The following is a 57,671-nucleotide window of genomic DNA, read 5'->3' as shown; positions in this document are numbered from 1 at the left end:
CGCTGTATGGTGACGAACGCTCGTCGTCGCAATAAGGCGTAGTACAAATCAGGACGCGTTTACGCGTTTTTCTCGTTTTCTGGTCGGGATGAGCTCTCCCACTCCTCTGTCGACCGAAGCACCGTCCCTGACCGGTCTCCCGTTGGTTGCCCATCTTCGACCGCTATTGTTCCGTTAACGAGGACATATTGCATGCCATCAGCCAACTGCAATGGATTTTCGTACGTTCCATTCTCTTGTACCGTCTTGAGGTCAAAGGCCACGAGGTCGGCGTGATAGTCTTCAGCCACGCGTCCCCGGTCTGAAAGGCCAAGTACTGCCGCCGCATGCCCACTGGCTTTGTACACGGCAGTCTCAATCGACATCACTTCACGCTCTCTGACATACCGTTCGAGGATTCGAGCAAACGTTCCGATTGCCCGGGGATGGGGTTTTCCGCCGAAGATACCATCCGAACAGATGGTTCCTCGTTCATCAGCGAGGAACCGTTCGATATCTTCTTCAGCCATAATGAAGTCCGCCATCGTTACATCGAGGTCTTCTTCGACGAGTAAGTCGCACATCGCGTCGATTGGATCGAGATCGCGTTGGGCTGCAATCGAGTCAACCGTTTCGCCGACGTCCTGCCCACTGGCTGTATGGGTGATGAGAATGTTCTCCCACGTGCCCGCGGCCCGTGCAAGGTTTTCCCACTCGCCGTTGGATTCGATATCGGTGCGGATTTGCTCACGGATCTCGTGGTCTTGTAAACGGTCGAGAATATCTGACGAGTTCCCCTCTCGTGCCCAGGGGGGAAGTAACGCAGTGAGCATCGTTGATCCAGCAGTGTATGGATACTGGTCGAACGTTACTTCAAGACCGCGTTCATTGGCAGCATCGAGAAGGTCGATGATTGCTTCCGACTTGCCCCAATTGGCTTTTCCACCGACTTTGAGATGTGAAATATGTGGCTGACAGCCGCCTTCTTCACAGATACCGATATACCTCTCGATGGACTCAACGACGTAGTCGGTTTCGTTCCAGACGTGCGAGACCATGAAAGAGTTGCGTGCTTCTAGTGTTCGGGCTAACTCGACAAATTCGTCGTCACGACCATAGGAACTCGGTGGGTAGATCATGCCCTTGGACATTGCGAAGGCACCCTCATCGATGGCTGTTCTGAGCTCCTCGCAAACTGTGTCTATTTCCGCCGTCTCGAGTTCACGCGTTTCGAAGCCCGCGACCATAGAACGAAGATTCCCATGCGGAGCATAGTAGGCGCAATTGACCGCTGGCTCAGTTACCTCCAGTTCGTCGAGGAACTCACCGATCGAATTCCACGACCAATCGTCTTTTGTCCCTAACAGCGATTGGACGCGTTTTTGCCACTCGTCTTTGAGCGTTTCAGGCACAGGAGCCACACTGACACCGTCTTGTCCCATCACTTCGAGTGTAACTCCTTGTGTGAGCTTCTCCGGTGCGCCAGGATGATCGAATAGCCGAAGCTCCGAGTGAGCGTGCATATCGATAAATCCAGGTGCGAGGAACGAACCATCAAGGTCGATTATTCGGTCTGCACCAGCGGGATTATCTCCAACCCGCTTGATCGTGCCATCTTCAATGAGAACGTGTCCATCGTAGGGTGGCCGCCCTGTGCCGTCAACGATCGTCGCATTCTGAAATTCGATAGACTCTGCCATGTATGTGGGTTGCTTGCACGCGACAAAAACGGCACTACCTCCCATGGGAGGCTATTCAGTAAAAGGAAATGCCATCCTGTGATAGTATGACATGGATGTTGCGACAGTAAACAGTGAACGATTTCAGGACCGTTTCGAACTTTTCTGCCAGATTGGAGAAACGGAACGTGGTGGAGTAAATCGACCCTCTCTCTCGGATGCGAACCGAGACGCACGAAATCAGCTCGTTGAATGGTTCGAAGAAGCAGGACTGACGGTTTCTATCGACGAGATGGGCAATATCTTCGGTCGTCGAGACGGGAAAAACGCTGATGCCGCGCCGGTGTTATTCGGGTCACATATCGACAGCCAATACAATGGTGGTCGTTACGATGGCGTCGTCGGTGTTCTCAGCGCGCTTGAGGTGATTGAAACACTCAACGATGCGGACGTGGAAACTGACCGACCACTTGAGATTGTTGCATGGAGCAACGAAGAGGGTGTCCGATTCCAACCGGATATGCTCGGAAGTGGAGTTTTCACCGATATCTTTGACCTCGAATATGCGTATTCCCGTGAGGACAGTGATGGGTACGTCTTCAGCGACGAATTAGACCGGATTGGCTACAAAGGCGACGAGCCTTGTGAACCACGTGACCTTCACTGTTATTTCGAGCTTCACGTCGAACAGGGGCCATATCTGGACGAACAAGATTTGAGCATAGGTGTCGTCGAAGGTGTCTACGGCTTCTCTTGGCTCAATGCTAGTTTCGGTGGGAAAGCCGACCACGCTGGACCGACGCCGATGCATCTCCGAAACGACGCACTTGTCGCCACTAGCGATGTTATCAATGCTGTTCGACGTCTCACGGCAACCGGCGGGACGGATTTGGTTGGGACTGTCGGATCGGTTGACGTCTATCCAAACTCGATTAACGTCATTCCGGAACAAGTTGAGTTCACCATCGACCTCCGGTCATACGATAACGAGGTTGTTGAGCAAGCTGTCGAACAGATTCAAAACGAGATCAGATATGCTGCAGATCGGGAAGGCGTCAGTTGGGACTGTGAGGAGATTATGCGCGTCGACGCCGATCCGTTCGATGACGACTGTGTCGCTACGGTCGAACGGGCAGCTGAGTCCGTCGGCGCGGACTATATGCGAATGGTCAGTGGGGCAGGTCACGATGCGAACTATCTCAATACGATTTGCCCGACAAGTATGATATTCGTTCCAAGTGTTAACGGAATCAGTCATACCGAGGGCGAGTTCACAGAGTGGGATGATGTTGTGACTGGTGCGAATGTCCTCGTGCACGCGGTCACAGAGAAGGCTGCGATGACGGAAACGACTGAAATATCACAATGACAATCGACACGCTCCTCACTGGTGGGACCATCGTCACAGCCACCCACACGTTCAACGCGGATGTTGCAATTACCGATGGAAAGATCAGCGCTATTGGCTCACAAACAGATTTCCCTGCGGCTTCTGAGGTCGTCGACGTTTCTGGGAAGCTCGTAATGCCGGGGTTCGTCGACCCACACGTTCATATCGACGATTCAGCATCGATTGATACATACGAAACTGCGACCACTGCTGCTGCCTTAGGTGGAATAACCACTGTCATCGATTTCGCGTGGCAGACAGCGAACAACAATCCAGAAAACCCTCCACGGCCACTACTTGAAGGAATTGAACGGAAACAAGAAAAAGCAGAGGATGCGCTCATCGATTACAGCCTCCACGGAGGGATAACCGTTGAAACTGATAGCGTCCTTGACGAACTCTCTACGGCAGTCGAGATGGGCGTCACATCCTTCAAGATGTTCACAGCGTACGATTTCGGGATTTCAAACGGATTTATCTACAAGGTATTGGATCGAATCGCCGATCTAAATGCAGTCGGAGTGTTCCACACCGAAGACAACTCGGTCTGTGAAACCTTGGTGGAAGACTGCAAATCGAGGGGTCGGAATGACCCTATGTGGTACCCTCAATCACGGCCGGACTTCGCCGAAGCGATGGCCGCCGAGAATGTCCTCAGGATGGCGATGGACACAGGGGCAAAATATTACGGTATTCATACATCATGTAGAAAATCAGCAGAGGTCATCGATCGGTTCCGAAACGATGGTAGTCAGGTACGCGCAGAAACGTGCACTCACTATACAACGCTTGATGACTCAGTCTACGAAACACAAGGAAACCTCCCACTCATCGCGCCACCGATTCGAAAACCAGACGACATCGAGGCGATGTTTGAATACCTTCGGTCTGGAACGCTCGACATCGTCTCGACTGATCATGCACCACATTCCAGTGAGAGCAAACAGGTCGACTGGTGGGATAGTCCATATGGGGCTGGAAGTCTCCAGAGAAGCGTCCCTGTGTTCCATGATGAAGCTGTGAACAGGCGAGGACTTGGGTATCCCTTCTTAGTACGAGTAATGAGTACAGCCCCTGCACAGATATTCGGATTGTCAGAGAAAGGGACGCTTGCTCCAGGAACTGATGCTGATATTGTCGTTTTCGATCCGGAGGAGACCAAACGCATTAGTGGGGATGAAAATGCATCGCGGGCCGATTTCACTATCTACGAAGGTCGCGACGTGACTGGAACAGTTCAGCAGACATACGTCCGAGGAGAACGCGTCGTTGACGAAGGAAATGTAGTGGGTCGACCAGGCCATGGTCAGTACGTCTCACGTTCACTTCCTGAGTGGGACCCCACGCGTTGAACCAGAGAAATTGATTGGTGCACGGGAACACACGAGCTATAGAGAATTAAAAAATGTATTGTTATTATCTAAATTATAATAAAATAATAATAAATTCATGATCACAGATTTCACACTTACCTGACCTGCATGTCCCCGACGATGGCAGGCGGTACTATAATACGATTTGACTGTGAGGTGTTCACACATGGCAGTCAACCACATTGAAACCCTCGAATGTGCACTTTGCAACGCGACATATGATCTTGATCCGGTCAGAGACGCGTATCCGAACCACGAGGGGGTATCCGGAATTCTAGACGCTAAGTACGACTGCGACGCGGTGAAGGAAACTGATAGTCGGAGCCCCGATCATGAGTGAGGACCTAGACGATTCGAACCACTACCCGACAGAACTCCCATCACTTGCGGCTACACTGGTCCGCATCGAATCCGAAAATCCACCCGGAAACGAGCGTGCCTGTGCCGAGTACATTCACGATTGGTTCCAACACCATGGGATCGAGACGACGCTGGTCACCGAGCCAGATGCCACTCGACCACAGGTCGGTGCTCGAGTCGGAACTAGCGATCCGACACTCGTCTTAAACGGTCATCTCGACGTTGTCCCTGCTGGCGATCCCGACGAGTGGACATACCCGCCATATGATGGCGTCATTGACGAGGGACGGCTATACGGCCGTGGCAGCGTAGACATGAAGACAGGAGTTGCCATAGCCATGCTCACGGCGTATACCCTCCGTGATGAGATTAAGGAAGGGGATCTCGACGGGTCGATCGTCGTCCACGCCGCGATAGGCGAGGAGACTGCCGATCCTGGGACAAAATCGCTCCTCGAAGCAGGCTTTGATGGCGATTTTGGGGTCGTTCTTGAGCCCACCGAAATGCGGGTTGCAACCAGTGAGAAGGGGATGGCGTGGTACGAAATCGGATGGCCGGGAGAACCGGCACATGCGAGCAGACCCGATCAAGGTCGTAATCCCATCGAACATGTTCAACCCGTTATCGACGCGCTCGCGGACTACGATGCCCGCCTTCGCGAGCGAAACGATCCACTATGTGGACGAGCGTATGGTACCGTCACACAGGTAATCGCAGGGGCCGATTCGAACAAGGCTGTCCTTCCAGAGCGGGCATACGTGACGCTGGATCGTCGGATTCTCCCCGACGAGACCATCGCCGGAGTGGACGACGAGGTTGCCGCACTGGTCGATGATCTCGAAACTGAACATGGAGTTACTGCCACATGGCAACGGCACGAAACCTATGCCTCGGCCGAAATCTCGGTTGATCACCCGCTGGCAGAGATCTTTCGAGAACACTCGGCTGCGGTCGCAGACGTCTCCTCCGAACCCTGGGGGATCAAAGCCTCGACCGACGTTCGAGACTTCATTAACAGTGCGGGGATTCCGGCCATCACATGGGGGCCCGGAAGTTTGGAGCAGGCGCATACCATCAACGAGTACATAGACCTAGCTAACGCAGAGGCAGGAATGATAATCCTCGAACGGGCGGCAAGAACTCTTCTGACGAGAGAGTCCTGAGCATTCAATTGAGCAACCGAGATAAGAGCAAGCTCATGAATCAACAAGGAAGCGAATTGTTCACAGAATCAGTTTATAAAGCGTCACAAAAGGCTGTAGATGCGTTCGAGAACCCGCGTTTATCCGTCGAACAAGGCACGCAACATACCGGTTACCGTCGAAACGAGAGAAGGGAAACTTAGCCTCACTACTCTAGTTGAACACCTGTTTGGGCTACTGCTTCTTCAAGAGATCCTTCCGCGATCAATTTAGCGGTCGAAGCAATCGTATCACTCAACTGTGCGTCCTCTCGTGGGAAATCAACAGACTCCTCAATACAATCAATCACGTTCAGCAACGGTTCACTGAGGGATATTTCTGGCCAACTGACACCACCGGATCGTACAAAGTAGTTCGGTCGCGAGGATATATCATGACTTCGCGATGCGTTGCTGGAGAGTCCGTGTTGCTATCTTCCCCATGCTATGGATATCCTCTTGGCCAGCAGAGACGGTAATTGAATGAGCACTACTCGAAGAATATCGTTGTCAGTCGCTTCCTCTGTATATCGGCCATTAAGTGTCACACTCTCTCATCTATCATCGTAGGCGTTAGCTCGTTCCCCATCATTATCCGTCCGGCATCATTCGCTCAATGGGGGGATAGTTAGCTCCAATCCTTCTCGCGTCCTGATCGTGCCGCCCCGACGCCAGACTGATTCTTCTCGCTGACGAGCGTTTTGTTGCCGTTCTTTACGTCGTTGACGGACCCAATTAATGAGATCATCGATTCGCACTGACGCGATACCAGTCGGATCCGGTTGTAGATGAGACTCTAAGAGCGCTCCAAGAAGTCGCCAGTAGACTCGATAGTCGTTGCCAACGCTTCTGCGTGCCTGCTGTATCCGTTCAGGGCGGTCTTGGAACTGATCTCTCCATACCTCTTCCGCCTTCCGACGGGCACTACGCACCGCTCCCGTCAGATCATTCCGACGGGCACTACGCACCCCTCTCGTCAGATCAGTACCGAATGTTCGAGCCTCGGAAAGCAGTCGTGAATGTGGCGAAATGGTGTTGTCGTTGAAGATCCAAGACGTTAGAATCCCTGAAAAATCCACAATGAAAAAGATCTTCCAAAGATTTTCGTTGGCGTCGCCTGGGATGCTGAGTACGCCCACCATGGTTGCAACGGCAATGGCAGCCGGCCCGGCTGCCTCGGCGAAGAAGCTGGACACGACTCCTGCCTGAGCCAGCGCTGAGGTTGCGCTAGTGATAGCACCCATCTCTATACCGGTGGTAATGAGGAGACTGAATACGGTAGCTGCATCTCCGGCTAAGGCTACAAGGTCGCTAGCTGCATCTTCGTACTGTTCCTGTTCCAGCTTTTGAATCAGCGATTCTGCCGTGAATGGTGCCCCAACAACAGGTACGGATGTGCCTGCAAGCCCCTCCCCAACGCCTCCACGAATGCTGAGAATTAACGAAGTCACAGCTGCTTTCGATGCACTACGTTCTTCGGGCGTAGCAACTGGCAATTCTCGCAGCAGGGATTCTAGTTCTTTAATACCGATGTCTTCTTTTTTGGCTTCCGTTCCGCCGCCACTTTTTTGTCGGGCTTTGGCAATCGCACGCACCGCGCCCCATCCAGTACGTTGGCTTTCTCCCGGCGCCGGAGCCCGAATTCTTTCGGTTTGTTGTTTAATAATTCCTCGGAGAACATCCAATGTTTCTTCAGGTGTCTTTGGTTTTCCCCTAACTATTTTTGGCGATGGGACTTTATTTTTGCCGTCTGGACATGAGAAATCCTCCTGCTCACGCTGAAGATGTCGTCCTGGGAAGTCACAGTACAACCAAAAAAGCGTCTCCCAACGGGATATTTTTGCAAATCTTTGAATCCTATCTACAAATTCCTGCTTAATAAGGAATTGGACCCTTCCTCTTTTGAGGTCTTTTTGCAAAAATTTATTTCTAAAATATAATGATATTGGGGTTGGATTGTAAAATGGGGTTGGTTCAGTATTGATGGGACGAGCTGAATCTGTGTATAGTACCATCAAATCTTCAACTCGGAGTCTTTTTACCGCTTGATCAAAGTCTATTGGTGATTCAGGCATATCTACAATGTTATATCTTCCCAGATCTTGAGTCCCGGCCCTCGACATCGATCTCGACACTGGCACTTCCTTCCTCTGGCACGTCCGGGAGATGACAGAGGTTATCGACTGCTTCGATGTAGACGCCGTCCGCTGGAACGTCCACCTCGTAAGGGTCGTCTCCCTCAAGGTCGATATCGAAATCGAGCGACTGATCCGGACCGGTCAACCCGCCAACTATTCTATCCACTCGGCTTAGTGGGTTCGATACCTCTTCTGTCCGGAGTGGAACCACGAATTGAGTGCCATTGATGAATCCTTCGCCGAAGTCGAGGAGACGTTCCAAGTTTGAAATCTTCTCTTCTTCTGCTGGTGTCGGACTTTCTGGGTCGGAACTCAAAGCGACCACCAACACCCGCCGGACAGTTTCGGTGAAATCGGACGTACCGGTTAGGTTCCAAAGGTACAGAAGATATGCGTTGATGTAGAACGACCGATGGCAGTTGAGATGCTTGACGATACGATTGATGACGAACTCGGCGCGACCTACCGCTTCAATGGCCTCTCGCTCCTCTTCAACTGGCTTCAAAAGCGGTTTCAACTGCCCATTAACGATTGTAAGGAAACCGGGAAGGCGGCGAAGTGGCTCGGTTTCGCGTTTTTCATTGAATATCTTTTTGATTTTTCGTTCAGGTACCTCCTCAAAGCGGTCGGCGACATAGCTCTCTAACGCGATTGCGAGGCCGATGAGGTCTTGTTTTTCATCGGCCGTTAGTTCCGTATCGGCAGTTTCTTTTATACTCCGATACTGTTCATACAGCAAATTCATCGCGGCGAACTCCTCACCGAGCTCCTTATCGCTTGCCTTTTTTAAGCCGGAGTCACCCCACCCACCGCTCAGTTTCACCGAAAACGATTTGTCGACACTGTTGGCGTCTGGTTCCGTGAAATCGAATATATTTGCATGGTCAAACAGGTACTCGAACGCTGTTGCTGCGATTTCACCCGCACGTTCTTGAGCCTGAAAGTTGACCGGATTTGTAACGTCTTCAAGCGCGAGTTCCAGCTCTGCTGCCAGTCCCTGGTCGAGTAAGTGCGTTGCGAGAAAGTCACCGTTTTCCTTCACGAATGCATTGTCCATGACGAAATTCGTGATATCCAGCACAGCGACCGGTCGTGGCGGGAGGGGCTGTGTGGCGACATCGAACGTCTTCATGATATCGTAGACGTTGAGCGTCAGCGACCGGTCACGATATGGATTCGTTATCACTCGCCGTTCTTCAGCTTGGAAGACGCTTTCTGTTGTTCGACCGACCTCGGTTTTCTGTAGATTTTTCAGTTGACGGGCCGATTTCTGAGTCGTTTCCGAAAGCTTTTCTCTGGTACTCTGATGGCGGTTCTCGATGGATTTCGAAAAGGAACCGGTTACGTTGGCCCCGACGACGTCGTCGTAGGAAATCGAACCAGTTCCAGTCACGCCCCACTGTTTCGAGCGAGCAGAGGTTCGGGTGACATTCATCACTTCCTTATCCACGATGGAGTTTTCAAACGATTCCATCGACTCAGTGGATTTCAGCGTATTCTCTTCGAGTTTCGTCCGCAATGTCTTTTTGATTACTAGCGTGAGTGTTTCCGCTGGCGCGAGCGAGAGAACCGATGACAAGTCACCGAGTGATGTCTCTTTGAGGATCCACTGTTGATCGTACTGGAGATCCAGACCAAAGAAGAGGGTGAAGTCGTCTACTGGAAGACAGGCGATTGTAACCATCCCTTCGTCACCTTGTTCTGACTCCTCTTGTTCCAATCCTGGCAGTGTCCCAATCATAAGGGGCTCGCGGAACGAAACGGTATATGTTGGATTTTTCCCATTTTCTGGCCGACAGCAAGGCGGACATGGGCCGCGATTTGTCTCGGTACCTCGCCCAATAGAGCCATCTTCCTCATCATTTCGCCCGCCAGGGCCTTCATCCTCATTATCGCGTCCATCAGACCCTTTGTCGTCATCTTTACCGTCTCGACTGTCTTTCACGCCATTTTGACGCTTGTCGTCGCAACGACGACGAACTAATACCCACTCTTCCTCATCACGAATCGACTGCTGGGATGGATGGTTAGTTGTTTCATCATCTTCCATTGTTCGGTGACTTACCGTTTTGACCTCGCCACTGTCGTCAGGCTCATTCGTATCTTTCGTCATTTTATTGCCTCCAGTCCTGATGAATTTCTCTTGTAAACCTATTCCTAGTGTGAGCTTCCCAGCTAGTGTTCTAGCAGATACTATTTTAGAGCGTATAATTCACATTGATTGTCCAAAATATCCATCATTGTTTAACCGACCATTGAAAATCTTCCTTAGATAGCCACCCACTCATGTGATTTACTTTTACTTAGATCAGATCTATCGCAACTTCTGAGATGAGCGTGTGTCATGAAGAATCCAAGAGATTGCCCCCGTTGCGAATCTCAAAACCGCATTGACCCTCTTTGGTGTTTGAGTCGTGGAGGTCTACCATCCAAACGTCAAATGCGGGCTCGAATCCTCTTGAAATCGGCGGACTGACGACGATACTCCAGAAAAACGTCAAACCCGTTCTGGGAGGCAGAGCTCAAAGCGATTGCACCTACACGGCAAGACAACGAGTAATCACGAACTTCCTCACCCAACAACAGCGGTGTAGACAGTTCAACCCACTAGATCGGCTATATCAAACTCGGACCCACCGCCGTTAGTAGCGAAATAGTACAGTATCATAATTACCTTGCCAGGTAGGTTTATTCTCGTCCCAATCCCGAGAGGCTTTCTTGCTCCGCTGATCCGTCATCTCTGCGTTGGTTAGATACCATGTACAACATCTCCATCTCGTTGAGTAGGATGAGAATATCGAGTCGTATTGGGCGTTCCCGTATTGTTAAATATCAGAACAATACTCCACCATTATCACCATATTGGTATTCTTATGGCTCATGCGCACTGCCTTGCCCTTCGTCCGCGACTTGCGCAATATATTAGAGAAAAATAAAATGGAAAACATCAACCCAACGTTCCGGATCTCGACAACAGAGGTATGCTCAGGTCAACTATTGATTCATGGCTTCAGTGAGGTCCTCTAATGGACATTCTATCGTCACTTCGAGGTCGAAAAGACCGAAATACGAAATCGGATACAGAAAACCAAACAAAAGAACGACGTGCCCTTGTCGTCACTCATACGTCGGCTAGTGCGGGTATCCTGATGGCTCTAGTCCTATTTGCGATGGTGTTGCCAGGGATGGGGACAGCAGAACCTCGCTCCGTGAACTCTCCAGACACAGTGAGCCCAGCTATATCTTCAGCACCACAATCGAACATACTGCAACTTTCATCGACAGACTCAAAGTCGATTCAGACTGTTCCGTCCAGTCTCGGGGGTGCTCCGTATTCTACTGCCGATCTGGTTGAAGCCACGCTCATCTCCGAAGGGATTACTGTCTATTCAGTAACGGAACGGGATGGGACCCTGTATGTGATCTACGAAACGAATGGAACAAACGAGAGAGAAATAGCGCGAGAGATGGGAACGGTCACAGGTGCGTATGCGGGTACAGTCTCCTCGACTGCCAATCCACCCCACCGTCTCGTTGGGATTATGGTCGTTTCACACGGGGATACGCACTATGAAGTGGGAAACTACTATATCAAAGAATCTTGGGCGCGTAGCATTGCCAGTGGTCGATCTTCGTGGAATGATGTTGCTATCCGTGTGATGAGTACTCTTGTAGCTCGCGAGAATCCTACCCCAATACGGGTCGATAAGCCACCTCGGTTTTGACTAGAATCAACATCGGCGAAATAGCTTTTTCCACACCCAAATTATCACCCGATGAATAATGATGGACTGAATCAAAAATATTCACCAGAGTTACCATCCGTATTCTCACGTGTTGTTGTCCCTTGGGTCTATGATCGAATGGGAGACATTTGGACTGAATATGCGTGAACGAGACTGCTGGTTGAATCGGTAATGACGTTCATTTCTCTCGACGAAACAATTCCTTAGCGGCTTCAACCCCACGACTGTTCGTCTGTAACTGATTCCATTTATATCATATTCGATGGTGGGCACAACCGTTTTTCTGGTTGTGAGGAGCCAAACAGATTTTACTCCTAGAAGGTGTTTACGGTAGTTGCGAGTCATGTTCGAATTTATCCCTCAGTGGGCAAGTGAGACGTGGCTAGCTATCGGGATGGTTTGGGCGTTTACCATCACGTTACTACGAGACAGGGATTTGACAGCGACATCTCGCAAAGCCTTCATGCTTGGAACGATTGGCTTTGCACTTTCGGCATTGAGCGATATTTTCGGTTGCGTCACCTTAGATATTGTCTCGCTCCTTATGCTGATAGTAGCAAGCTACTATTTCCTCAAGTCGGCGAGCAACAGCTACGTATCTGTCGTCTAGCGGCTTCAACCCCACTGCGGTTCGTCTGTAACTGAATGTTGTCTGCTCTATACCGGAATCACATTGGAGTAACTGCCCATGACGGTTGACGATGATAATTTACAAGATCGCAACTACCAGAGTACTGATTGAGGATCTACTCTGTTTCGACCCAAGCATCATATGTATATTGTTCACCAAACTCAGAGAATTTTATATCGAACTTTATTTCATAGTCCTTGTCTGAATTTGGAGGGACTGTTACATATACCGATTCTTCATACGAGCTTCCACCGTCGATGTTCACTTCTCCCCACAAGGTTCCTGACTGCCTCTCATCTGACTGATTAGATACTCGAGCAGTAACAATCACGTTCCCAAAACTTGTAGAACGCGCATCTTTTGAAGTTACTTCTAGTGGTGATGTTACTCCTTTGATAATACCGCCACATCCAGAGAGGGACGTCATGACTCCTGTTAGTAGTAGTAGTCCTCCTTTCCTCAGAACTTCACGTCGATTCATAGTGGAATATACTATATGTATCTGAGACATATAAACTTGTCTCGATTATTATGGTTTGAAATGCATTCTAGTTTTCATTATAATTGACGCAATTGGCGGATTGAGAGACCCATTAGCAATCTTGCTAAGAACCTATTCTAATCAATCCCTTCCGACGAAACAATTTTATAATCCGATTGAGACTACCGTCCCGTGTCAATTACACGGTCGAAATCGATTAACACTATCTACGAAGAATGCAAGGATTTTGATCTTGTACTCGTACCGGATGCGCCACTCGCAAGCGCAATAAACCGCCGCCTCGATCGTCCACAGTTCGGTCCGTTTGCAATTTCGCCTCGCCGACTCGCAGCGAAACGTCGAGAACAAGCTGAAGACCGACTCGCCTTCCTGAAACTCGTCAACGAGACGGAACTCAACTGGAAAGAAGCTGCTAACGCTGTCGGTAACATCCTCCAGTGTTGGGAGTACAGCGGAAGCATCGACGCAATCCTCGAGTATGATGCGTATGCGACGCACGCAACGCGGGCTGCAGTCGAGCATATCGCCGAGATGGATACAACCTCCCGACAACTCACCGAATACAGCGTTGACGACGATGTGTCCACTGCAGTCGTGGGGATCGAACAATTTACAGAACTCGAACGATCGATATTTCCGACCGAATACACCACAATCGATCCGTTCACAGACGAGCCATTCGATCACCCACAATTCCACCTGCTCGACTCACCTGCAGCCATCATCGATACGCTGCTCGACACTATCACCGAGGCAACCGCTGAAGACATCGCAATTGTCCTCGATCAGGCGAGCGAATATTCATCACTCGTCGAATCCGCTCTCGAAGCTGAAGGAATTCCCTACTACGGTGGGCCAGGATTCACGGACGACCCCCACCATCGAGCATTCCTCCACCTGCTTCGGAGTGCACACGCTGGTCGTGATACCCAAGTCCGCGACATCAAACCCCTGCTCACACAACTCGGACTGTCGATCGACGTCGAACACAACGAGAAATGCCTCCACAGACTCGACATCGAACAGCTCGACTGGTTCCACGATTTCAGGGAGTCAATTTCCACCTACAGCTTCGAGAGTGCACTCGACCTCTATGAATCGACCACCGACTCGACCCTTGAACGCTTCCGCGACGAACTACAGTCACTCGGCATTGCAGACGAGATCGTCAGCGAGGAAGCAATCGACCGTCTCGAATTCTATCTGCAGTCATACGAGGTGCCAATCGATCGCGAGAACGAGGGCGTGTTGCTCGCCGATGCAAAGTCCGCTGCACATGTCGACCGACCAGTCGTCTTCTATCTTGGACTTGATGAGGATTGGACTCACTCATCACCACGTCGTCCATGGGTCGATACAGACCAGGAATTCGAACGCAACATTCGACAATTCCAGCTCCTGCTCCAGAGTGGCGTCGATCAGTATTACCTCGTCCAAGATTCCGCTGGTGGCGCTCCTGTCACACCGTGTCTCTATTTCGAAGAATTACTTGACGAGGAGTTCGAGCGATTCAGTGACCTCGATTCGATTGCTCATACACGACCAACCCGACCAACCCAGGACGGCTTCGAGAAAGAACCCGTAGACGCCCCCTCAAATGAGATCGAGACGATCAGCCAGTCGAGTTTGAAGACGTACGTCAATAGCCCACGGGATTACTTCTACAGCCGCCTCGTCCAGACGCCCGACAAGGAACGTTTCAAAGAGGGCAATCTGTTCCACGATTTCGCGGAGTTCTACGTCAACCACCCGACGAAATTACACCAGACACACTCGACGAGATCGCGATCATCATCCTTGAGGAGATGGTACCCTATCTTCGGAGTGTCGACCACGACGTTCGACGCACGAAGTACCGGATCGGACTGCAGATGATCACCGAATACCTCGATACCAACCCACCACAAACAGATGCATTCGTCACACCGGACGGTGGCTACGGTCAAAATCACTTTGCGGAGTATTTCGATCAGCCAGTTGAGTCACCAACCACAGAGCAGTGGTTCGAAAACACGGACTTAGGAGTGAAAGGGAAAATCGACCTTGTTCACAGCCCGACCCAACTTCTCGACTACAAGAGTGGGTCGAAGAAATCGGCCAAAGACGTGGTCAAAAACTCCGATATCGAATCTCCAACGGACAAACCGAATTTCCAGGCACTACTGTATCTCACCCATCAACGGAGTGAACACCCAGGCGAACTACTCCAATTCACATTCTTCCATTTCCTGGAAACGCTCGACGACGTGGTCACGGGAGATTCAGATCTCGACGACTGTCTCACGACGGTGACGTACTATCCGACGACTCACGCAGAGTACATCGCGACAGAAGCCATCTTCACTGAACTGCAAGAAGAGGCGTACGGCGACTGCAAGAAGACGTTCTCGAAGATCGACTACGAAACCTACCAGGCGTTTCTCGACGAATACGACTTCCCGACAACGCGAGACAAGAACGAACTCATCGAATCTGAGTTCGGCCACGCACTGACTGATCGAATGGTGGACGCCGTTGGCGACTACAAGTACGTCAAAAATGGCTGTAAACAGGGGCTCAAATACCTGCTCGGCATCAGAAACCGGAACTACTTCGCCAAGGATCTCGATGCGTTCGAGACGTTCATCCAGGACCGCCTCACGGAACTCACCGACCGACACAACGGTGAGGAACGCTTCCCCGTCGAAGGCCCGGGTGAAGAGCCGAACTACCGATACGTGGATCACCGTGACTGCATTCTGGAGGAAGGACCCCGATGACGTCACCAAACGACCAACAGCAGGACCTCATCGATAGCACAGAGGGAATTCACGTAGTCGATGCTGGTGCCGGCACTGGAAAGACGTTCACAGTCACACGACGGTATGCAGGCATCATCGATCAGGATGACGTCGAACCGGAGGACGTCCTCCTGGTGACGTTCACCAACAACGCTGCGACCGAGATGAAAGACCGGATCGTCTCCCACTGTGAGTATGGAATGCGCGAACTCTCGGATGCACCCATCCAGACATTCCATAGCCTCTGTCACGATATCCTCATGGAACACGGGTTCGAAGCTCCAACTCTTCTCGGAATCGATGACCGCATTACCCAATCGACGCGCATCATTGAGGACGAGACCGTAGAGCAGGGGCTCTTTCGGGAATTCATTCGCCGGTTCATCGACGACCATCCCGAACATGATGACTTCTTCCGCGGGATAACCAACCCAACTGAACTCCTCGGCCTGATCAACCAACTCGCATCGAAAGGCGTGTTCCCAACTGCGGATGGCTGGTATCGGAATGGTGAACGCCATCTGGATGGGGACTTTGAGGCGTTCAAGGCCACGTTCGATGAGCTGAACGAGCCCCGGAATGATGGTAACAAGCAATCGCGACTTCGGTACAAACTCGGTCGATACGGACACGAGAAGTGCTTCCTTCCGGACGCTCCCACAAAGGCCGAACTACGAGGGAGCCGTGGCACGAAACAAGTCCCAGCAGACGTCTCCCGAGAGGCCTTCGAGGAGAACCGCGAGGACCTCAAACAGTTCGTTCACGATGTCTACTACGAGTATCTCTCGTTCGCGCTCGGTCGGAACTATCTGAACTTCGGATTCCTCCAGTTGTTCGCCTTCGTCTTGCTTTGTGAGGATCACCAACTGCGAGAGACCATCGAATTCGAGTACGTGATGATCGACGAGTTCCAGGACTCCAGCGAGATCCAGTTCAAACTTGCCCTCCTCCTCGCTGGAACGCACAACTTCTGTGTCGTCGGTGATTGGAAACAGAGCATCTACTCGTTCCAATACGCGGCTGTCGAGAACATCACCCAGTTCGAATCTCGACTCGATCGATTCGTCGATGAGTTGAACGCCGACTTCGAGCGCATCTCGTTTTTGACGAGTCCAATTAGGGAGATTGAACTCATCGAGAACTATCGCTCGACACAATCGATCCTCGACTTCTCCGAACAGAGTCTCGTCACACCTGCATCGAGTACGGATCGTATCGATGCCGAGGCAGTCCACGACCGAATCGTCTCCCTGTCCTCGAATGTAACGCATGAGAACTCCCAAATCGAAGCAATTCAGCATGAAGACGAGGAAGAGGCCGTCCTCACCAAGATTCAGGAGATCGTTGGTAACGAAGCCTATCAGATAGAAGACGACGGAGAACTTCGACAGCCGGAGTACAAGGATATCGCCGTTCTCACACGGACACGGGACTTTGGCCGAGAGCTCCTCTCTGTCGCTGAAGAGTACGACCTCCCATTAGCTTACGAGGGCGGTATCGAACTGTTCCGCTCGGATCAAGCGAAACTCCTCTTAGCCTGGCTCCGGATCCTCGAATCGGACTCTGAGCGTGGCTGGGCAGCTGTCCTCGAGGAAGCTGGCTACTCCTTAGAGGAGGTTCGACATACCCTGGACCACGAGGCGTACCCATCGAACATGAAGGCGTTCAGAGCGGAGCTGGAGGCGATGGAGACGATCGGTGGGATTGCCGAGCGTGTCTTCTCCCAATATGGGTACGACGGTTCGTATGCCGACGTTCTTTTGACGACCATCCAGTCCGTCCACAACTCAACGATCCAGACGCGAGGAGACCTGATTCGATTCATCGAGACTGGTATCGACGACGGCAGTAGACACGATGTGCATGCAAGTGCTGGTGTGAATTCGGTAACTGTCCAGACGATTCACGCAGCAAAGGGTCTCGAACATCCCATTATCATCCTCGCGAACATGAACTCGCGTCGGTTCCCACCCTCCGGTGGGAGTACCAACGCGATCACGTTCGACGATCCGATCGGGTTACGCCAACGGAAACAGTACGCCGAGGACTACGGGTATCCCCATATCCACGATAATTGGCGGACGGATGTGCTCAGAAAATGCCTTCCACGTGGCTACGATGAAGAACGTCGGTTACTCTACGTGGCAATGACTCGTGCGAAGAGTCATCTGGTCTTTTCGGCAGGCGAGAATCCGAACACATTCCTCGAAGAGCTACCGGTGGATCTAGAAGAGTATCATCCGGACGTCCAGGAAGTCCACGATGGTGAGACGACGCAATCCCACTTCGAGATTTCAATCCCGACGCCTGCGGGACCAGTTGGCCATTCACCGCACTCACTGATGAATGACGACGTGTTCGAAGAGGTGGAAGAGGGGAGGGGATCGGAGTTCGGGACACGAACACATGAGTTCGCCGAGCAGTATGTATTGGGGGACGCTGTCGAACCAGCGAACGACGATGAGCGTCACATCAAGCGCTTTATCGACTCATTAGACGGTGAACTACGTGTTGAAGAGGATGCGTATCTGCCATTGACGGTTGATGGCGGACGAGTTACCATCTATGGAATCATCGACCTCGTTCATATCCGTCCTGCGACGGTGGAGATCATCGACTTCAAAACGGACCTTAGTCGGATTGTTGAAACAGAATATCGCAAGCAGCTGAGCGTCTACTATCACGTGCTCTCAGAGTGGTTCCCAGAGCGAGACGTGACGGCAAGTATCTTCTACACGGTTGATGGGCGGCATGTCGATATTGAGCCACTCTCAAAGAGTGACCTCATAGAGCTTGTGAGACAGAAATCTATTGGATCTGTATATTCCTTCGTTTGATCTTTTTAAATTCGTTTCGAAGTAAATAATTGATAGTATTCGGATACAGTGGTCGAGAATATTGGAGGAGATCAGCGTCAACGGATTTCCAGGGATTCTCCAACAACCCCTGTGTTCCTGGTGACACCCAAATACACCATATTCCCCAGCAGAAAGCTTATTACACGAATCAGTAATTACAACCCCGTCTAAAATGAACCGACGTGTGTTATTACAGACGATTGGGGGAGCGGCTGCACTCGGCTTTGGATCAAAGTACATGACATCTGCAATGGCATCAGAGCAGACGAGTAAGGACACCGTCTCGTGGAACGGAGCTCGCGGAGATGCAGGAAGAACAGGAAGAGCATCCACAATTGGCCCCACCGGTCCGCCGATGACGATGAGGACGGCGGCGACGAGTCCCTGAAGGACGCCCCAGATGAGGCGGTTGAGTTCCGAGGGACTCTCCTTCCCGCCGGTGGTCAGCATCGCGATGCCGAGCGTCGAGGAGTCGGCCGACGTGACAAAGAACGTGATGACCAACAGGAAGAACAGGCCTGCCATCAGAGCACCCGCTGGAAGCGCTCCGAACAACGGATAGCCGGAGACGGCTTCGTTTCCACCGTAGTTCGCGAGGACGCCCAGGATGTCCGCTTGACCGAGTTGCTGCATCCGCATCGACATCCCGCCGATGACGAGGAACCACGGAACCGTCGCCAGCGTCGTTGCGATGACGCCGACGAACGTTACTTCCCGGATGGTCCGACCGTACGAAATCTTCGCGAGGAAGATGCCCGAGAAGGGAGCCCACGAAAACCACCACGCCCAGTAGAAGACGGTCCACCCACCGACGAACGCCGAATCGGTCGTCGCGCCGGTGAACAGGCTCATCTTGATGAACTGGTCGAAGTACTGGCCGATGGCTTGTGTCCCCAGATTGAGCACGAACGAGGCCATCCCATTGTAGATGCCGATGAAGAAGGCCAACACCCCTAATGAGACGAACACGATGACATTCAGTTGTGACAGCCGTTTGATACCCTTCTCGACGCCGCTGATGACGGAGAGCGTGAACACTGTGGTCACGCCGATAATGACGAGGATGATGCCGAGGTCGCCGAGTTGGACGCCGAAGATGTCGAGCGGGAGCGCCGACGCCGACGCCGACGGCGTTCGGACCGACCCGAACTGGTAGTCCATCCCCATCAGCAGTTGTTGACCGATGAACCCGAGCGACGTGGCGATGCCGCCCATCGTCCCGAACACCGCGACGAGGTCGACGAGTCGTGCGAAGTAGCTGTCGTCGAGGTTCTCGACGCCGACTATCGGCGCGATTACGGTCGAGAACTTGAACGGCGCGTCCTTCTTGTGTGCGAAGTAGCCGATAGGGACGCCGACGATGAGGTAGGCCGCCCACGCAGAGATGCCCCAGTGGAAGAACGTGTACTGGAGCGACCCCAGCATACGTTGCTTCGCGGGGCATCAGCTCCCGCGAGTGGGGTTCCGCTTCCGTAGTGGAAGATGGCTTCCGCCGGTCCCCAGAACACGATTCCGGCGGCGATTCCGGCGGAGAAGAACATCGCAAAATAAGAGAGGAAGTCGTGTCTCGGTTCCGCGTCGGGGGGACCGAGTTTGATCTTTCCCCACGGGCCGAAGATGAGGAACGTCGTGAAGCCAACGAATATCAGCATCGCCCAGAGGTAGAACCACGAGAAGTTGGTCCACAACCAGTCGTTGATGGCTTCCATGGTAGTTCCTGCTTGGTCCGGGCCGACGAGTAAGACGTATCCGAGGAACGTTACCGCGGTCAGAATCCCGAATCCGAACACAAGCGGATCTATTTCGTCTACGAACTCGCGTACGATTCCTTGTTCTTGGCTCATGTTTCGCTCATGTGATCTCCTGCTAGTGTTTTCTGTACCGCACGGAACAGCGAAGCGGCCGCCCGTTCGAGCAGTTGACGACGAAATCTTCGACGCTAGACGACGTATCGATTGGACTCGACGGTGATTTCCCAACCCGTTGTTGTCTCGTTGTCGTTCGGTGTCTCGACGTCGTAAGTCGAGGATGCGGATTCGAATTCAAATTCAGTACCGGATCCGTGTTCCGAGACACCATGACACAATACCACATACTTCTCTATTGAGAATCGATAATAATAGCTCGTGTTTCTATGCTGTGGTGTATTTAATGGATAGACAAAAATTTAATCGCCGCCGCATTTCACAGCAACCCTCATCGGACGAACCATGAACGAAAGAGAGAACCGCTCGACTTCGACGATGGTGCTCACGCGTCCGAAACCGCCTCAGGAGTTGACGTGGATGACCTCGTAGGAGTGACTGCGTATCGAACGGATGATGTTCCTCGCCTGCCCGGCACCGCTCGTCTCCACCTGGAAGACGAGGTAGGCCTCGCCGACGTCCAGTTCCGGTGCCGAGCGGTCGTGGCGGACGTTGCGAATGTTCGCCCCGTGGTCCGCGATGATGCCGGACACCTCCTGCATCTCTCCGGGTTGGTCGTGGATGCGCACCCGAAGCCGAAGGAGTTGCTCGCGGTTCGTCAACGCGTGCACCAACACGGTTTGCAGCATCGTCATATCGAGGTTTCCGCCACAGAGCAGCGGCATCACCGTCTCCCCCTCGACGTCGAGGGCTTCGCCCATGACGGCCGCGACCGAGGCCGCACCGGCACCCTCGACCACCTGTTTCGCCCGTTCGAGGAGGAAGAGAACCGCACGCGCGATTTGGCTGTCGGTCACGGTGACGATTTCGTCGACGTGCTGTTCGATGAGTGAGAGGGTCAACTCGGAGATGCCGCCGGTTGCGATGCCGTCCGCGATGGTGTCCACCGAGTCGAGCGTTTTCGGAATCCCTTTGTCCAGACTGTCGGGGACGGTCGCCGCGCCCGTCGCCTGGACGCCGACGATACGCGTCTCGGGGGACAGTTCGGCGAAAGCCATCGCGATACCCGAGATGAGGCCGCCGCCGCCGATGGGAACGACGACGGTATCGACGGTCGGGAGGTCCTCGTACATCTCGACGCCGAGCGTGCCCTGTCCGGCGATGATGGCCGGGTCGTCGTACGCGTGGATGAGTTCCGCGGAACCGTCCTCGGCGAGGGACTGTGCGTGATTCATCGCCTCGCGGAAGTCCTGTCCGACGAGTTCCACCTCGCCGCCGTAGCCCCTCGTCGCGTCGATTTTCGTCTGCGGGGCGGTTTTGGGCATCACGATGGTCGAATCGATGCCGAGTTTTGTCGCCGCGAGCGCCACACCCTGCGCGTGATTCCCGGCGCTCGCGGCGACGACGCGCTCGGTGTCCGTCCCCACCACGTCGCGCTCGATTTTGTTGTACGCGCCGCGGGTTTTGAACGAGCCCGTCCACTGGAGATGCTCCATCTTCAGGTGCACCTCGCCGCCGGTTCGGTCGTCGAGTGACGTGCTCCGTTCGACGGGCGTCCGCTTCACGACGGACGGGTCGTCGAGTCGTTCGATGGCCTGTTCGATGTCGGAAAAGGAGAGTCGTTCCGTCGTGTTGGTAGTCATCTGTGTGGTCGTCGTCGTGCACTGCAATGACAGGTACGGTTTGGCGCGAACGTGTGTCCCGAACGGTTCGATATCTGCGTCGTCATCGTGACACTCGAATCAGCGCAAAATCTTCTCCCGGTCGGGGTCGAACAGCGGTTCGTTCCGCACCGTCGCCGGGAACCGCTCGCCTTCGTACTCCACCTCGACGGACTGCCCGGCCTCGGTGTAGTCGGTCGGCAGATAGGCGTAGGCGATACCGGCGTCGATGGTGTAGCCGTAGTCGGCGCGGGTGGTGTAGCCCAGAATCTCGTCGCCGTCGACGATGGGGTGGCCCGTGTCGACGATCGCGCCCGGTTCGTCGAGGGTCACGGGAACGAGCCTTTGTTCGATGCCCGACTCTTTGGCTTCGGCCAACGCTTCCTTTCCGATGAAGTCAGTCTCCATGTCCACCGCAAAGGAGAGGTTCGCCTCGTAGGGGTTGTACTCCGGAGAAATGTCGGTTCCCCACAACCGGAATCCCTTCTCCATGCTCATCGAGTTGAGCGTCGCGTCGCCCATGGCGAGGACGCCGTGTTCCTCGCCAGCGTCCCAGACCGCGTCCCACAGTTGTGCACCGTACTCCTGCGGGGCGTACAGTTCCCAGCCGAGTTCGCCGACGAACGAGACGCGGAGCATCGTCACCGGAACGCCTCCGACGTACGTCTCCTGACAGGAGAAGAAGGGGAAGGCATCGTGCGAGATGTCCGTCTCGACCAACCCTTCGAGGGTCTTGCGCGCGTTGGGTCCCCAGACGCCGAGGCCGCATCGGGCGGAAGTCCGGTCGATGACCTCGACGGTGCCGTCGTCGGGGGCGTGGTCTCGAATCCAACGCCCCTGCGTCGTCCCCGAACTGCCGCCGCCGGTCAGAATCAGGAAGCGGTCCTCGCCGAGTCGGGAGACGGTCAGGTCGGCGAGGATGCCCCCGTCCTCGTTGAGCATCGTCGTATAGCGCACCCGACCGGGCGACACGTCGATGTCGTTCGAGAGAAGTCCCTGCAGGAACCGCTCCGAACCGGACCCGCGCACTTCGATGGCGGTGAAGGAGGTGAGGTCGTACAGTCCGACCCGGTCGCGAACCGCTTGATGTTCCGCCCCGTGTGCCTTCGACCAGTTGCGACCGATCCACTCGGGTCTGTCAGGGACGTCGTACTCGTCGAGCAGCGCCTCGTTCGCTTCGTACCACTGCGGCGACTCCCAGCCGTCGCTCGCGTAGAACTCCGCGTCGAGGTCCTGCTGACGCGGATAGTACGGACTTCGGCGCAAGCCGCGTTGTTTCTTCGGTTGATTCCGGGGATGGGTGAGCTGATAGACCTCGCGGTACTGCTGTGCGGCCCGGTCGCGGACGAATTCGTCGGCACCGTGGTGGCCTTGGAACCGGTCGATGGACGCACCTGTCGCGTCCACGCGCTCGCCGTCGAGTCGCGGGGTGCCGTTTTCCATCCACTCGGCGATGACGTTCCCGACGCCGCCCGATTGAGTCACCCAGACGGCGAGCGCCCACCAGAGGCCATCGATGTCCTCGGTTTCGCCGAGAATCGGCATCCCATCGGTGGTGAAACAGAACATCCCGTTCATTTCAGTTTCCCAGTCGCACTCCTCGAACGCCGGAATCAGTTCACTCGCGGCGTCGAACGCCGGTTGTTCGTGGTCGGGATGCGTGTTCTCGACGAAGTGTTCGGCCGTAAACTCGCGGAGCGACGGGTACTCCAGTCCGAGGTCGTCTAGTTGGTCCGGGCCGTAGATGTCCTCGGGTTCGACGAGGAGGGGGTCGTGGTTGTACGACCCGATGCCGTAAGCGTCACCGTGCTGGCGGAAGTACAGCGAGCGGTCCTGATGGCGGAGTATCGGCTGTTCGATTTCGCGCTCGGCGTCGGCCAGTTCGTCGATGGAATCCGAGACGAGATACTGGTGGGCGCAGGGTTTGAGGGGCACGTCGACGTCCACCATCTCGCCGAATAGCGGCCCCCAGATGTTCGTGGCGAGGAGAACCTCGTCGGCCTCGATACGGCCGTGTTCGGTCACGACGGCATCGATTTCACCGTCGTCGGTTTCGAGGTCGACGACCTTCGTGTTTCCGTAGAACTCGGCTCCGCGTTCGCGCGCCAGATTCGCCATCGCCTCCGAGGCCTCGACCGCGTGGGCCTTCCCGTCTGAGGGGACGTAGAACCCGCCGTGGATGACGTCCGCGTTTATCTGGGGAATGCGCTCTTCGACCGCCGACGGGGAGAGCAGTTCCCCGTCCTCGACGCCGAACGAGCGGGACCACTCGCGCTTGCGTTTGAGGAACTCCCACCGGTCTTCCGTGTAGGCTACCTCGATACCGCCGCACTTCCGGAAGCCGCCGAGGTCGTCGTAGAGCTCCCGCGTGTATTGGGCCATCTCGGACATCAGCTTGTTACCGGCGGTCTGAAACACCAGACCGGGGGCGTGCGAGGTCGAGCCACCCGTTTCGAACAGCGGCCCTTGGTCGACGACGACGACGTCCTCGCGGCCGAGTTCGGTCAAGTGGTACGCCGCGCTACAGCCGACACACCCGGCACCCACGACGAGCGTCCCGGCTTCGTCGGGAAGTATGCTACTTGTACTCATTTACCACATTAACATCGACGGGAACGTGTGAAAAGGGTCATTGTGAGATAGGACAGGTATTGAAAAAAGGTCTCCCTCGATTCGGCGGGAGACGCCTCTTCAATCGAACCGATCCAACTCGAACATGTCTATCGGATGGTCGGTCTCTCCCTCGACGGCGAGGTCGGCGAGGATTTCGCCGATCACGCTCGCGAACTTGAATCCGTGACCCGAGAACCCGGCCCCGACCGCGACCTGCGGATGGTCCGGGAGGGTATCGAGGATGAAGTGTTCGTCCGGCGAGTTGGTGAACATGCACGTCGCCAGTCGCATGGTCTGGCCCGCCGCCTCCGGGAAGTACTTCTCCGTGAAATCTCGCAAGAGTCGTTCGTCGGCGGGACCCGGTTCGGTGTTCCAGTCGTCGGGGTCGACCTGTTCGTCGAGGTGGTGGTACTTCCCGAGTTTGAATCCGGGGACGCCGTAGATGGGAAGGCCGTAGAACCGTCCCTCCGGCGAACTGATGTTCCACACGGGGAGCGAGTCGGGTTCAAACAGCGACGGCGTTTCGGGTTGGAACCACGCGAGGACCTGCCGTTCGGGGACGGCGAGGCCCTCCAGCGCGTCCGCGAGTTTGTAGTTCCACGCACCCGCCGCGAGCACGAGGCTGTCGGCTTCGTAGGAGGCGTTCGGGGTTTCGACTCGCACGCCACCGTCCGGCGTCTCCGTCCAGTCGAGGACCTGCTGTCGGGCCCGAACGTCAGCGCCCTCTTGCTGTGCGGCTTCGACGTGGCCGATGATGGACTCCTCGGGGACGATGAACCCGCCGTCCAGTTGGTACAACGCCTTGTACTCGTCCGGAAGCCGATAGCCGGGAAACCGCTCGTTCAGTTCCGCGCCGGTGAGGATTTCGTGGGGGATATCGTGTTCCTCACAGGAGCGCAGCGAGCCCTCGAAGACGATGTTCCCCTCGGGAGCGGCGTCGATGGACCCGGTCCGGTGGATGACGGGCCTGCCCGTCCGCTCGGCCAAATCGTCCCACAGCTCGTACGCCCGCTCGATGAGCGGGATGTAGGACGGGTGTTCGTAGTACGCACGGCGGATGATACGCGTGATGCCGTGCGACGAGCCATGCGTGTGCGGAATATCGAATCGTTCCAATCCGAGGACGTCGAAACCGCGTCGGGCCAGGTGGTACGTGGCGGCGCTCCCCATTCCACCGACGCCGATGACGATGACGTCCCTTCGATTGTTACTGTCACTCATACCCATCAACGATGTTTTGAATCGACCATCTTCAGAGTTTTCCCCCGAAAAAACGAGCGAACCGGCGGGGGTATCGACGGAAACTGGTATCCTCGAACCGGAGCTCGAACACCGGTACACTTGAATGGGGGAGCTATCTGTGGTTCATTTTTATACCCCAAGGACGAGACAAGTTGTCACATGACACGATGGAACGACGGAACAGATCAGGTCGAAGCGGTCAGCCCGGACATCACCGACGAAACGAACGCCCTCCCGGCGGAGTACTTCACCAGCCCGGACGTCTTCGAGATGGAGAAGGAGAAGGTGTTTTCGCGGTACTGGGTGTACGCGGGCCACGCCAACAGCATTCCCGAGGTCGGGGACTTCTTCACCCGGACGGTGGGCGATAAGCAGGTCATCATCCTTCGGGACGACGAGGACGACGTTCGTGCGTTTTACAACGTCTGTGCCCACCGTGGGTCGAAGATGGTCGACGACACGCCCATGACCGACCCCGGCAACATGAGTCGGATTCAGTGTCCGTACCATCTCTGGACGTACGACCTCGACGGGGACCTCTCGACGACGCCGAAGAGCTTCGAGGAGGCCAGTCTCAATCCCGACTTGGACGACGAGGACGTGTCGGAACTGGACGCCGAGACGAACGGCCTCATGGAGGTTTCGACCGACCGCATCGGGCCGCTGGTGTTCGTCAACTTCGACACCGACCCGATGCCGCTGTCCGAACAGGCCGGAAAGATGGCGACGGAACTCGAAGCCTTCCCGCTCGACGAGTACGAACACGCCGCACGATTCGTCTCGGAGGTCGAGTGCAACTGGAAGACGTTCGGGGGGAACTACTCCGAGTGTGACCACTGCCAGGCGAACCACCAGGACTGGATCAAAGGAATCCAACTCAACGACTCCGAACTCGAAGTGAACGACTACCACTGGGTGCTCCACTACACCCACGAGGAGGACGTGGACGACGACCTCCGGATTCACGACGAACACGAGGCGAAGTTCTACTACATGTGGCCGAACTTCACGGTGAACATGTACGGCACCGCGGACGGCTACGGCACGTACATCATCGACCCCATCGACGAGGAACGCTTCCAACTCATCGCCGATTACTTCTTCAGGGACTCGGAGATGACCGACGAGGAGTTGGAGTTCGTGCGAACGAGTCGCCAACTGCAGGAGGAGGACTTCGAACTGGTCGAGCGCCAGTACGAGGGGTTGAAATCGGGTGCGCTGGCACAGGCCCAACTCGGACCGAACGAGCACACGCTGCACAAACTCCACCGACTGGCCCAAGAGGCCTACAACGCCTAACCACCGATGACAGAACATGACCGAACACCGTTCGTCGCCAGCTGTCCCAATTGTGGGGAACGAACGGAAACAGAAACGCCCAACGAGGTGATAGCGTTCTACAGACGCCATCGGTCGCTCACGGGTCACGACGTCGAGTGGGAGATCGCCGACGACGAGTCGATCAGGGAAACGACGGAAGGCGCCGACCTCAAAGCCGTCGTTCTCGAACTTGGCGAGGACTACGAGGATGGCGTTCCGCTCGGCCTCGTGACGGCGGCGATGGGCGAACAGGGTCGAACCGTCAGCGAAACGCTCGAAGACCTCCGGGAGCTACGAATGACTGGTCACGTGTGGGAGCCGAAAGACGACCACGTGAGCGCGTTTTGAGCAGAGAGTGAACGCCGCCGCAGTTCGGCCGCGACTGAACCGGATTCAAGATTCGCTCGAATCGAGTCCGGGAGGACGGCGTGAAGACCAGATGGTTTCCCCTGCGAAAATCACCGTGGTACCGAATGTTTAACACGGATGCCAACGAGAGTGGGACACGTAGCAAATCAACGCATTACAACCCACTATGACGTTTATTTCACACGTCACGGTTCAACATCCGGACCTCGCGCTGGCACCGACGATAGGGTCGGTATCGAACGTCGCTATCAAAGTCGTCCCGACGACGGGAACCGACCCGGAGACGGGAATGTTCTTCTTTCTCGTCGAGACCGACGACGGGGATTTCGAGCCGTTCGAGGACGCATTGGAGGACGATTCGACGGTTGACCGATGGGAGATGGTCGCTGACCATGGGGACACCCGCATCTATCGTCTCTGTTATACGGCTGGCACGAAACTGGTCACACCGAAAACAACCGAAGTCGGTGGGATGATGCTCGAAGCGCGCTCGGTGAGACAGGGGTGGCTTCTCCGCGTCCAATTGCCCGACCGAAAGTCGCTGTCGAAACTGTGGAGCTACTGCCGGGAGGAAGGCATCTCGTTCGAACTCGACCGGCTGTACCAACAGGAGAGCCTCACCGCCGACGGGAAATCGCTGACCGAGGCACAACGAAAGGCCCTGTTGACCGCGTTCGAAGAGGGGTATTTCGAGGAACCGCGGCAGACCTCGCACGAAGCGCTCGCCGAACAGTTGGACATCTCCTCGACGGCGGTCGGCGGCCGAATCAGGCGCGGAACGTCGCGGCTCATCGAGACGACGCTCGTGCAGGACGAGTAGCGGTCGAGGTTCGACTGGTTTATCACGAAAAATCGAACGACGGCGCGTGGGCCACATCATTCAGGTGCGTTCGCCTACACGGAAACGTATGGACGAACTATCGCAAATCGGACTCGGAACCTACAAAAATACCGACCCGGAACAGTGTTCGGAAATCGTCTCCACCGCGGTGGAGATGGGATACCGTCATATCGACACCGCACAGGCCTACGACAACGAGACGTACGTCGGCGATGGTATCGAACGCGCGGACGTCAACCGAGACGACGTGTTCCTCGCGACGAAGGTGTGGGACGATACACTCGCGTACGACGACGTGCTCTCCAGTACGAACGAAAGTCTCGACAGACTCGGCGTCGAGAGGCTGGACCTGCTGTACGTCCACTGGCCGCGCGACACGTACGACGCCGAGGAGACCCTTCCGGCGTTCGACGAACTTCACGACAAAGGGACGATCGAGCACGTCGGCCTGAGCAACTTCACGCCGGAACAACTCGACGAGGCACGCGACACGCTCGACGCGCCGATATTCGCCCATCAGGTCGAGATGCACCCCCTGCTCCAACAGGAGGAACTCCAGGAGTACGCCCGCGAGGACGACCACTGGCTCGTCGCCTATGCGCCGATTGCACGCGGAGAGGTGACCGAAATCGACGAGATTCAGGCGGTCGCGGAGAAACACGACGCGACGCCCCATCAGGTATCGCTGGCGTGGCTGGCCGCGAAGGAGAACGTCGTCGCTATCCCGAAGACGTCGAGCGAGGCGCACCTCCAGGACAACTTCGAAGCGCAGGAACTTGCGTTAGATGAGGACGACATCGAGGCGATAGACGCCATCGAACGTGAAGAGCGTCTCATCGACCCAGACGACGCGCCGTGGAATCGGTAATACATCGTCTGGCGAGTCGTTCGCATCCGTTCATCTCGTTTCGAAGGTGAGTGTTGATTCGTTTTTATTGGGTGGGACGAAGACCTTTGGAACTCGAACGAGGAGGTTCGTTCGCTATGCAAACCGACGATGCTGAAGCCACGGTCCGTGAGTACTACGAATCGCTTCGTCGAGGTGAGCCGCTCTACCCATACTTCGCCACGGACGACGAACTGGTCAAGTTCGGAATCTCGGAGCAACTCGTCGGGTACGAGGCCGTCGCAGAAGGATTGCGCGAGCAGACCCGTCAGTCGGAGGACTGGACGGTGACGAGTCACGAACTGCGCGTGACCCAGCGCGACCGTCATGCATGGTTCAGCGACACGGTTGAGATGGCGTGGACGGACACGACGAGTGGGACGCGACGCGAGTTCGATACCCGGTGGAGCGGAACGCTGGCAAGGCGGGGGGAAGATTGGAAGTTCGTCGGGATGCACGTGAGCGCTCCACACCAGTTGTGAACTACTCCCACCGACCGCCTTCGGGCTTCCCCAGCCCTCACTTGGTGCGGTAAGAGCGTCCTGGTTCTGTGTCGGAACGTACAGCGATCGGGTCCACAGTGGCCACACGAGCGTCGCTCGTGTGCGGCCCCTCAGAACCGACGGGTCTGAGGACGGTTCCAGACTCCGCAGGTGACTGCCCTTGACAGGCGGTTCGGAGTGTCCCACTCCGACCTGATAGACACTCGCCTGCCGCGACCGATGCACGCGCGTTGTGTCGCGTGTGAACACCGGACGTATTGAAGTGCGTGTCGTACTCCCCCATTCAACCGCGGCGGGAGTACGGCGCTGGTGGCCAGTGAAAGTGACCAACAACGGCGGGCGTATCCCCTCCCTACTCGCGCCCGTCGGTCGCTCGGTGAGCAAGGGGGCTGACCCGCCTGCAATTCAGCCAACTAAGCTGTTCACGACGACTTCGAAATCAATCGGTGATAAAGAAGTGGGCGTCGAGACTGTCGACCGACGGTGTCGGTGTGACGATGTTTGAAAGCGTATCGTACGTTAGCATTCCGACGTCCGCGAGTAATGGAACGTCGACGTGGTGGAGTGCCAGACGAGTTCGCCGCTCGTCGGAACGGGTCGGCCCTCGCCCCTCCGCGTTGGCTTTTTCGCGAGCTAGAACGGAGGCGAGTTTTGACAACTGCACCGATCCGTGTCGCGGAGATACGTAAGAACGGCACGACGTTGCCAATGTGTGGTCACGGACGCCATCTCGGACGACGACGGGTCGAACACGGTCACATTAGTTCCCTCGTCACAAAGTGTGGAGTTCGAATTCATGTGTGATACGCCCTGAGCCACTGTCGATGGCACTGAACGGTCGTTTCAGCGGTGCCGCGAGTGACCCGGTCACACAAGTGGAGGAACGACTGGAGGTTATGATTTCTCACCGATGTCTCAAAACACTCCATCGTCGGTCAAAACCGGTCAACCACGGACTACGACCAGAGCGAGCGAAAAATTTTCGAGGACCCTCGAGTCGATTACGGTACTGACTTCACCGATGGCGAAGGGTCGTTTCCGCCGTTCAGAATCCGATCAACTAAGTCATCGAGGTCGGGTACATCTTCGCCGTTAGACTCCTTGGACGGGAGGTCTGCAATCGGTGCCATTAGTAGTACCTCCGATCGGAGTTCGGGTTTCTAAAAAGTTAATAGTTGGCTTGGTGGGGATACCTTTCTATTGTCTGATGATGGAAATCAAGTCTGATAGGACTCACAGTCCTTCCTCATTCCCCTCCGTCGGGTGATTCGATAGATGAGTCGGTTTCCGATGGCTCAGTATCGACCGTATCAGCTGAGGGCGTATCGTCACTCGCTTTCTCATCCGAATCCGGAATCGGGTCCGCGGCGGTTGCGAACGGCGTTAGCTCCCGGCCGTGGAGAAGGTCCGGGAGGATGATTCGTGCGCTGTGAACGAGCAGTACCAACAGGAGCGGTCCGAGAAATAGCCCGTACCAGCCGAAGAGGAGCGGGCCGAGAATATATGCGAACAAGACGAGGCCGACGTGAAGATTCCGACCGGAGATGTACGGCCGCAACAGCAGTTCGGTCAAACCGTCGACGATGACTGCGGCAACCAGTAGGAATGCGATTGGAAACCAGATCGATTGAGGGGAGGTCACTAGGGAGCGACCTGCAAGGTAGAGGCCGATCGGTACATACACAATTTTCATACCAACGACAGGGATCAGACTGCCGAGTCCGGTCAAGAGTCCTAAGAGGACCGCTGCGGGAATGCCCACTTCGGGCGGTGCGATGCTATCGAGTGCCGTGTAGGTGATGGCTGCAACGACGGCGACGACGAACGCGTTCAGGATGTTTCCGAAATAAATCGTTTCGAGGTCGGTGTCGACCTCCGTCAAATAAGCGTGCGTCGCGCTGTTCTCCCCGCTGATCTGTGATGAAAACCAACCAGCAAGTTTTTGGTCGTCTCGGAGGAGATAGAACGCGATTATGAGCGCGATGAAGACGTGGATAAGCCCGGATGCGGCGGCACCGAGATAGCCACCGGCCGACGTCACTACCCCGCTCGCTGTTCGAGGATTGAGATACTGGGTGAGTTGTTGAGGGTTCGAAAGAATTTGATTGACTACGTCTTGGGGATTTTGCTGACCAAGGACAGTTTGTAGGTACGGCCCTAACAAGGACTCGTACTGCTGGAGATCGATTCCCGCGAGTTCGCTCAATTGCTGGATACCCACGAATACCGTGTACGCGATGAGGAGTATACCGGGGAACGCAAGCACTCCCAACGCAAGCCCTGCCGCAAGGCTACGTGGTTGTATGCGTTGGCTCAACCTTCGGTAAATCGGCCGCGTCGCGTAGTAGACGAACAGTCCGAGGACGATCGTTCCGACGTACGAGTAAAAGATAAACGCGATAATCAAGCCGAGGACACCGAAGATGAGCCACCAGGCGACCCGCTCACGATTCTGTGTGGGGTCGAAGTTCATGTGCCAAAGATCGGAAAGACTCGCTCTAAAGTCCTTTGCCCAACATGTGAATGGTTCGTGAGGGAACCGAACGGAAGGAACGTCATACGTGCGAGTAATCGATTTTTCCTTCGTCTTCGCTCATTCGTATCCAGTAAAGACGAGTGTACGGAATGTGCAGATACCCGCCTTCTTCGAGATTCACTCTGATACCCTCTACTCGACCGGAGTCGGAGAGAGCCTCCGCATCTATTTCGCGTTCATTGGTTCCGTCCGGTCCGTCGTACACTAGTTTCGCCATACTCTACAGTCAAGTCCCAGTTCATTAAGTGTGATTTCCACCGACATCCGCTTTGGCGAGTAGCGATTGGCCGAGATTTTCGCGCGATACGACGCAGTGGTCGATATGGCGAGCAATAAAACAGAAGACGGACGTCGTTCCCGTCTATCGATACTGCTGGCAGACCGAATTTATCCCTTCCTCGAGGTCGATTTCCGGCTCCCAGCCGGTTTCCGCGTGCATCTGGGAGTAATCCGCCATCGTATCGTGAACGTATACCGAGTCTGGAATCGGATTGTCGATGTATTCCGGTTCGATGTCGGTACCGAGTTCCTCGTTGAGCAGGTCGACGAGGTCGTTGAACGAGATCTGCCTCCCGGTACCAAGGTTGTAAACGCCTGTGAGTTGGTGCTCCGCCGCGAGGACGAGTCCGCGGACGATGTCGTCGACGTGGGTGAAGTCACGCGTCTGCGTGCCATCGCCGAACAGAACAGGAGCCTCATCGTTTGCCATATCGTCGGCGAACTGCGCGATGACGTTGGCGTACTCCTGTTTGTGCTCTTCCGCGCCGCCGTAGCCTTGGTACACCGAGAAAAAGCGCATTCCAGCCATGTTCATATCGTAGTGGTTGGCGAAGTACTCGGCGTACTTTTCGCGCGCGAGTTTCGATGCTTCATAGCCGGTGTTGACGGTGACGTCCATTGAGACGGGCGATGGCTCAGTACGGTCTCCGTAAATGGAGGACGTAGAGGCGTAGACGACGGTATCACAGCCATCGTCCCGTGCTTGTTCGACGGTGTTGACGAAGCCTTCGACGTTCACTCGGGCCCCCTTGGTCGGGTTCTCCTCGTGCATCTTATACGAGGAGAGGGCAGCGATGTGAAACACGACGTCCACGTCGGTCGGCAGGTCGTCATCGAGGACGCTCTGTTCGTGGAATTCGACGGCGTCATCGAGGTTTTCGGGCGTCCCGAGATAGCCGTCGTCGACGACGACGACGTCGTTTTCGCGAGCGAGACTGTTGGCGAGATTCGAACCGATGAACCCTGCACCGCCGGTAACGAGGACACGTTTATCAGTTAGTTGCATTTGCAACACGCTATTTTTATCCCCGCGAAGCATAGACTTATGTCGTTCGGTTAGAGCGGATGAAGTTGGTGTGAAACCTCACAAATAAATACAATAATAAAATAATTTTGAAATAATAATCTACTTGACACGAATTGTTGGTTCGTCTGTGGTGGTGTTCCTAAAGAGGTCGTACGGTCTTGACCGAATAACATCCGATAAAGGCTGCTATCCTCAAATTTTCTCGAAGATAGAGCGGTCACCGTCCTCGATTCCCAGTAGCCAAATCACGGCGACGAAGACCGGAAGAGCGATTATTCCGCCGGTGAAAATTCGACCGACTTCTAGCACCGGAAGCCGACTTCCAAGGATAAGAATCGGCGTGCTACATGCGAGTGCAACGACCCCTTTCCAGTATCTGCGGGAATACGGTTGCACCCCGAGGAAATGGTAGATCTCTGCGATTCGTAACAAGTTGAGGACGCCGAAGGAGATGGCTGTCGCCATGGCGGCCCCAACGATGCCAAATTGGTTGATGAGAAAATAGTTGAGCACGAAATTCAGGAACCCGACGACCGTCGTGTTGACCAACTGGAGGCGCTCGTGATTCGTCATGATGAGCAAATAGCCGGACGGGCCAGTACTGGCGGCGGCGGTTTGGCCCAGACAAAGGATGATGAGCGCGAGTTGTGCATCGGGTGTCGCTGCGCCGAACAGCCCGAGAATCTCTTTTGCGTAGATACTGACGAAGAGACACCCGAGGATCGTGATATACGTAATCCACTTCGTTATCGCCTCGAAGAGCGTCTGCAATTGCTCCCATTGGTTTCGCTCATAGAGATCCGACACCATCGAAGGGAAAATAGAGTTGACCGCCTGTAACACGACGAGCAACAATACAGAAGTCTGATACGCAGCCTGATATTTGCCGACGTCGCTCGGCGGCATGAACACACCGAGCATGAGGATATCTGTCCACGTGAGGAGATATTGGATGACAGCGGCCAAGGTAAGCGGGAGCGAAAATGCGAGAACGGTCTTCGGGTTCACTTTCGGTCGTTCACTGAACGAAATCACATTTTCGTCGACGAGAAAGTACAGGACGAGCGCGGTGCCGACGACGAACGAAAGAACATAACCGTAAATAACGGCCGTGAGGTCCTGAATGACATATGCTCCGATTGCGACGAGGGCGATAGCGACGACCGATTGACCGATATCGCGGATATACACTTGGTATTTCGTCTCTTTCAGCCCTTTCGTCACCGCGATTCCGACCATCATGGTCGCGAAAAACGGAATTCCGAGGGTAAACGTACTCGTCGGACTCAACGATACGCCGAATATTCGGTCGAATTGGAAGTCGAGTGCGAAAATGAATCCCGTAATAACGACACCGGCGAGAAACGGGACCGCGAGACAAAACAGGGCAATCCCGGACAGGGCGCTGGTATTCTCGTCCGTGATATGTTTCGGGACAAATTTTTGGGCCGCGTTGTCCAATCCGAGTCGAGCGATTACACCGCCCGCCTTCATCACGACCATTCCGAAGGCGAAGTATCCGAGCGCCCCCGTACCGAGACCGTTGGCGATAACGATGTTGAGACTATAGCGAAGACCACGCCCGAACATGCCGCCGATGAACGCAACCGAAGCGAGTCCTGTGAGTGATTTACGCATCTTGGTGATGGGTGAAGCCGTAACTCCCCGCTGGAGAGCACGCTTTTAACAGAGACGTGAGTGAAGGTTTGATGGATGGAATCGCTGATTCACGACGCGGTTCCACGTCCATTCACTCCATGTATCCGAGTTGTTCGAGACGGTCCGAGACGACGGCATCATCGACTGCTTCCATTTCCTCATCGGAGCCTTCTGTAGTGATGTCCTTCCTCGGTCCGTTCTCGTGGACTAACCACGGGACTTTGACCAGCTCTTCCGTGTACATCCCTCGGGGGTGGCCCCATTCACGGATCGGAAACGGGAACGCGCGTTCGCCGACCATGTTACCGTGGTCGGCTGTCACGACTGTTCTCCCGGTAAGCGCGTCCATCAACTGTTCGACATGCGGAAGTGAACGAAGCAGATTTCCCGTGTAGGCGTGCCATATCGACCCTCTGGAGACGTCGAGTTCGGATTCCATTTTCCGGCCCCAGAAGTCCCGGGTATCCGAATCTGGGTTATCGAGATACCCCTTATCGAACGACGTGGAATCCGTAATGAACGGGTAATGCGGCTGGATGTAGTGGACGATCAGTCGCTTGTTTGGATACTCTTCTGCCGCTCGAAGCGCGGCCTCGGTCGTTGTTTCGGGAAGCACCGTCTGGAACTCGTCGTCCCATCCGGCTTCCAACCACACGTTTTCTACCGCATGGAAGTGGGGGTTGATATCATCGTAGTTCCGGTATAGCTGCGGGTTCGCCGTCACGTATACGGTGTCTTTCATCTCCCGCTCGGAGAAGTTAGCGCGTAAGAATTCCACCGTCGTTGAACCGCGGGAGTATCGGGATTCCAATCGCCCGGGCAGGGTAGAATTGTCTTTGAACATGTCGTACCGACACGCATCGAGGATAAGCAGGTTATCCCAATCCTCGTCGATGACGTCGATTCCGTCCGTGTTGTACTCTCGCTTGTTCAACCGTCGATGATATTGACGGTTCGCCTCTCGAAGAAACAGATTGGGACTCCGTAATCCCCTTCGAAGCTGTGAAGGGCTATACATGGATGACTCTATTCAGTCATAGCATATATCGTTTAATGCTCCAGCCGGATATCCAAAACAATTATAATTAAGATATTTCGTATGCGGCTTTAAATACGAAATCTTGTAATACCAATTCGAAGAATATTTTAACAGGGTTTGAAATGGGGATACAAAAGAACTAAGACCGGATGGTATGAGTAATCCATCGTGAACGAACGCACCGCGCCACCATTGGTCCCCACGAACCTCGTCACATCTCACCAAAAGACTCAATCAAACGAATATACCGAAACAGCATGAACATCCTAGTACTCTCGGACTATTTCTGGCCGGATCGAACCGGTGGTATCGCTAAGTCTCTTCTGACCGAAGTCGAAGGGCTTGCCGAGCGAGGCCACGAGGTCGTCGTTCTCTGTAGACGGTTGGATAACGACTCACCGCAGCGAGAATCCAGAGAGGGCTACGAACTGTATCGATACGACAGCCCGGCGAAATCATCATCAATCTATCAATTGTATCCGCTTTTCACGTTCGCCAGGGTCCCGAAAACAGTCGAGAAACTAGACAATCGATACGACTTCGACGTGGCGTACATCCACAACTCGTTCCAAGCGGTTGGATTCTGGATGTCGTCGCTCGATATTCCGTTTGTGAACGTTTTCCACGCACCGATTCCACGCGAAATCGAAGTCGAAGCGGAGCGAGGAAAGTACGGATGGAAAACACCCCTCGTGCGAGCAGCAAACAAGGGATTCAAATCGCTTGAAAATATCGCCGTTCAAAAATCAGACGACGTAGTTTCACGGAGTAGTTTCATGACGAAAGAGATGTTCGATCTCTACGATAACCCCGGCTCTGTGCGTGAGATACCATTGGCCGTGGACACCGATAGGTTCGAATTCGCTCCGGATCCGACTCCGGCCCGCAAAGAGTTGGACTTGCCGCTCGACCGCCCGATTCTGCTTACTGTCCGCCGACTGGTTGCTCGAATGGGATTGGAGAACCTCGTTCGGGCGATGGAAACCGTCGTTGAGCAACATCCGGACGCGTTACTCCTCATCGCCGGAAAAGGGTATCTTAAGGAGAAACTCGAACGGATGGTGGACGCAAAAGGGCTCTCGGATAACGTTCGACTGCTCGGATTCGTAGCGGAAGACGACCTTCCGAAATACTACCAAGCAGCGGACTACTTCGTAATGCCGACGCTCGAACTGGAAGGATTCGGCTTGTCGAGCCTCGAAGCACTGAGCTCCGGGACTCCGGTAATCGGGACGCCCGTCGGCGGAACCCCAGAAGTCATTGGACCGCTCGACGAAGATCTCCTCTGTGATACTCCGTCTCCGGCAGCCATTGCAGAGAAGATCTCCTTCTGGTTGGAAAAGGACGACCGTGAGGAGATGCGGAAAAAGAGCCGGGAATACTGCGAATCCCGATTCTCCGTCGCAGAGGTGACGGAGTCCTTAGAAGGAACGTTTGAGGACGCGATATAACACGAAATCAGGCCTTTTTCACGCGTATCCGAGACGTTCTAATCGTTCTTGCACCTCGTCCGTGACTTCCATATCTCCTTCTTCAACTGTTCGGACGTCTCGCTCGCTCAGCAGTTCTTCCATGAGCGCTTCAGGGTCGTTCCGGTCGGCAGTTCCATGCGTTCGGAACGAATCTTCTGACTGATAGCCATAGAAACCGGATTTCGTGGTGACACCGTTCAGCGGAGTATCACGTTCGTCGAATATCTCCATCGGGACACTCTTTCGCTCGAATTGGGTTCGGTGACGCTCGAGAAACCCGTGGTACTCGGTTAGGTAATCCCGTGACTGGACGTCGCCGAGCAACGATTGCCCTCGGGACTCCACCTCACAACCAGCCAGATCGACAATGGTTTGGTAGACGTCCACCAAACTCACCGTCGCGTCCTCGGCGCGTGATTCCACGTTATCTCCGCTTATCACGATTGGAACGTGGACGAGTTCCTTGTATAATCCGTAGCCGTGGTTCCACATCCCGTGTTCGCCCAACATTTCGCCGTGGTCCGAAACGGTGATGACGTAGTCGAACTCGTCGAGTAACTTTTCGTATATTTTCTGATAAATGTCTGATAGATATGCGACGCTTGTGGAATATGCATCTCGTATCTCTTCGGGATTTGTTACGGAATCGGCGAATGCATCGCCGATGACCACGTTTACCGGAGCGCTCGAGGAGTCAGGGGGGTGATACGGCCCATGCGCTTCCATGAGATTGATGAATACGAATTCCTGATCACCGATGTCCGTCATCCCTATTCGCTCGAGAACGTCGCGCCCACCACCATCTGCATCGGATTTCGTCATTCGTCGATACCCTTGCTGGAAGGCGGCAACTGTGGAACAATCTGCTTGGACGGCATGCCAGACCGCTTTCGGATACTTCGTCCAACTATGGGTGTCGATCCCGTTGAGAAAGGCGGTCCAGTCGACGACATCGATGTGCTTTGGGTTGAGGGTTCCCGGCCCGAATACTTCGTCAAATCCACGATCCCATCCCTCCCAAAACATCATGTTCGGATTCGCGCTCCACATCCGCGTTGTGTACCCTTCCTTCGTTAGCTGTTCGGCCAAAACGGTCTCTGGGCAATCGAGCGATGGGGACTTACTGTGTACACCGATTTCGCTCGGGTACTTCCCGGAGAACAGTGACCCATGTGCGGGTATCGTCCAGTGCGATGTGGAATAAGCGTTGGAGAATCGCAGTCCGTCGAGCCAATCGAAGTGATTTGTAAAAGCGTCGAACCGAAGGGTATCGAGAGTAACGAGGGCGATATTGGGGGCCATACAATTCGGTATTAGAGCCGGATATCTTCATTCTATTTCAAACCAAATAAAATATTCAGACGAGAAACTACAACTGCCTAACTAGTCTGCACTACGTTCGACTGTCTCCCACGTGATGATATTCTCGCCGAACAGGAAATTCGACAGCCCAAGTAGCATCCCGTAGTTGGAGACCAGGAAGTAGTACGGGACATGGAACAGAACGGGCATCTCTATTTCGGCGCTCTCACCAAACATTCCGATGAGTGCAAACAGATAAAACACGAGTTGCAAGAGGAGAAGGAGTGGGAACAGAACGCTCGAGGAGAGCAAGACCAGTGCTAGATTCGAGAGGAAAACGAAGAGTAGCAGTACCGGCGAAAGCCAGCGGAGAATCTTATGCGATATCAATTGGAAGGAGAACAGGGGAAAGCGGACCGGATTCATCAGTTCTAAATAATCGAATACGGTGTTCCAGCAGCGCGTTACGATTCGAACTCGACGTGAGCGTTCGCTTTCGATGGAATCGCCGGTTTTCTCCCACGCAACCGCGCCGGAGGCATACTTCACGCTCTCTCCGTTGCTGATAACTGCTAACGGCTCCGCGAAGTCGCTTATCGCATCCCTCGAGAGCGTCACGTACGATGACCGCCGAACGGCATAAATCGAACCGTTCCCCGTTACGAGCGAGTTCACCTTCGATTCGAGCCGTTTGATGATCTGCTCGTAGCGCCAGTAGAAGGACTCCCCTTCGACCCCGCCTTCGTCGTGATATTGAAGTTCGCCGACAACGCATCCGACGCCCGGTTCGAATCCACGAATCAGGTTCTTTATCGCGTTCGGTTCGTACATGCTGTTCGCGTCGGAGTACACGACGATATCCGAGTCGATACGTGCCGTCACCTGATTTTGACACTCTGTCTTCCCAACGCGGCCCTCTATCCGTTGCAATTCGATACCGTCGCTCTCGTAGGTGCGAACGATTTCGTCCGTTCGGTCGGACGATTCGTCCGAAAACACGATGATATCAAACTTATCAGCGGGGTAATCGAGCTTCAAACTATTTTTGATCTTCTCTTCGATAACGTCTTCTTCATTGTACGCGGCGATCACGAGCGTAACGGAGGGCCACTCCGATCTCACAGACTCCTTAACACTGTTCGACTTGCGTTTGGCCAGCAGGGACAGGAAGGCTGGATAGAGAAAGTACGTGTGCAATAGTCCCAGTAGCGATGCGGCGAACACGACCACCACGAGGGAATTCAGTGCAACCATCACTGGCCGTTGATTTCCATTCTATAAATATCCCTGTCTCATGAATCCGGAATATAGCGAGGATTCTCAGTAGAAGTTATTTATCAACGTTTTCATTACGGTAGTGAGGACACCCCCTCCTGAGAAAGTGCAAAGATATCACCATGAGTTTCGTTGTGCGAACCGGAATAACACATGGAAGGCTTAATCAATTCTCATCATAGAATATTCTCCAGATGCTGATTGAGAATATGCGGCCATTCCGAACATCAATCCAAATGACACTGCTCGCATTTGTTTTTCGTCTTTTTGCTATTCCGGTATCCTTGTTCGGACTGAATACCTATAGCAAGCACGATGCAGTCGGATTTGGAATCACAGCCCAACGGATTGCCAATGGACAGATTCCGCTCACGCACATAGATTTAACAAACGTATACCACTACTGGGGATTGATGCTTTCGTTATTTTATTGGCTCCCGGGACCGTCGGACGTATATTCGCATCTTTTCGTCTCAGTCATTGGGTGCCTCCCTGTCTGGTTTGTTTACAAGATAGCAACGGAGCTTTACAACAGGCGCGCAGCGGTTTATGCAACGCTTCCAATCGCAGTTTTCCCAACGTTCCTATTAGTCCAAACTAGTTTGATACGAGAGGGTCCAGTCCTTTTGTTGATCACTGCTATTGTGTCTCTCATTGTCGTCCCCACTGACAATTCCCGTGGTGACCCACGATACCTCACTATGTTATGTTTCGTGCTAGTCACACTCTTCCGTCCCGAGAATCTGTTTGTCTATGCTTTTGCGATTGTCCTCGGATGGGGTGTTGAAAGATATATTTATATTAAAACAAATTACGATGTAACCATTCGTTTTAAACACGATCGTCTAGCAACGGTACTTTTCGGCTCGTTGTCTACTGCCATCGTTCTTATGGTCGGTCAAAAAATCCTTTCCTTTGCAATTGCTCCCCGACGCGCTAAGCGGGCCCGTGGAGGAAGCGCATATTTTGTTGGGATCATCCCTGACGACCTGTTCACTGCCGCGTGGTTTGCTCCAATTGGGATTGCGTATTTTCTTTTTAGCCCGTTCCCGTGGATGGTCAAGTCATGGACATACCTAGCTCCGATGGCGGTTGGGATTCTCAATCTTGGGTTATTCATTGCAGCAATTGTTGGCGCGAAGACATTGCTAAAGTCACGTCCGGAGGTGGTGATCTCACTTACCGCTGCGTTCGCACTCCTCACTCTCTTTTACGGGTTAATGGAAGGAAACGTCGGTGCTGCGATCCGCCACCGTCAGATGATGGTTTGGGTGATGTACCTTTTTGCAGGTGTTGGACTTGCTGAGCGCTTCGGAGTGGACGTGTCGGTTCAAGATAAACGTATTCGACTAGTTCGTGGAGCCAAGCATGAGATTACGAAGCCGATAGATGCTCAATCTAATTGATGTCTACTCTATTATGTTTCGCTTAATTGAGGGATCCAATATCCCGCTAGAGAGAGCACAACGATAAGTAATAAAATCAAGATAAGAAGGGTATTTATTATATTTGTGGGAATTTTCTCGACAGCAATGATTCCGAGACAAAAGATAGCAATCAAACCGGTTGTTACGTTTTGTAGACGCGATTTTGATTTCATTTCCTTTTGCAGGAGATAGATTTGCGAAATAAATCCTAGCGCTGCAGCGGCAATTAAGAGGGTGCCCATTACTTACTACGTATAAACTAAAGTAGTATAGTTGTGACGTTTGGACATAGCAGTCGAAATAAGCCGGGGAAGTTATGTAGTTCTCCTCAAAACCATCCGTATATCAATGACCCATCTCCAAGCATTGAAATCTAAAAATACAATTGTCATCCTCTTCTCACTCCTTGCCGTGTCGAGCGTTCTCACCCATACCGTTCAAACCCCGAGAATTGTAGGGTATGTTGCAGTATCAATCTTATCCGCAAGTATCATGGTTTGGTACCTCTCGACTCATCCTGATTGGAAGTCTATAGATCGTATCTCACTCGGATTTTTGGGAACTATTTGGTTTGCATTTATCAGTGCTTTCGTACTTAATCCGAGCCTCTGGAGTGGTATTCGAACAGTTGTCTTTATCGGATTCTCTTTTTTGGTCGTCTGCATCCTCCCGATGATTCTTGATCAGAGATCATTCGAATATGTTTTGTCAATTATTGCGGCAGTCTTGTGTTTTGTTGCCATTGTAGTCTGGGCAACAGGAACCTACTTCACAATCGCCGGATACCATCCGGGGTGGTATTTCCCGACTCCCCTACCGATTATCGGCAAAGTCGACCCAATCGCAGGGATATTAGACGGCTCGAATCTGATGGGTGCGGTTTGTGTTATTGGGTCTTTCACTTCTATCGCACGCTATCTCCGTACTCGTAACATGTGGTTCATGCTAATTTCCGGGCTCCTCGTCATCGGATCTATCTTATCTGCGTCCCGAACCGCGATTCTCTCGCTCGCAGCAGGCCTTGGAATTCTTGCTGCGTACTACCTCGGTGGACGTCGTTTAATGACGCTTTGCACCCTCATAGGGCTCGCTGGTCTTACGACAGTGCTCTTATCGGCATTCGGATTTATTCCATTCGTAGGTCCGATTGGATCGATTCGTTTCTCTGGAAGAGTCGAACTTTGGCGTTCGACATGGCGTGCAGTTCGTGACTCTCCTATCGTTGGCTGGGGAGCAGTGAACACAAAAGACCTGATTCAACCCTATATGATAAGTTCTCGCACCGCAGGCCGTGGAATCCATAATTCATACCTACGGATGTTCGCGATGACGGGATTCATTGGAGGGGTGTCGTACTTGGGATTGACAATTGTCGCAGGTATTCGGAGCTGGAGGGCGGCCGTAACACCAGTCCAGGTGACCTATTTCGCGTTATTCATCTCCATTGTAGTTATGCAGGTATTCAATGCAGGCACGATTTTCGGGTACGGGCTTCGCTCGTTTCTTTATGCAGTTGTGACTGGATTTGCATTGACAGCTTACCGGACCGAATCTACCCACCTTGCCTCCACGAGTCGATCTGACTCTTATACCGATGTAATCACCGTCCGGCCCCCGTTTTTGTGACGCTCGCGTGGTTGTATGACCGTCCCCGAAGAACATAGAAGGAACTTACTATCGCTGCTGGCACTGTCTTCGTCTCAATGATTATCATGGCTGCCACGGCATAGCGCGCCTTTGATGGACGTGTGCTCATCCTCGTAACTATCGCTGATAATTTTCACATCAAGTGGATCAATCTCCGCTGGGTTACGGGAGCGGCCGTCATGTTTGGGGGTGTTCGCAGCGTGACTCGCACTTCGAGGTATCGGCGGAATCGTCGCAACGTGCGGAATTTCACTCTCACTAATGGCAATCAGGTTAGAACTCGTGCATCAACTCCGCCCGCGTGAACGCCTCTCAGTACTGCGTTCAGGTACCGCGTCGAGCAATAACCACGCCTTTTTCGCGATACTGAGCCGCGACAGTCATAGTGAGCGGCAAGTACCTGGAGAAGCAGTAAAATCACATCAGCCAAACACCATTCCCTATGTAAATCTCTACGACGTTGGCGCTAACAACCACGGCAATGAATCGACTCCGACCCTCTTCAACCCGTTCACCGACTGAGATGGTGTCGAGATTCTTCTCTCTCGACATCGGTAGCGGTGCCACGTAAAGAAAAAATACGTCACGGCTTACTGCGCGTATCCGAGCTTCAGAGTAAAGACGATATTCCCTCTTTCAGTGAGATCGTCGGTTCGTAGCCGAGTTTTTCCATCGCCTTCGAGATATCTGCTTCGCTCTCCGCTATGTCACCCGGGCGAGGGTCCGTATGGACGATTTGGGAAGACGACCCCGAGACATCCCGAATCGTCTCGGCAAGTTCGTCTATCGTCACGCTTTCGCCAGTTCCGATGTTGTAGGCTTCGCCGACGTGCTCCGTCGTCGCGGCCAGCAGATTGGCTCGGACAACATCGTCCACGTGAACGAAATCGCGTGTTTGCTGTCCGTCGCCGTCCACGGTGATCGGTTCGCCGTTCGTCGCTTGTCGTTTGAAGATGCTGATGACGCCGCTGTAATCACCGCTCGACTGTCGCGGTCCGTAAATGTTGAAGTATCGGAGAGCGACGGTTTCTAGTCCATACAACTCCTCGTAGATGCGGGCGTAATGGTCAAGCGCAGATTTCTGCAAGCCGTAGGGTGACGACGGCGCAAACGATTCGTCCTCCGAAATCGGAATGTCCGTCGGCTGTCCGTAAATCGCACAACTCGATGCTAGGACGACGCGGGCATCGAGGTCTCGCGCCCGTTCGAGTAGCGCCAGTGTCGCGTCGATATTGACATCGTTCGCGCGCATCGGCTCCTCGACGGATTGCTGAACGCTCACGACACCTGCTTCGTGGAATATCAGGTCTACATCTGCCGTTGCACGCTCTAACGTCTCGGAATCGCAGATGTCCCCTTCGATTACTGTAGCGTTCTCGTTTACGTTCTCGCGTTTTCCGGTGGTGAAGTTATCCAAAATTCGGACGTCATTTTCGTCGACGAGCGCGTCGACGAGGTGACTACCGACGAAGCCTGCTCCGCCGGTGACAAGGATCGTTTGGGCGGCTGGTGTTTGGACCATTCGTCTATCTTGTGCTTTCCCTTCGATTAAATCTGTTTCTACTACGCTGTAAACGTCACACTTTGCGAGCCAAATACTCGGAACGATTGGGCTTACAAATCTCGCGAAAGAATCACCAACAGAAGGTAAGAGAGAGCCGTTATGCGGACGGGCTGGCCACTTCTTCGTCCGTGAGTCGCTCTTCTGCCTCGTCGCGGTCCTCGGGATAGCCGACGTCGATGCGCCAGCCGTCCATGCGAATCGCGTCGATGGTACGACCGCTTCTAATGAGGAGGTCGATGGCCTCGCTGATTTCGTACTCGCCGCGGTTCGACGGCTGCACGAGCTGGCAGGCGTGGAAAATCGCGGGTGAGAACGTGTAAAACCCGGTCATCACGAGGTTCGATGGTGGGTCTTCCGGCTTTTCGACGACGTCCGTGATTTCGCCGTAGTCGTTAGTGTCACAGACTCCGAATCGGCTGGCGTCCTCGTACGGCACCTCCTCGGTAAGGAACGCGGCGTCCGCGCGGTCCTCCTGCTGGCGACGAACCACATCTTCGAGATTCGCCTGGAAGATGTTGTCGCCCAGAATCAACATGAAGTCGTCGTCGATGTGCTCCTCGACGGTCAACAGCGCGTGTGCGAGTCCCTTCTGTTCCCGCTGATGGGTGTATGTGATGGGAATCCCGTCGAACTCGTCGTCGTAGTAGCTGATGATGTCTTCTTTGCGATAGCCGACGACGACGATGAACTCCTCCGCGCCGAGTTCGGCAAGTTGCTCGAAGCAGTGGGTGACGATGGGTTTGCCGTTCACTTCGACCAATCCTTTCGGCTTGTCGTCGGTGAGCGGTCGAAGGCGGGTACCTTTGCCAGCTGCCAGGACTACAGCTTTCATACTTTTGAACGGGGATGCCAGTCATAAATACTTTTAGACCCGAGCATATGCGAAGCTTCAAGGAAACCGGGATTAGTACCGTTCCTAATGGAACTTAGCATCGTCGGGAGTGGCTACGTGGGAACGACCGTCGCCGCCTGTTTCGCCGACCTCGGACACTCGGTCACCAACATCGACATCGACGAGGACATCGTCGAACAACTCAACGACGGTCAGGCCCCCATCCATGAACCCGGATTGGACGAACTCGTCGCCGAGCACGGTGGAAACCGGCTCACTGCAACGACCGACTACGATGCAGTTCGCGAGACGGATGCGACGTTCCTCGCATTGCCAACTCCTTCCCGTGCGGACGGTAGTATCGACACATCGATAATCGAAGCGGGAGCCCGTTCGCTCGGCGAAGCGTTGGGGTCGAAGGACGACTACCATCTCGTCGTCGTCAAGAGCACGGTCGTTCCGGGAACGACCGAGGACGTCCTCGGGTCCATCATCGAAGATGCGTCGAACAAGAGCCGAGGGGAGGACTTCGACGTGGCGATGAACCCAGAGTTCCTCCGTGAAGGAAGCGCGGTCGAGGATTTCCTCGGACCGGACAAGGTGGTTCTGGGAACGGAGAACGAGCGTGCGAACGAACGGCTGTCGGCAGTTTTCGAACCCCTCGTCGAGTCGTCCGCTCCCGCCGTCGTCGAAACCGGCATCCGCGAGGCGGAGATGATAAAGTACGCGAACAACGCGTTCCTCGCGACGAAGGTCAGCCTCGTCAACGAACTCGGAAATATCTGCAAAGAGTACGACGTGGACGCCTACGAGGTTATGGATGCCATCGGTCTCGACGACCGTATCGGCGAGCGATTCCTTCGCAGCGGTGTCGGATGGGGTGGCAGCTGCTTCCCGAAGGATACGGCCGCGTTGGTCGCCGCCGCACACGAGGAGGGATACGAACCGTCGCTCGTCGAAGCCGCCATCGAAGTGAACGAAAAACAACCGAAACGGTTGCTCGAACTGCTCGAAGGCCACGTTCCCCTTCAGGGCAAGCGCATTGCGGTACTCGGCCTCGCGTTCAAACCTGGAACCGACGACGTCCGCAATTCCCGTGCGATTCCGGTTATCGAAGCGCTCCAAAACCGTGGTGTGACCGTCGTGGCCTACGACCCCGTCGCGACCGAAAACATGCGCGAGCATTTCCCCGACATCGAGTACGTCGGGTCCGCGACGGCGGCGCTCGATGGCGCGGACGGAGCGCTCGTCGTGACGGATTGGGACGAGTTCGCCGCGTTGGACGACGAGTTCGAGTTGATGACGGACCCCATAGTCGTTGACGGCCGTCGAATCGTCGAGCAGCGGGATGGAATCGTTTACGACGGACTCACGTGGTAAGCGGCTCTCGTAACAACGCGGTTTGGACGTTGTTTCCTCTCCTGTGCCGTTCTAAGGGTCCATCTCTCCGTTCTGCCGAATCGTAACGAGCGATTCGAATCATTACAATCCATACACAGGTAGTTGGAAAACCAAAAATTCCAACCAATAAATGTATGCAAGTTAGTGTTTTAGAGGTAGTATAACGGGATCAGATTATCGTCAGGGAGCGATTACTTAAGGATTTGTGACCGTGGTTTCTAATCGAGATGCCAAAAATACTATCGGCTATCGTGACCGTCGGGACACAACTCGAGGATAAAGGATTTGCAGATGCCTTGGTGAAAACCAATACTACCCTCGTAAATCAGCTCTCGCTGATCGGATTTTTTCTGTTCGTTATACTCGTCGCTGGTGGAGTCTATGCGATACGAACTGATCGATTTCGAATCGACCCATGGCAAACTATCGAACGATACAACACGCCCTCATACGCTTTTATCACGGCGTTCGTGCTCCGTCTCTTGATCATCCCATTATCCGAACTCCATATCAATCCATATTCTAACAACGATGCCGTCGGCTTCGAGAAGGCGGCCACAGCGATTGCACATGGGACAGTGACGAACTACGATCCACTATACGTCTATCACGCATGGGGGAGCATCCTCGCACCGTTCTGGTTACTCCCCGGACCGAGCAGCGTCTATGCACACGTCTTCGTCGCTTTGCTCGGAGCAGTGAGTATCTATATGGTGTATCGTATCGCAGAGCACCTTCACTCTCGAACCGCGGCCGGACTCGCGGTCGCGCCGATGATGTTCTTCCCCAGCTTCCTGTTGATTCACACTTCGTTCACCCGGGAGGCGTTCGTCCTGTGTATGGTGACGACGACGACGATGCTGCTCGTCGTTCCGTCTGACACGCTTTCGCTCCGTACTCGCTGGCTTGTGGCGAGTATCTGTCTCGGGTTCGCGGCGCTGGTCCGATACGAAAACCTGCCCTTCTATCTACTGGCAATCATCTTGGGTCTCGGAATTCGGGAATACTATCGTCGAGGCGCACCCGAAGAGGTCATCAAAACCGGGAGCAAGGTCGCGGCTATCGCTACAATCCTCGGCATACCGCTCTGGGTTCGCCTGCTCCGCTGGGGGATTCACCACGTTATCGTCCCACAGCGCGTCGGTCGTGCGTTCGGAAACAGTGCCTATCTCATCGTCGTGCCGGATACGATTCTGAAGGTGCTTTGGTTCACACCGGTGGGCATCTCTTATTTTTACTTCGCTCCCTTCCCCTGGATGATTCAGTCCGCGCGGTTCATCCCAGTCATGTTCGAAGGTCTCGTTAACCTCTCGTTCGTTATCTTTGCTATCTTTGGTCTCCGTCGATTCGTTCACTCTCACTCATGGAAGACAGTCCCCCTGCTGGTCGTGTTCGTCTTGCTGAGCGTCTTGTACGGCCTCGTCGAGGCGAACGTCGGAGCGGCGGTTCGCCACCGTCAGATGCTGATTTGGGTCGTTTATATCGTCGGCGCAGTTGGCGTTACAGAATTGATTTGGTTGAGCGGGTGGACTGTCGATACCGATACGAGCACCCTAAGTGCCAGCGATTGAGTGGTACCCCGCCGATGTTTTAGACAATGCAACCACATCCATTAGGCGCGTGAGAGATCGATCACTGGAAGATTCGATACGCAAATACTAGTTCAGATTGGAGCGCTGGTCCCTGATAATCGTCACCAGTTCGGAGAGCGGCACGAGTTTACCGACCGTGAGCGCGTATACCAGCGTGAAGAGTGCCAGGACCGCCGGTATCGGTAGAATCTCGCGACTTACCAACAGAATCACTCCGGAACCCAATAGCGTGAGATAGGTCCGCGAGTACGCCGTGCTGATGGGAAGCAGTGCGATTTTCGAGTAGAGTTGAACCGCATATGCGATATTGAGACAAATGTATGAAACCGTCGTTGCTACGGCCGCTCCGAGCATTCCGTATCGCGGAATGAGGAGGACGTTGAGGACGAGATTGATGGCGACTGCAACAACGTTATCGAACAATATGGTCTTTGTATTCCCAAGCGACGTCAACGTCGCTGCGTTCGGTCCCAATATAGCGTGGATGAAAAATCCGAACGAGAGGACCACTAACGCTGCACTTCCCGAAGCGTACTTCCCGCCAAACGTCAACGAGATGGCCAACTCGGGGGACGCTATCAGCACGAAAAACGGTGGAAACGTCACGAGCATGATCCAAAGGGTGATTTTCTTGTAGGTAGACCGCATCTTCGTAATGTCGCCGTTCGAGTGATGTTCGGACAACTCGGGGACAACGATAAATCGAAACGCGGTAAGGACCACCGTCAACAAGAACGTCAGAGAGTAGACGACGTTGTACGTTCCCACCGTTTCTAATCCGATATAATAGCCGATCAGCATCGTGTCCATATTGGACAAAACGATTGTAATGACGCTGGATAGCATGAGTGGAAAAGAAAACAAGAAGAGTTCCTTCCGACGTGGGGTGTACCGGTCCCAGCGTGTAAAGTTAGTCTTCGAATACAGCAGATAGACGCCGGCCAGTGCAGTGAGTATGTACGAGAGGAGGTACGCAACGCTAGCCCCGTATTCCGTATACCCGAGCCAGAGTGCGCAAACAACGAAAAAGACTCGAATCAGCGAAAGGCCGATATTGTCCACGATTGCTTTGAACGTGTAGTTCTTCGTCCCCTGAAAAACGGACATCGAGATCTTCAACAGTACTTCGAACGGAATCGCCAGCGCGAATATGCCGATTACGCCGGCTGCGGCAGGCCGGTCGAAGACGGCGACAGCGATCTGATTTGCGAAGATGAAAATTCCGAGGCCGGTGAGCACTGCAACGGGCATCACTATCTGGACGGCGGAGATGAAGATGTCCTTCTGTTGGGTTTCGCTTTCATACCGAGGTAGATACCGTGCGATGCCAGAATTGAGGCCGAGGAGGGAGAGGGTTGAAACGATTGCGAAAAAGGAGTAGCCAAACGCGATAGCGCCGTAGCCTTCGTTGCTGAGAGTTCTCGCCATCAGTATCTTGTTCCCGAATAGAAGGCCGTAATCACATGCCAACCCTACGAAGAGGATACTTCCACTCGTAAACAGTTTACTGACAACGGTCCCAGATTGATCGTTTTCACCCATTGTTTAGCTCAGATTGATATCCGATGGTCGCTCATTGTATACGATTCGCTACGGTCGATGGACGCTCCGCAAGCCCCTTCCTCCGCAGTTCGGCCCAACTTCGATCGAACTCACGTACCAACAGTCGAATTATTGAGGGAGGATGGATTTCCGGTGATACTGCTTGTGTCAACACACTCCGTAGTAATTCTTCCGGCTAATAGTAATGAAATGTATATGTGCTTTATTCGTATTTGGCTAACTCGAATATTCCTCTCGAACGGAGTCACCGAGTAACCCAATATCCCTCGCTTTGTCTCCCGGGGAACGCACAGGTACCAACGCGGAACGTTCGACATTCGGCCGTTAGACAGGGCCTACCGCACCGAAGGGGGCGAATAACAGGATGCAAACCCCTATTGGTAGGCAACAGGTTCTGTATAACAATTGTTGTTGGAGTTAAATCATGATTCGCGAAACACGCAGTAAATTGGCTCCAATCATGGCACGAATACTCATACTCTGTTCGCGAATCCCGTACCCCCCAATCGGTGGTGCAAAGTTGCGGATGTACAACACGGCGAAGATACTCTCGAAGCGCCATACCGTGGACTTGGTAGTGGTGAATGAGGATGAGGAGCAACCCGAGCATATCCAGGCGCTCCAAAACCAGTTCAACGATGTAGTTTCGTTCAACTATCCCAAAAGCAGGTTTTATCTGAATACGGTTTCTGGCCTCGTGTCCGAAAAGCCGTTACAGTCGTTCTATTACCACTTTGACCGTGTTCAGGAGTGGGTAGACGACCATTCGGCCACCTACGATATGGTGTACTGTAATCACGTAAGAACGGCCGAATACGCACGTGACCTCGACGTGCCAGTCGTCGTCGATTTCGTCGATGCCATTTCACGAAACTATGCAGAAGCGAAAGACGGGGCCTCCGGAGTCTGGAAATGGTTGTATTCGATAGACAGCGACCGACTCCTGGAATATGAACGTACGTTGATCGAGGAAGTGGATCGTTCGTTCATCATCTCCGCGGAAGATCGGGAGTACATCACTGAGGACGTCGCTCTCGATGACACACCGGTCGTGGTTCCGAACGGAGTCCGAGAAAAACTTCTCGATTCCGCGAAAGCGAAGCGTACCGATGCGAATGACGATGAGTCCCAGTCAATCGTGTTCCTCGGGAAGATGGACTACTTCCCGAACGAAGACGCGGCCACGTTCTTCGCGAACAAAGTGTTCCCCAAAATACGAAAACAGTGTCCGGACGCGGTGTTCGAGATAGTCGGAATGAATCCAACCGAGGAGGTACAGTCCCTTGGAGAGCGGTCGGGTATTCGTGTGACCGGCTTTGTCGAAGAACCGATGGAGTATCTCAACCAAGCAAGCGTCGTCGTTGCTCCGATGCGATTTGGGGCAGGCGTACAGAACAAAATCCTCGAAGCGATGGCATTGTCGAAACCCGTCATAACGACGTCGCTCGGGCTCGAGGGAATCGATGCCACCGATTCGGTCGATATCAAAGTCGCCGACGACCCGGGCGGACTCGCCGAAAAAACGGTTGAACTGCTCAACAATCGACAACAGCGAACCGCAATCGGAAACGAAGCACGCCGTTGTATCGTCGAGAACTATCGGTGGGACGTCGTTGAGCGAACGTTGCTCGAGGAGATAGATGAGGTCCTCGCCGAAGCTGACCCGTCGAGTGGAGTGCGAGAGCGAGCAATCCCGCAGTACGCGTAACGCACGACCCGTACTCGATACCGCTACCCTCACTCTTCGTTCTATACGCGCAATACGTCTTCAGTAAATTCCGTATCGATACACTCCTCCCCTTGATTCCTTTCGCGTTCGAGAATTACTGCTGAATCGGACCTCAGCAACCCGCTTCAATCCTAAACGTAAATCGTCGATAAATCGTATCCCAGTACTCCCTCAAAGGAAGAGAACCCTCACGCTCGAACACGATGAACCACATTTGAAATCAGTAGTACGGCCACGACTGCTACCTCGCTCGAATCAAAACCCGGGCTCGTGCGTCTCCCTTGGAGTCCGTTCGTTAGTTCTCTTCCTCTCCGCGGACGAGCTCGTCGACGTCCTCGACCACTTGCCAGAGTTGTCGCATCACGATTTGGACGTCGAACCAGAACGACTGTCGACGGATATACTCGACGTCGTACCGCAGTTTCTTCGCTGGCTCGTGTCCAGTGGCGTCGCTAATTTGTGCGAGTCCGGTCAGGCCGGGCTTGATGAACCACCGCTTTCGCCACTCGACGACGCCGGTTTCGATATCGGAGTCCAGTTCCGGTCGTTCCGGCCGGGGTCCGACGACACTCATATCCCCGGTGAGAATGGACCAGAGTTGCGGGATTTCGTCCAAATGGGTCCGCCTGAGGATTCGACCGACGCGCGTGACCCGCGGGTCGACCTCGCCCTTGTCCTCCTCGCTGACTTTGGCCCCGGTTTCGGCTTCCGCGTCAGTGACCATGCTCCGAAACTTGTACACCTGGAACGTGCCGCCGAACTCCGCGGTCCGTGCCTGACTGTAGAAGACTGGGCCGGGACTGTCGAGTTTGACCGCCAGTGCGATGACGCCGAGAAGCGGCGCAAAGGCGAGGAGGCTAGCCGCGGCGAACAACACGTCGAACATTCGTTTGAACACGTAATCCTGCCAGTCCCACGGTTCGAGAGCGACTTCGACGAGTTCGTCGTCCTCCGTCGCTTCCGTCTTCGTGAGCACGCTATCGATGTGCCGACTCGGAGCTTTCGCCGTAACACCGTGTTTGTGACACGTATCGAGCGCGCCGAAAAACTCCGCTCGGTCCGTGGTCGAGAAGGCCAGGATAGCCGTGTCCACGTCGTTTTCGAGGATGACGTTTTCCAAGCGCGAAAGGCCGCCAAGGCGTTCGACACCCGGGAGCGGTTGTTCAGTCCCACCGTCCGGGACGACCCGTTCCAATTCACGCTCGTGAATCTCGTTTCCACTCGGTGGCGAGACGTATCCCAGCACGGGTGTGTTGATGGCTTTGAGAACGTCAGCGACGTGGCGTACGTCGTCACCGATGATGATAGCAGGTGCTTGGGTATCGGCTGGCCGCCGCCGAATCGAAACGAAGAACACCGGAAGACAGACGCCGAGCAGGGCCGTGATGATGATGAGCGTCGAGCGAGGTAGGCGGTATGTGTAATCCGCATAGCCGAGCGTGGCGAGTCCGAGAACGGCAATGAACAGTCGTTTTTCCGTGACAGAGAGCGTGTCCAATACCCGTCGCGGACGGGGTTTGAACATGGGACTGAGACTCGTCGTAACGACGAAGGCGGTGATGAGACCCGCAATTCCGATCTCCGCTCCTGGGAGCACAGTCGCGTGTAGCTTACTGACTACTGGAACGCTCGTCGTCACGAACTCCTGAATCGTCGCCGTATTCGCGACCAGGACCGAAAGTACAACGAGTGATATCGTTCCGGTAACACTAGCGAAACGATAACGGAATTTGGAGAGCACTACTTCATTTAGTATACTTGGATTCTCATAAATGCTACGTCCAATGCACCACCAAATAAACAACCTATTTACTAAATAGATTCTATATGAGTACACAAATATGGAATATGTATATCATTTTCTCGGTGGATAGGAAATTCTCCTTTTACAGGGTCGGTTTATGACGATGGGTAGTTTGGCACTAAATCGACAGTACGTGCCCGTTTCAGAGGGTAGAATCCACGTTACAATAATGCAATGGGTCGTCGTACCGGTATGGACAGGGGGGGCCCACAATCTGGGCATATATGTTCGAGCGATTGTACGGCTCAACAAACCAGGCGAAGAGCGTTGGTTTCGAATAAATGACCCCGTTTTGGAAAGGGTATCTACTCGCGGTGTTACTTTCGATTGGCTTGTGGTTTGGAATCGTCCGATTTCTCCCGTCTCTGCTATAGCCGACTCTGGGATGTAAAGCGTGGATAGAGTGTGACATCCTCACCCGCCGTAAACGACGGGGTTTCCTGCTTATAGAAAGATGATTGACGAGGCGCGTTAGCAGCGGACGGTCATTCGCTGGATAAGCATAGCGAATTCCGTTCAAAAAGGAACCATTAGTTTAGAAAATATATAAGACACAACAATTATTAGTCAAATTACGTATAAAAGAATGTATTATTGAGGACGTATAAATCAAAAATAGGAATAATGACGAAAGATGAAGTCATGATTGCGACCGGTATCCTTCTGGGGACGTTCGGGATCGGCTACGCATTCATCGGCTTTTAAATGGAAGGAAACGAATCCCGTGAGCGTTAGGTTTCGAAGCGCGGAGAATCACACGACGAGGAGGAAGACGCCCCAGCGATTGCCAGCGCCCCAATTCCTACACAAACCGCCCAGAAGGAAACACGTTCGACGACCCGCAACAACGCGTCGATTGTGATGTATCCGACGATAGCACTGGTTGCAAGCGCGATGAGTGCAACCGTGGGGGAGACGGATGGGAGGCCACCGGTTTCGAGGACGACCAATGCGCCAGCACCCGCAGCTGCGGGAATGCTAAGCAGAAACGACAGGCGAAACGCGTCAGCACCGTCGTATCCACGGAAGAGGAGAGTCCCCGCTGTCGTTCCCGAACGCGAAACACCCGGAAGGATGGCCAATCCCTGCATCCCACCGACGAGAATCGCATCCGTCAATGTAGGAGTCTCCCGATTCCCTAACTCGAACCGGTCTGCAGAGCGGAGCAACACTCCGGTCCCGATCAGCAACACGCCGATGAGTGCGACGAATCCGCCACCTGCCAGTTCGGAGACGACTGCATCCAGGGTTTTGTAGGCGAGAATTCCGACGATACCTGACGCGAGCGTAGCGACGACGAGGAACGACAGCTCCGCCTGTCGATTCTCGAACGCCGAATCAGGACGCCACCCCCGAAGCGAACCGAGGACGCCTTCGAGTTCTCCACGATAGTAGACGGTTGCAGCGATTGCGGTTCCGGCGTGGAGGAACAGAGAAAAGCGGAGTGCCGCTTCCGGTTGGCTTCCCATCGCGCGAAGGAATAAGGTGAGATTACCTTCGCTCGAAATCGGGAGCCACTCGAAAATGCCTTGGAGGATACCCGCGACGAACGCGATCAGAACGGACTCGTCGACCATGGATGGGTGTCTCGGGCGAAGGAGAAAGGCGATTCGGTTTCTGATTCTATTGGATAATTTAATTTCCATACGAGTATGTTTCTCTATTCGATATTCTTGAGATGGGAATTTGACGAACGAGAATCCGGATGAGCTGACAATAATTGTGTGGGAATATCACTGTAGAAATCACTACTATACGAAATCCCTATTTCTTGACCCAGAGGGACTGATCGAAGGGCTGTATGTCTATTTAATGACTGTCCATATGAACCCAACACTAATTACTCTGTGAGAACTAACTTGGAATAGAAATGGCCATTGCTGGCTCGACTATCCTGGACTTGCCCGACTTCTCGGACTTTTGGATCGCGTTTTTACTTGCGAGCGTTATCTCTCTCTTCATGTGGGCGACGATCATCAAACTGATTTGAAGTCGAAGTCAAAAAACACGGTTATGAGGGGATTTACCGTTCGTATCCACAGATGAGATAGCCAAAGACCAGCATCGCGAGTATCGAGGCGACGGCATTGTTGAACATCGTGTACACCGCAAACGTTTGGTGAACCGCGAACGCGAGGGCGAACCCGAGCATCGGCACGTCGACCGAGTTCCATCGAACGATGCCCTCGACGATGCTACCGAGAACGATTACGAGATACGCCAATCCACCGACGATGCCAACCTGGAGGAAGATTTGGACGTACGAATTGTGGGGCGAATACCCGCGGAAGTGAGGGACGGTGATGAAGGGTTTGATGACGGCGTGCGTGTTGACGACTCCGTATCCGAGGGTGGAGGGTGCGTTTTTGATGGCTCGAAGTCCCGCCATCCAAAGCGGCGCTCGTCCGTGTGCATCTATCGGTCCGACAGAAAGAAGAATACTAAGGAGTAAGACCGCGGATGCTATCGCGAGCGGAACGACTGTGAACGGAACGCTTCGACGACCGAACAGAACGTACCCGACGTACACGACGGTGGCCAACCCGAGTGCCAACCACGATGCTCGGGCATACGTCAGATACGTGGCGAATCCGTTGAGGAAGAACAACGCAGATGCAACCGGGACTAAGAGGAACCGCCGTTCGAATACGTTCTCGACGGCTAGCACAAACGCTGCAAACGCACCAGAAAAAGTGAGGACGGCGAGGATATTCGGATTGTCGAGCACGGATTGAAGGTAGTGAAACTCCGTACCGAGTAGCGGAATAGTGGCAGTGCTTTCGAAGAGTTGGGGCTGGAGCCACCAAAGGTCGTACGACCCGATCACGTAGACGGGGAGTCCTATCACGACGAAAAATCCAGCGACGAGCGACAGACCCCACAGGAAGACGTTCCGCGAGACGTACCTCGGGATGAAGAAGACGCTTACGCCGAAGAGTAATGCCATATAGACGACAAACGACGCTTTCGTCGAACCAGCGGCCATCGAGTTGACGTGGATAAAGAACACCCCTAGCATGAGGACGTACGCGGCCACGTATATCGCTCGACTTCGGAGGAACGCTACGAAATCGTACCCGATGAACGGATAGACCGCGTACAGAAGGAAGACCAAAACAACGTGGAAGCTCCGTCTCTGGCCCGGTATGTACAGATTGTGCTGTCGGAGGAGGACGAAGGTCAGGAGTATCAACAGTGATGTCTGTGCGACGTGTATCCACAGCCCTCTATCGGTCCGATAGTACGTATGTGCGAGCAATAAGAGGGGTGTAACATAGAGAAAGAGAAGGTCGAGATGAAACGAACCAAACCATTCTGGGGAATTCTGCGCTCCGTAAAGAACCCCGATGAAGAGAAGTGGAATCAGGAGGAGTTGAACGAGGGCGAACGACGAAACTCTCCGGTAAGTGGGTTGAAAAATGAGCGAGTAGAAGCGTTCTGATTGTCTTGTAAATTCATGGGAACCATTCCACGTTAGCTAAAATAAGTTTAGGACCATAGCATAAAAAGGATGTCTATTTCTGCTTTTAATAATACTTATTAAATTTATGCTCTATGGTGTGCTTTTTGGCTTCTGTGCAGCGAGTCGGAACGATTCACAGATTCC

The 57,671-nt window shown here is 53.9% G+C and carries 39 protein-coding genes and 1 pseudogene (1 of these 40 running past the window's edge); 18 read left to right on the top strand and 22 right to left on the bottom strand.

The window, feature by feature from the left end; genetic code table 11:
- A protein-coding gene (gene thrC, locus BG842_RS17900) for a threonine synthase (protein ID WP_069451846.1) crosses the window boundary here: on the top strand, nt 1-35 show its final stretch. It extends 1,213 nt beyond the left edge of the window; the window shows 35 of its 1,248 coding nt (coding positions 1,214-1,248); the start codon falls outside the window, past its left edge; it ends in the stop codon at nt 33-35.
- Nucleotides 36-59: 24 nt separating this feature from the next.
- On the opposite strand, the gene BG842_RS17895 is transcribed toward thrC, so the two are convergent.
- The gene (locus BG842_RS17895; RefSeq protein WP_069451838.1) at nt 60-1,679 is read right to left on the bottom strand and encodes an amidohydrolase family protein; all 1,620 of its coding nucleotides are present in this window, start codon (nt 1,677-1,679) and stop codon (nt 60-62) included.
- 91 nt (nt 1,680-1,770) lie between these two features.
- On the opposite strand from BG842_RS17895, the gene BG842_RS17890 reads away from it, so the two are divergent.
- The 4 genes from BG842_RS17890 (at nt 1,771) to BG842_RS17880 (ending at nt 5,944) form a co-directional block, all read left to right on the top strand.
- Nucleotides 1,771-3,027 carry a Zn-dependent hydrolase gene (locus tag BG842_RS17890; protein ID WP_069451837.1) on the top strand — a complete coding sequence of 419 codons (1,257 nt, stop codon included), beginning with the start codon at nt 1,771-1,773 and terminating at the stop codon, nt 3,025-3,027.
- Nucleotides 3,024-4,400, top strand: a complete 1,377-nt coding sequence (locus BG842_RS17885) for a dihydroorotase family protein (protein ID WP_069451836.1) — start codon at nt 3,024-3,026, stop codon at nt 4,398-4,400. The genes BG842_RS17890 and BG842_RS17885 overlap by 4 nt, the downstream gene beginning before the upstream one ends.
- Nucleotides 4,401-4,587: 187 nt before the next feature.
- On the top strand, nt 4,588-4,761 hold the full coding sequence (locus BG842_RS30075; protein ID WP_175424201.1) for a hypothetical protein: 174 nt from the start codon (nt 4,588-4,590) through the stop codon (nt 4,759-4,761).
- Nucleotides 4,754-5,944: a M20 family metallopeptidase gene (locus BG842_RS17880; RefSeq protein WP_069451835.1), complete on the top strand. Its 1,191-nt coding sequence runs from the start codon at nt 4,754-4,756 to the stop codon at nt 5,942-5,944. Before BG842_RS30075 ends, BG842_RS17880 begins: the two co-directional genes overlap by 8 nt.
- A 622-nt stretch (nt 5,945-6,566) precedes the next feature.
- Here BG842_RS17880 and BG842_RS29045 read toward each other — a convergent pair.
- From BG842_RS29045 to BG842_RS27915, 3 genes are all read right to left on the bottom strand, one after another.
- Nucleotides 6,567-8,036, bottom strand: a complete 1,470-nt coding sequence (locus tag BG842_RS29045; RefSeq protein WP_139136175.1) for a hypothetical protein — start codon at nt 8,034-8,036, stop codon at nt 6,567-6,569.
- Between the two features lie 10 nt (nt 8,037-8,046).
- Nucleotides 8,047-10,212 (bottom strand): hypothetical protein, encoded by a 2,166-nt coding sequence (locus tag BG842_RS17870; protein WP_139136174.1) that lies wholly within the window; start codon nt 10,210-10,212, stop codon nt 8,047-8,049.
- Between the two features lie 2,379 nt (nt 10,213-12,591).
- A complete protein-coding gene (locus tag BG842_RS27915) occupies nt 12,592-12,957 on the bottom strand; it encodes a hypothetical protein (protein ID WP_083252614.1) in 366 nt (121 codons plus the stop codon).
- Between the two features lie 192 nt (nt 12,958-13,149).
- On the opposite strand from BG842_RS27915, the pseudogene BG842_RS17855 reads away from it, so the two are divergent.
- Both BG842_RS17855 and BG842_RS17850 read left to right on the top strand, forming a co-directional pair.
- Nucleotides 13,150-15,737: pseudogene (locus tag BG842_RS17855) on the top strand (PD-(D/E)XK nuclease family protein).
- Nucleotides 15,734-18,595 carry an exodeoxyribonuclease V subunit beta gene (locus BG842_RS17850; RefSeq protein WP_069451830.1) on the top strand — a complete coding sequence of 954 codons (2,862 nt, stop codon included), beginning with the start codon at nt 15,734-15,736 and terminating at the stop codon, nt 18,593-18,595. Before BG842_RS17855 ends, BG842_RS17850 begins: the two are co-directional and overlap by 4 nt.
- Here the strand turns inward: BG842_RS17850 and BG842_RS31900 are convergent.
- The 5 genes from BG842_RS31900 to solA all read right to left on the bottom strand — a co-directional run bounded on the left by BG842_RS31900 (nt 18,530) and on the right by solA (nt 25,976).
- Nucleotides 18,530-19,978, bottom strand: coding sequence for a BCCT family transporter (locus BG842_RS31900; RefSeq protein ID WP_254663282.1), 1,449 nt, complete (start codon nt 19,976-19,978; stop codon nt 18,530-18,532). The two genes, BG842_RS17850 and BG842_RS31900, sit on opposite strands and share 66 nt — an antisense overlap.
- Nucleotides 19,912-20,460 (bottom strand): BCCT family transporter, encoded by a 549-nt coding sequence (locus BG842_RS31895; protein WP_254663277.1) that lies wholly within the window; start codon nt 20,458-20,460, stop codon nt 19,912-19,914. Before BG842_RS31895 ends, BG842_RS31900 begins: the two co-directional genes overlap by 67 nt.
- Before the next feature lie 425 nt (nt 20,461-20,885).
- A complete protein-coding gene (ilvA, locus tag BG842_RS17840; protein WP_069451829.1) occupies nt 20,886-22,124 on the bottom strand; it encodes a threonine ammonia-lyase in 1,239 nt (412 codons plus the stop codon).
- A gap of 99 nt (nt 22,125-22,223) precedes the next feature.
- Nucleotides 22,224-24,734, bottom strand: a complete 2,511-nt coding sequence (locus BG842_RS17835; protein ID WP_069451828.1) for an FAD-dependent oxidoreductase — start codon at nt 24,732-24,734, stop codon at nt 22,224-22,226.
- Nucleotides 24,735-24,833: 99 nt separating this feature from the next.
- Nucleotides 24,834-25,976 carry an N-methyl-L-tryptophan oxidase gene (gene solA, locus BG842_RS17830; protein ID WP_069451845.1) on the bottom strand — a complete coding sequence of 381 codons (1,143 nt, stop codon included), beginning with the start codon at nt 25,974-25,976 and terminating at the stop codon, nt 24,834-24,836.
- A gap of 180 nt (nt 25,977-26,156) precedes the next feature.
- On the opposite strand from solA, the gene BG842_RS17825 reads away from it, so the two are divergent.
- From BG842_RS17825 to BG842_RS17805, 5 genes are all read left to right on the top strand, one after another.
- Nucleotides 26,157-27,296, top strand: coding sequence for an aromatic ring-hydroxylating dioxygenase subunit alpha (locus tag BG842_RS17825; RefSeq protein WP_069451827.1), 1,140 nt, complete (start codon nt 26,157-26,159; stop codon nt 27,294-27,296).
- Nucleotides 27,297-27,302: 6 nt separating this feature from the next.
- Nucleotides 27,303-27,665 carry a hypothetical protein gene (locus BG842_RS17820; RefSeq protein ID WP_069451826.1) on the top strand — a complete coding sequence of 121 codons (363 nt, stop codon included), beginning with the start codon at nt 27,303-27,305 and terminating at the stop codon, nt 27,663-27,665.
- 187 nt (nt 27,666-27,852) lie between these two features.
- Complete coding sequence (locus BG842_RS17815) at nt 27,853-28,506, top strand: helix-turn-helix domain-containing protein (RefSeq protein ID WP_069451825.1); 654 nt, start codon at nt 27,853-27,855, stop codon at nt 28,504-28,506.
- Between the two features lie 88 nt (nt 28,507-28,594).
- Nucleotides 28,595-29,395, top strand: a complete 801-nt coding sequence (locus tag BG842_RS17810) for an aldo/keto reductase (protein WP_069451824.1) — start codon at nt 28,595-28,597, stop codon at nt 29,393-29,395.
- A 116-nt stretch (nt 29,396-29,511) separates the two neighbouring features.
- Entirely contained in the window at nt 29,512-29,895 is a 384-nt protein-coding gene (locus BG842_RS17805; RefSeq protein WP_069451823.1) for a nuclear transport factor 2 family protein, read from the top strand.
- 1,267 nt (nt 29,896-31,162) lie between these two features.
- Here the strand turns inward: BG842_RS17805 and BG842_RS17795 are convergent.
- From BG842_RS17795 to BG842_RS17780, 4 genes are all read right to left on the bottom strand, one after another.
- The gene (locus BG842_RS17795; protein WP_069451821.1) at nt 31,163-32,389 is read right to left on the bottom strand and encodes an AI-2E family transporter; all 1,227 of its coding nucleotides are present in this window, start codon (nt 32,387-32,389) and stop codon (nt 31,163-31,165) included.
- Between the two features lie 424 nt (nt 32,390-32,813).
- The gene (locus BG842_RS17790) at nt 32,814-33,737 is read right to left on the bottom strand and encodes an NAD-dependent epimerase/dehydratase family protein (RefSeq protein WP_069451844.1); all 924 of its coding nucleotides are present in this window, start codon (nt 33,735-33,737) and stop codon (nt 32,814-32,816) included.
- A gap of 213 nt (nt 33,738-33,950) precedes the next feature.
- Nucleotides 33,951-35,396 (bottom strand): flippase, encoded by a 1,446-nt coding sequence (locus tag BG842_RS17785; protein ID WP_069451820.1) that lies wholly within the window; start codon nt 35,394-35,396, stop codon nt 33,951-33,953.
- Nucleotides 35,397-35,508: 112 nt separating this feature from the next.
- Nucleotides 35,509-36,435, bottom strand: coding sequence for a hypothetical protein (locus BG842_RS17780; protein WP_069451819.1), 927 nt, complete (start codon nt 36,433-36,435; stop codon nt 35,509-35,511).
- A gap of 278 nt (nt 36,436-36,713) precedes the next feature.
- Between BG842_RS17780 and BG842_RS17775 the strand changes: the two genes are divergently transcribed.
- Nucleotides 36,714-37,907: a glycosyltransferase family 4 protein gene (locus BG842_RS17775; protein WP_069451818.1), complete on the top strand. Its 1,194-nt coding sequence runs from the start codon at nt 36,714-36,716 to the stop codon at nt 37,905-37,907.
- Between the two features lie 18 nt (nt 37,908-37,925).
- Here the strand turns inward: BG842_RS17775 and BG842_RS17770 are convergent, their stop codons facing one another.
- Both BG842_RS17770 and BG842_RS17765 read right to left on the bottom strand, forming a co-directional pair.
- The gene (locus tag BG842_RS17770; RefSeq protein ID WP_069451817.1) at nt 37,926-39,230 is read right to left on the bottom strand and encodes a sulfatase-like hydrolase/transferase; all 1,305 of its coding nucleotides are present in this window, start codon (nt 39,228-39,230) and stop codon (nt 37,926-37,928) included.
- Nucleotides 39,231-39,311: 81 nt separating this feature from the next.
- Nucleotides 39,312-40,352 (bottom strand): glycosyltransferase family 2 protein, encoded by a 1,041-nt coding sequence (locus BG842_RS17765; RefSeq protein ID WP_256388549.1) that lies wholly within the window; start codon nt 40,350-40,352, stop codon nt 39,312-39,314.
- Nucleotides 40,353-40,699: 347 nt separating this feature from the next.
- Here BG842_RS17765 and BG842_RS17760 point away from each other — a divergent pair, with 347 nt between their 5' ends.
- Nucleotides 40,700-41,911: a glycosyltransferase family 39 protein gene (locus BG842_RS17760; RefSeq protein WP_083252610.1), complete on the top strand. Its 1,212-nt coding sequence runs from the start codon at nt 40,700-40,702 to the stop codon at nt 41,909-41,911.
- An 11-nt stretch (nt 41,912-41,922) separates the two neighbouring features.
- Here the strand turns inward: BG842_RS17760 and BG842_RS30655 are convergent, their stop codons facing one another.
- The gene (locus BG842_RS30655) at nt 41,923-42,174 is read right to left on the bottom strand and encodes a hypothetical protein (protein WP_069450509.1); all 252 of its coding nucleotides are present in this window, start codon (nt 42,172-42,174) and stop codon (nt 41,923-41,925) included.
- A gap of 106 nt (nt 42,175-42,280) precedes the next feature.
- Between BG842_RS30655 and BG842_RS27905 the strand changes: the two genes are divergently transcribed.
- Nucleotides 42,281-43,558 (top strand): O-antigen ligase, encoded by a 1,278-nt coding sequence (locus BG842_RS27905; RefSeq protein WP_083252609.1) that lies wholly within the window; start codon nt 42,281-42,283, stop codon nt 43,556-43,558.
- Nucleotides 43,559-44,189: 631 nt separating this feature from the next.
- On the opposite strand, the gene BG842_RS17750 is transcribed toward BG842_RS27905, so the two are convergent.
- The gene (locus BG842_RS17750; protein ID WP_069451815.1) at nt 44,190-45,101 is read right to left on the bottom strand and encodes an NAD-dependent epimerase/dehydratase family protein; all 912 of its coding nucleotides are present in this window, start codon (nt 45,099-45,101) and stop codon (nt 44,190-44,192) included.
- A 139-nt stretch (nt 45,102-45,240) separates the two neighbouring features.
- Nucleotides 45,241-45,975, bottom strand: coding sequence for a UTP--glucose-1-phosphate uridylyltransferase AglF (aglF, locus tag BG842_RS17745; RefSeq protein ID WP_069451814.1), 735 nt, complete (start codon nt 45,973-45,975; stop codon nt 45,241-45,243).
- 87 nt (nt 45,976-46,062) lie between these two features.
- Between aglF and aglM the strand changes: the two genes are divergently transcribed.
- Both aglM and BG842_RS17735 read left to right on the top strand, forming a co-directional pair.
- Nucleotides 46,063-47,355 (top strand): UDP-glucose 6-dehydrogenase AglM, encoded by a 1,293-nt coding sequence (aglM, locus tag BG842_RS17740; RefSeq protein WP_069451813.1) that lies wholly within the window; start codon nt 46,063-46,065, stop codon nt 47,353-47,355.
- A gap of 503 nt (nt 47,356-47,858) precedes the next feature.
- A complete protein-coding gene (locus BG842_RS17735) occupies nt 47,859-48,947 on the top strand; it encodes a glycosyltransferase family 39 protein (RefSeq protein ID WP_175424199.1) in 1,089 nt (362 codons plus the stop codon).
- An 87-nt stretch (nt 48,948-49,034) separates the two neighbouring features.
- Here the strand turns inward: BG842_RS17735 and BG842_RS17730 are convergent, their stop codons facing one another.
- Nucleotides 49,035-50,510, bottom strand: a complete 1,476-nt coding sequence (locus BG842_RS17730) for a flippase (RefSeq protein WP_069451811.1) — start codon at nt 50,508-50,510, stop codon at nt 49,035-49,037.
- A 994-nt stretch (nt 50,511-51,504) separates the two neighbouring features.
- On the opposite strand from BG842_RS17730, the gene BG842_RS32810 reads away from it, so the two are divergent.
- Nucleotides 51,505-52,239: a glycosyltransferase gene (locus BG842_RS32810; protein WP_342764817.1), complete on the top strand. Its 735-nt coding sequence runs from the start codon at nt 51,505-51,507 to the stop codon at nt 52,237-52,239.
- A gap of 316 nt (nt 52,240-52,555) precedes the next feature.
- On the opposite strand, the gene BG842_RS17720 is transcribed toward BG842_RS32810, so the two are convergent.
- The 3 genes from BG842_RS17720 to BG842_RS17710 form a co-directional block, all read right to left on the bottom strand.
- Nucleotides 52,556-54,001 (bottom strand): sugar transferase, encoded by a 1,446-nt coding sequence (locus tag BG842_RS17720; protein WP_069451809.1) that lies wholly within the window; start codon nt 53,999-54,001, stop codon nt 52,556-52,558.
- Between the two features lie 794 nt (nt 54,002-54,795).
- On the bottom strand, nt 54,796-55,641 hold the full coding sequence (locus BG842_RS17715; RefSeq protein WP_139136173.1) for an undecaprenyl-diphosphate phosphatase: 846 nt from the start codon (nt 55,639-55,641) through the stop codon (nt 54,796-54,798).
- A gap of 446 nt (nt 55,642-56,087) precedes the next feature.
- A complete protein-coding gene (locus BG842_RS17710) occupies nt 56,088-57,323 on the bottom strand; it encodes an O-antigen ligase (RefSeq protein WP_069451808.1) in 1,236 nt (411 codons plus the stop codon).
- Nucleotides 57,324-57,671: the final 348 nt, after the last annotated feature.

The organism is Haladaptatus sp. W1 (assembly GCF_001723155.1).
In the GTDB taxonomy this organism is placed as follows: Archaea; Halobacteriota; Halobacteria; order Halobacteriales; family Haladaptataceae; genus Haladaptatus; species Haladaptatus paucihalophilus.
The sequence above is the reverse complement of the archived record's forward strand: the minus strand, read 5'-3'. Positions and strand labels throughout refer to the sequence as shown.

Coding starts and splice junctions, on each gene's coding strand:
- BG842_RS17885 (WP_069451836.1), top strand. CDS start 3,024: ATGACAATCGACACGCTCCTCACTGGTGGGACCATCGTCACAGCCACC.
- aglM (WP_069451813.1), top strand. CDS start 46,063: ATGGAACTTAGCATCGTCGGGAGTGGCTACGTGGGAACGACCGTCGCC.
- BG842_RS17890 (WP_069451837.1), top strand. CDS start 1,771: ATGGATGTTGCGACAGTAAACAGTGAACGATTTCAGGACCGTTTCGAA.
- BG842_RS17750 (WP_069451815.1), bottom strand. CDS start 45,101: ATGGTCCAAACACCAGCCGCCCAAACGATCCTTGTCACCGGCGGAGCA.
- aglF (WP_069451814.1), bottom strand. CDS start 45,975: ATGAAAGCTGTAGTCCTGGCAGCTGGCAAAGGTACCCGCCTTCGACCG.
- BG842_RS17815 (WP_069451825.1), top strand. CDS start 27,853: ATGACGTTTATTTCACACGTCACGGTTCAACATCCGGACCTCGCGCTG.
- BG842_RS17810 (WP_069451824.1), top strand. CDS start 28,595: ATGGACGAACTATCGCAAATCGGACTCGGAACCTACAAAAATACCGAC.
- BG842_RS17820 (WP_069451826.1), top strand. CDS start 27,303: ATGACAGAACATGACCGAACACCGTTCGTCGCCAGCTGTCCCAATTGT.
- ilvA (WP_069451829.1), bottom strand. CDS start 22,124: ATGACTACCAACACGACGGAACGACTCTCCTTTTCCGACATCGAACAG.
- BG842_RS17895 (WP_069451838.1), bottom strand. CDS start 1,679: ATGGCAGAGTCTATCGAATTTCAGAATGCGACGATCGTTGACGGCACA.
- BG842_RS17795 (WP_069451821.1), bottom strand. CDS start 32,389: ATGAACTTCGACCCCACACAGAATCGTGAGCGGGTCGCCTGGTGGCTC.
- BG842_RS29045 (WP_139136175.1), bottom strand. CDS start 8,036: ATGCCTGAATCACCAATAGACTTTGATCAAGCGGTAAAAAGACTCCGA.
- BG842_RS17730 (WP_069451811.1), bottom strand. CDS start 50,510: ATGGGTGAAAACGATCAATCTGGGACCGTTGTCAGTAAACTGTTTACG.
- BG842_RS17880 (WP_069451835.1), top strand. CDS start 4,754: ATGAGTGAGGACCTAGACGATTCGAACCACTACCCGACAGAACTCCCA.
- BG842_RS27915 (WP_083252614.1), bottom strand. CDS start 12,957: ATGAATCGACGTGAAGTTCTGAGGAAAGGAGGACTACTACTACTAACA.
- BG842_RS17760 (WP_083252610.1), top strand. CDS start 40,700: ATGCTGATTGAGAATATGCGGCCATTCCGAACATCAATCCAAATGACA.
- solA (WP_069451845.1), bottom strand. CDS start 25,976: ATGAGTGACAGTAACAATCGAAGGGACGTCATCGTCATCGGCGTCGGT.
- BG842_RS17785 (WP_069451820.1), bottom strand. CDS start 35,396: ATGCGTAAATCACTCACAGGACTCGCTTCGGTTGCGTTCATCGGCGGC.
- BG842_RS27905 (WP_083252609.1), top strand. CDS start 42,281: ATGACCCATCTCCAAGCATTGAAATCTAAAAATACAATTGTCATCCTC.
- BG842_RS17825 (WP_069451827.1), top strand. CDS start 26,157: ATGACACGATGGAACGACGGAACAGATCAGGTCGAAGCGGTCAGCCCG.
- BG842_RS17770 (WP_069451817.1), bottom strand. CDS start 39,230: ATGGCCCCCAATATCGCCCTCGTTACTCTCGATACCCTTCGGTTCGAC.
- BG842_RS17870 (WP_139136174.1), bottom strand. CDS start 10,212: ATGACGAAAGATACGAATGAGCCTGACGACAGTGGCGAGGTCAAAACG.
- BG842_RS17775 (WP_069451818.1), top strand. CDS start 36,714: ATGAACATCCTAGTACTCTCGGACTATTTCTGGCCGGATCGAACCGGT.
- BG842_RS17780 (WP_069451819.1), bottom strand. CDS start 36,435: ATGTATAGCCCTTCACAGCTTCGAAGGGGATTACGGAGTCCCAATCTG.
- BG842_RS30075 (WP_175424201.1), top strand. CDS start 4,588: ATGGCAGTCAACCACATTGAAACCCTCGAATGTGCACTTTGCAACGCG.
- BG842_RS31895 (WP_254663277.1), bottom strand. CDS start 20,460: ATGAGCCAAGAACAAGGAATCGTACGCGAGTTCGTAGACGAAATAGAT.
- BG842_RS17805 (WP_069451823.1), top strand. CDS start 29,512: ATGCAAACCGACGATGCTGAAGCCACGGTCCGTGAGTACTACGAATCG.
- BG842_RS17715 (WP_139136173.1), bottom strand. CDS start 55,641: ATGGTCGACGAGTCCGTTCTGATCGCGTTCGTCGCGGGTATCCTCCAA.
- BG842_RS17790 (WP_069451844.1), bottom strand. CDS start 33,737: ATGCAACTAACTGATAAACGTGTCCTCGTTACCGGCGGTGCAGGGTTC.
- BG842_RS17850 (WP_069451830.1), top strand. CDS start 15,734: ATGACGTCACCAAACGACCAACAGCAGGACCTCATCGATAGCACAGAG.
- BG842_RS30655 (WP_069450509.1), bottom strand. CDS start 42,174: ATGGGCACCCTCTTAATTGCCGCTGCAGCGCTAGGATTTATTTCGCAA.
- BG842_RS17835 (WP_069451828.1), bottom strand. CDS start 24,734: ATGAGTACAAGTAGCATACTTCCCGACGAAGCCGGGACGCTCGTCGTG.